Source organism: Microbacterium sp. WHRI 7836, from assembly GCF_040223885.2.
Classification (GTDB): domain Bacteria; phylum Actinomycetota; class Actinomycetes; order Actinomycetales; family Microbacteriaceae; genus Microbacterium; species Microbacterium oxydans.
The window spans coordinates 1,746,548-1,802,276 of the sequence record NZ_CP168171.1 but is presented as its reverse complement, the minus strand read 5'-3'; the positions used below and the strand labels follow the sequence as shown (position 1 = coordinate 1,802,276).

At 67.7% G+C, this 55,729-nt stretch carries 54 protein-coding genes and 4 tRNA genes (2 of these 58 cut by a window edge); 18 read left to right on the top strand and 40 right to left on the bottom strand.

Annotated features, from left to right (window positions below; all coding sequences use genetic code 11):
* From ABRP18_RS08615 to ABRP18_RS08525, 19 genes are all read right to left on the bottom strand, one after another.
* Window positions 1-1,216: the 5' portion of a dihydroorotase gene (locus ABRP18_RS08615; protein WP_058631202.1), read on the bottom strand. Its footprint begins 89 nt before the window's first position; 1,216 of the gene's 1,305 nt are visible here — the first part of the coding sequence; its start codon is at window positions 1,214-1,216; the stop codon falls past the left edge of the window.
* Window positions 1,213-2,178, bottom strand: coding sequence for an aspartate carbamoyltransferase catalytic subunit (locus ABRP18_RS08610; RefSeq protein WP_046747141.1), 966 nt, complete (start codon window positions 2,176-2,178; stop codon window positions 1,213-1,215). The genes ABRP18_RS08615 and ABRP18_RS08610 overlap by 4 nt, the downstream gene beginning before the upstream one ends.
* Window positions 2,175-2,705 carry a bifunctional pyr operon transcriptional regulator/uracil phosphoribosyltransferase PyrR gene (gene pyrR / locus ABRP18_RS08605; protein WP_046747142.1) on the bottom strand — a complete coding sequence of 177 codons (531 nt, stop codon included), beginning with the start codon at window positions 2,703-2,705 and terminating at the stop codon, window positions 2,175-2,177. Before pyrR ends, ABRP18_RS08610 begins: the two co-directional genes overlap by 4 nt.
* 84 nt (window positions 2,706-2,789) lie before the next feature.
* The gene (locus tag ABRP18_RS08600; RefSeq protein WP_349884495.1) at window positions 2,790-4,367 is read right to left on the bottom strand and encodes a Rieske 2Fe-2S domain-containing protein; all 1,578 of its coding nucleotides are present in this window, start codon (window positions 4,365-4,367) and stop codon (window positions 2,790-2,792) included.
* A gap of 81 nt (window positions 4,368-4,448) precedes the next feature.
* On the bottom strand, window positions 4,449-7,409 hold the full coding sequence (locus tag ABRP18_RS08595) for a DEAD/DEAH box helicase (RefSeq protein WP_349884494.1): 2,961 nt from the start codon (window positions 7,407-7,409) through the stop codon (window positions 4,449-4,451).
* 78 nt (window positions 7,410-7,487) lie between these two features.
* Window positions 7,488-7,898, bottom strand: coding sequence for a transcription antitermination factor NusB (nusB, locus tag ABRP18_RS08590; protein WP_045265339.1), 411 nt, complete (start codon window positions 7,896-7,898; stop codon window positions 7,488-7,490).
* Window positions 7,899-7,901: 3 nt separating this feature from the next.
* On the bottom strand, window positions 7,902-8,462 hold the full coding sequence (gene efp / locus ABRP18_RS08585; protein WP_046747145.1) for an elongation factor P: 561 nt from the start codon (window positions 8,460-8,462) through the stop codon (window positions 7,902-7,904).
* Window positions 8,463-8,517: 55 nt separating this feature from the next.
* Window positions 8,518-8,955, bottom strand: coding sequence for a type II 3-dehydroquinate dehydratase (locus tag ABRP18_RS08580; protein ID WP_046747146.1), 438 nt, complete (start codon window positions 8,953-8,955; stop codon window positions 8,518-8,520).
* The gene (gene aroB / locus ABRP18_RS08575; protein ID WP_058631205.1) at window positions 8,952-10,040 is read right to left on the bottom strand and encodes a 3-dehydroquinate synthase; all 1,089 of its coding nucleotides are present in this window, start codon (window positions 10,038-10,040) and stop codon (window positions 8,952-8,954) included. Before aroB ends, ABRP18_RS08580 begins: the two co-directional genes overlap by 4 nt.
* A complete protein-coding gene (locus ABRP18_RS08570; protein WP_058631206.1) occupies window positions 10,037-10,555 on the bottom strand; it encodes a shikimate kinase in 519 nt (172 codons plus the stop codon). The genes aroB and ABRP18_RS08570 overlap by 4 nt, the downstream gene beginning before the upstream one ends.
* On the bottom strand, window positions 10,539-11,768 hold the full coding sequence (gene aroC / locus ABRP18_RS08565) for a chorismate synthase (protein WP_058631207.1): 1,230 nt from the start codon (window positions 11,766-11,768) through the stop codon (window positions 10,539-10,541). Before aroC ends, ABRP18_RS08570 begins: the two co-directional genes overlap by 17 nt.
* A gap of 63 nt (window positions 11,769-11,831) precedes the next feature.
* Window positions 11,832-12,644 (bottom strand): shikimate dehydrogenase, encoded by an 813-nt coding sequence (locus ABRP18_RS08560; protein WP_061018707.1) that lies wholly within the window; start codon window positions 12,642-12,644, stop codon window positions 11,832-11,834.
* 4 nt (window positions 12,645-12,648) lie between these two features.
* Window positions 12,649-14,160: an endolytic transglycosylase MltG gene (gene mltG / locus ABRP18_RS08555; RefSeq protein WP_349884493.1), complete on the bottom strand. Its 1,512-nt coding sequence runs from the start codon at window positions 14,158-14,160 to the stop codon at window positions 12,649-12,651.
* Between the two features lie 2 nt (window positions 14,161-14,162).
* A complete protein-coding gene (ruvX, locus tag ABRP18_RS08550) occupies window positions 14,163-14,636 on the bottom strand; it encodes a Holliday junction resolvase RuvX (RefSeq protein WP_046747152.1) in 474 nt (157 codons plus the stop codon).
* Window positions 14,633-17,293 carry an alanine--tRNA ligase gene (gene alaS / locus ABRP18_RS08545; protein ID WP_349884492.1) on the bottom strand — a complete coding sequence of 887 codons (2,661 nt, stop codon included), beginning with the start codon at window positions 17,291-17,293 and terminating at the stop codon, window positions 14,633-14,635. The genes ruvX and alaS overlap by 4 nt, the downstream gene beginning before the upstream one ends.
* A 75-nt stretch (window positions 17,294-17,368) precedes the next feature.
* A complete protein-coding gene (locus ABRP18_RS08540) occupies window positions 17,369-17,557 on the bottom strand; it encodes a hypothetical protein (protein ID WP_046747154.1) in 189 nt (62 codons plus the stop codon).
* A 104-nt stretch (window positions 17,558-17,661) separates the two neighbouring features.
* Entirely contained in the window at window positions 17,662-18,291 is a 630-nt protein-coding gene (gene rpsD, locus ABRP18_RS08535) for a 30S ribosomal protein S4 (RefSeq protein WP_052748643.1), read from the bottom strand.
* A 181-nt stretch (window positions 18,292-18,472) separates the two neighbouring features.
* A complete protein-coding gene (locus tag ABRP18_RS08530) occupies window positions 18,473-19,795 on the bottom strand; it encodes a replication-associated recombination protein A (protein ID WP_058631218.1) in 1,323 nt (440 codons plus the stop codon).
* Between the two features lie 101 nt (window positions 19,796-19,896).
* Window positions 19,897-20,757, bottom strand: coding sequence for a CAP domain-containing protein (locus ABRP18_RS08525; protein ID WP_349884491.1), 861 nt, complete (start codon window positions 20,755-20,757; stop codon window positions 19,897-19,899).
* A gap of 184 nt (window positions 20,758-20,941) precedes the next feature.
* On the opposite strand from ABRP18_RS08525, the gene ABRP18_RS08520 reads away from it, so the two are divergent.
* The gene (locus ABRP18_RS08520; RefSeq protein ID WP_046747155.1) at window positions 20,942-21,250 is read left to right on the top strand and encodes a hypothetical protein; all 309 of its coding nucleotides are present in this window, start codon (window positions 20,942-20,944) and stop codon (window positions 21,248-21,250) included.
* Between the two features lie 28 nt (window positions 21,251-21,278).
* On the opposite strand, the gene ABRP18_RS08515 is transcribed toward ABRP18_RS08520, so the two are convergent.
* Window positions 21,279-22,043 carry a winged helix-turn-helix domain-containing protein gene (locus ABRP18_RS08515; RefSeq protein WP_058631211.1) on the bottom strand — a complete coding sequence of 255 codons (765 nt, stop codon included), beginning with the start codon at window positions 22,041-22,043 and terminating at the stop codon, window positions 21,279-21,281.
* On the bottom strand, window positions 22,040-23,926 hold the full coding sequence (locus tag ABRP18_RS08510; RefSeq protein WP_349884490.1) for an FAD-dependent oxidoreductase: 1,887 nt from the start codon (window positions 23,924-23,926) through the stop codon (window positions 22,040-22,042). The genes ABRP18_RS08515 and ABRP18_RS08510 overlap by 4 nt, the downstream gene beginning before the upstream one ends.
* A 214-nt stretch (window positions 23,927-24,140) precedes the next feature.
* Between ABRP18_RS08510 and ABRP18_RS08505 the strand changes: the two genes are divergently transcribed.
* A complete protein-coding gene (locus tag ABRP18_RS08505) occupies window positions 24,141-25,493 on the top strand; it encodes a DUF349 domain-containing protein (protein ID WP_197429286.1) in 1,353 nt (450 codons plus the stop codon).
* 64 nt (window positions 25,494-25,557) lie between these two features.
* A complete protein-coding gene (locus tag ABRP18_RS08500) occupies window positions 25,558-26,109 on the top strand; it encodes a hypothetical protein (protein WP_058633073.1) in 552 nt (183 codons plus the stop codon).
* Here the strand turns inward: ABRP18_RS08500 and ABRP18_RS08495 are convergent.
* From ABRP18_RS08495 to ABRP18_RS08460, 8 genes are all read right to left on the bottom strand, one after another.
* Entirely contained in the window at window positions 26,096-28,348 is a 2,253-nt protein-coding gene (locus ABRP18_RS08495; RefSeq protein ID WP_046747156.1) for a bifunctional (p)ppGpp synthetase/guanosine-3',5'-bis(diphosphate) 3'-pyrophosphohydrolase, read from the bottom strand. The genes ABRP18_RS08500 and ABRP18_RS08495 overlap by 14 nt on opposite strands.
* 65 nt (window positions 28,349-28,413) lie before the next feature.
* A complete protein-coding gene (gene secF / locus ABRP18_RS08490) occupies window positions 28,414-29,403 on the bottom strand; it encodes a protein translocase subunit SecF (RefSeq protein WP_046747157.1) in 990 nt (329 codons plus the stop codon).
* A complete protein-coding gene (gene secD, locus ABRP18_RS08485; protein WP_046747158.1) occupies window positions 29,403-31,151 on the bottom strand; it encodes a protein translocase subunit SecD in 1,749 nt (582 codons plus the stop codon). The genes secF and secD overlap by 1 nt, the downstream gene beginning before the upstream one ends.
* A 55-nt stretch (window positions 31,152-31,206) precedes the next feature.
* Window positions 31,207-31,626, bottom strand: coding sequence for a preprotein translocase subunit YajC (yajC, locus tag ABRP18_RS08480; RefSeq protein ID WP_374168973.1), 420 nt, complete (start codon window positions 31,624-31,626; stop codon window positions 31,207-31,209).
* A gap of 72 nt (window positions 31,627-31,698) precedes the next feature.
* Window positions 31,699-32,724 carry a Holliday junction branch migration DNA helicase RuvB gene (gene ruvB / locus ABRP18_RS08475; RefSeq protein ID WP_058633076.1) on the bottom strand — a complete coding sequence of 342 codons (1,026 nt, stop codon included), beginning with the start codon at window positions 32,722-32,724 and terminating at the stop codon, window positions 31,699-31,701.
* Window positions 32,717-33,337 carry a Holliday junction branch migration protein RuvA gene (gene ruvA, locus ABRP18_RS08470; RefSeq protein WP_046747161.1) on the bottom strand — a complete coding sequence of 207 codons (621 nt, stop codon included), beginning with the start codon at window positions 33,335-33,337 and terminating at the stop codon, window positions 32,717-32,719. Before ruvA ends, ruvB begins: the two co-directional genes overlap by 8 nt.
* Window positions 33,338-33,346: 9 nt before the next feature.
* Window positions 33,347-33,931 (bottom strand): crossover junction endodeoxyribonuclease RuvC, encoded by a 585-nt coding sequence (gene ruvC, locus ABRP18_RS08465; RefSeq protein ID WP_046747162.1) that lies wholly within the window; start codon window positions 33,929-33,931, stop codon window positions 33,347-33,349.
* Window positions 33,932-33,976: 45 nt separating this feature from the next.
* Window positions 33,977-34,738 (bottom strand): YebC/PmpR family DNA-binding transcriptional regulator, encoded by a 762-nt coding sequence (locus ABRP18_RS08460; RefSeq protein WP_046747163.1) that lies wholly within the window; start codon window positions 34,736-34,738, stop codon window positions 33,977-33,979.
* 86 nt (window positions 34,739-34,824) lie between these two features.
* On the opposite strand from ABRP18_RS08460, the gene ABRP18_RS08455 reads away from it, so the two are divergent.
* Both ABRP18_RS08455 and ABRP18_RS08450 read left to right on the top strand, forming a co-directional pair.
* A complete protein-coding gene (locus ABRP18_RS08455) occupies window positions 34,825-35,547 on the top strand; it encodes a dienelactone hydrolase family protein (protein WP_193761833.1) in 723 nt (240 codons plus the stop codon).
* A gap of 44 nt (window positions 35,548-35,591) precedes the next feature.
* Window positions 35,592-36,467 (top strand): aminoglycoside phosphotransferase family protein, encoded by an 876-nt coding sequence (locus tag ABRP18_RS08450; protein ID WP_349884489.1) that lies wholly within the window; start codon window positions 35,592-35,594, stop codon window positions 36,465-36,467.
* A 9-nt stretch (window positions 36,468-36,476) separates the two neighbouring features.
* Here the strand turns inward: ABRP18_RS08450 and pdxT are convergent, their stop codons facing one another.
* Window positions 36,477-37,088 carry a pyridoxal 5'-phosphate synthase glutaminase subunit PdxT gene (pdxT, locus tag ABRP18_RS08445; RefSeq protein ID WP_258546432.1) on the bottom strand — a complete coding sequence of 204 codons (612 nt, stop codon included), beginning with the start codon at window positions 37,086-37,088 and terminating at the stop codon, window positions 36,477-36,479.
* On the bottom strand, window positions 37,078-37,971 hold the full coding sequence (pdxS, locus tag ABRP18_RS08440) for a pyridoxal 5'-phosphate synthase lyase subunit PdxS (protein ID WP_046747166.1): 894 nt from the start codon (window positions 37,969-37,971) through the stop codon (window positions 37,078-37,080). The genes pdxT and pdxS overlap by 11 nt, the downstream gene beginning before the upstream one ends.
* 89 nt (window positions 37,972-38,060) lie before the next feature.
* On the opposite strand from pdxS, the gene ABRP18_RS08435 reads away from it, so the two are divergent.
* Entirely contained in the window at window positions 38,061-39,368 is a 1,308-nt protein-coding gene (locus ABRP18_RS08435; RefSeq protein WP_349884488.1) for an aminotransferase class I/II-fold pyridoxal phosphate-dependent enzyme, read from the top strand.
* A 46-nt stretch (window positions 39,369-39,414) separates the two neighbouring features.
* Window positions 39,415-40,266, top strand: coding sequence for a pyridoxal kinase PdxY (gene pdxY / locus ABRP18_RS08430; protein WP_058633080.1), 852 nt, complete (start codon window positions 39,415-39,417; stop codon window positions 40,264-40,266).
* A gap of 12 nt (window positions 40,267-40,278) precedes the next feature.
* Here pdxY and ABRP18_RS08425 read toward each other — a convergent pair whose 3' ends face one another.
* The 5 genes from ABRP18_RS08425 to ABRP18_RS08405 form a co-directional block, all read right to left on the bottom strand.
* The gene (locus tag ABRP18_RS08425; protein ID WP_349884487.1) at window positions 40,279-40,821 is read right to left on the bottom strand and encodes a hypothetical protein; all 543 of its coding nucleotides are present in this window, start codon (window positions 40,819-40,821) and stop codon (window positions 40,279-40,281) included.
* Window positions 40,822-40,841: 20 nt separating this feature from the next.
* On the bottom strand, window positions 40,842-41,396 hold the full coding sequence (locus ABRP18_RS08420) for an HIT domain-containing protein (protein ID WP_046747170.1): 555 nt from the start codon (window positions 41,394-41,396) through the stop codon (window positions 40,842-40,844).
* A complete protein-coding gene (gene thrS, locus ABRP18_RS08415; RefSeq protein ID WP_349884486.1) occupies window positions 41,393-43,399 on the bottom strand; it encodes a threonine--tRNA ligase in 2,007 nt (668 codons plus the stop codon). The genes ABRP18_RS08420 and thrS overlap by 4 nt, the downstream gene beginning before the upstream one ends.
* Before the next feature lie 86 nt (window positions 43,400-43,485).
* Window positions 43,486-44,151, bottom strand: a complete 666-nt coding sequence (locus tag ABRP18_RS08410) for a response regulator transcription factor (protein WP_046747172.1) — start codon at window positions 44,149-44,151, stop codon at window positions 43,486-43,488.
* The gene (locus ABRP18_RS08405; protein WP_193761837.1) at window positions 44,148-45,305 is read right to left on the bottom strand and encodes a histidine kinase; all 1,158 of its coding nucleotides are present in this window, start codon (window positions 45,303-45,305) and stop codon (window positions 44,148-44,150) included. Before ABRP18_RS08405 ends, ABRP18_RS08410 begins: the two co-directional genes overlap by 4 nt.
* 165 nt (window positions 45,306-45,470) lie before the next feature.
* Between ABRP18_RS08405 and ABRP18_RS08400 the strand changes: the two genes are divergently transcribed.
* From ABRP18_RS08400 to ABRP18_RS08370, 7 genes are all read left to right on the top strand, one after another.
* Window positions 45,471-46,421, top strand: coding sequence for an alpha/beta hydrolase (locus ABRP18_RS08400; protein ID WP_349884485.1), 951 nt, complete (start codon window positions 45,471-45,473; stop codon window positions 46,419-46,421).
* 58 nt (window positions 46,422-46,479) lie between these two features.
* Complete coding sequence (locus ABRP18_RS08395) at window positions 46,480-46,899, top strand: hypothetical protein (protein ID WP_193761839.1); 420 nt, start codon at window positions 46,480-46,482, stop codon at window positions 46,897-46,899.
* Between the two features lie 32 nt (window positions 46,900-46,931).
* Window positions 46,932-48,284 (top strand): deoxyribodipyrimidine photo-lyase, encoded by a 1,353-nt coding sequence (locus ABRP18_RS08390; protein ID WP_349884484.1) that lies wholly within the window; start codon window positions 46,932-46,934, stop codon window positions 48,282-48,284.
* 67 nt (window positions 48,285-48,351) lie between these two features.
* Window positions 48,352-48,957: a hypothetical protein gene (locus ABRP18_RS08385; RefSeq protein WP_052748648.1), complete on the top strand. Its 606-nt coding sequence runs from the start codon at window positions 48,352-48,354 to the stop codon at window positions 48,955-48,957.
* Between the two features lie 116 nt (window positions 48,958-49,073).
* Window positions 49,074-49,691 (top strand): copper resistance CopC family protein, encoded by a 618-nt coding sequence (locus ABRP18_RS08380; protein WP_349884483.1) that lies wholly within the window; start codon window positions 49,074-49,076, stop codon window positions 49,689-49,691.
* Between the two features lie 11 nt (window positions 49,692-49,702).
* Window positions 49,703-50,236, top strand: coding sequence for a copper chaperone PCu(A)C (locus ABRP18_RS08375; RefSeq protein ID WP_046747239.1), 534 nt, complete (start codon window positions 49,703-49,705; stop codon window positions 50,234-50,236).
* Window positions 50,236-51,462 (top strand): Dyp-type peroxidase, encoded by a 1,227-nt coding sequence (locus ABRP18_RS08370; RefSeq protein WP_349884482.1) that lies wholly within the window; start codon window positions 50,236-50,238, stop codon window positions 51,460-51,462. The genes ABRP18_RS08375 and ABRP18_RS08370 overlap by 1 nt, the downstream gene beginning before the upstream one ends.
* Before the next feature lie 151 nt (window positions 51,463-51,613).
* Here the strand turns inward: ABRP18_RS08370 and ABRP18_RS08365 are convergent.
* From ABRP18_RS08365 to ABRP18_RS08355, 3 genes are all read right to left on the bottom strand, one after another.
* Window positions 51,614-51,685: transfer RNA gene (locus ABRP18_RS08365), tRNA-Val, on the bottom strand.
* Between the two features lie 27 nt (window positions 51,686-51,712).
* Window positions 51,713-51,783, bottom strand: a tRNA-Cys gene (locus ABRP18_RS08360).
* 54 nt (window positions 51,784-51,837) lie between these two features.
* Window positions 51,838-51,910 (bottom strand) — tRNA-Gly (locus ABRP18_RS08355).
* A 151-nt stretch (window positions 51,911-52,061) separates the two neighbouring features.
* Here ABRP18_RS08355 and ABRP18_RS08350 point away from each other — a divergent pair.
* The 4 genes from ABRP18_RS08350 (at window position 52,062) to ABRP18_RS08335 (ending at window position 55,362) form a co-directional block, all read left to right on the top strand.
* Window positions 52,062-52,137: transfer RNA gene (locus ABRP18_RS08350), tRNA-Val, on the top strand.
* 463 nt (window positions 52,138-52,600) lie between these two features.
* The gene (locus tag ABRP18_RS08345; RefSeq protein WP_349885346.1) at window positions 52,601-54,247 is read left to right on the top strand and encodes a sodium:solute symporter family protein; all 1,647 of its coding nucleotides are present in this window, start codon (window positions 52,601-52,603) and stop codon (window positions 54,245-54,247) included.
* Window positions 54,247-54,378, top strand: coding sequence for a putative transporter small subunit (locus tag ABRP18_RS08340; protein WP_211368750.1), 132 nt, complete (start codon window positions 54,247-54,249; stop codon window positions 54,376-54,378). The genes ABRP18_RS08345 and ABRP18_RS08340 overlap by 1 nt, the downstream gene beginning before the upstream one ends.
* Window positions 54,379-54,480: 102 nt before the next feature.
* Window positions 54,481-55,362, top strand: coding sequence for an aldo/keto reductase (locus tag ABRP18_RS08335; protein WP_349884481.1), 882 nt, complete (start codon window positions 54,481-54,483; stop codon window positions 55,360-55,362).
* Between the two features lie 20 nt (window positions 55,363-55,382).
* Here ABRP18_RS08335 and ABRP18_RS08330 read toward each other — a convergent pair whose 3' ends face one another.
* On the bottom strand, window positions 55,383-55,729 hold the 3' portion of the coding sequence (locus ABRP18_RS08330; protein ID WP_349884480.1) for a PQQ-dependent sugar dehydrogenase. 751 nt of this gene lie beyond the right edge of the window; the window shows 347 of its 1,098 coding nt (coding positions 752-1,098); the start codon falls outside the window, past its right edge; it ends in the stop codon at window positions 55,383-55,385.

Here is a 55,729-nt window from a genome sequence, read left to right as displayed (position 1 = left end):
GGCCGAGATAGGGCGAGTTCACGCTGCGACCGTGCAGGTCTGCTTCGGTGAAGACGCCGTCCACCGACGCGTCGTAGAGCGTGAGCTGCGCCGGCTGCCCGACCTCGAGCGGTGTGCCGTGGCCGGAGAGGCGTCCGATCCGCGCCGGTGCCGCACTCATCACGCGCGCGATGTCCGCCCACTCGAGCAGCCCGGTCTGCACCATCGACTGGTGCACGACGCGCAGCGCGCTCTCGAGACCCACCATTCCGTTCGCCGCAGCCTGCCACTCGCACGCCTTGTGCTCGCTGGGGTGCGGCGCGTGGTCGGTCGCGACGATGTCGATCGTGCCGTCGGCGAGGCCCTCGCGCACGGCGAGGACATCCTCTTCCCGGCGCAGGGGCGGGTTGACCTTGTAGCGCGCGTCGTATCCCCGCACGAGCTCGTCCGTCAGCAGCAGGTGATGCGGCGTCACCTCAGCGGTGACGCTGATGCCGCGCTTCTTTGCCCACCTGATGATGTCGACGGACCCCGCCGTCGACAGGTGGCAGACGTGCAGCCGCGAGCCGACGTGCTCTGCCAGCAGCACGTCGCGCGCGATGATCGACTCCTCCGCGACCGCAGGCCAGCCGGCGAGGCCCAGCTCGGCGGACACCGTTCCCTCGTTCATCTGCGCCCCCTCAGTGAGGCGGGGATCCTGGGCGTGCTGCGCGATGACGCCGTCGAAGGACTTCACATACTCCAGAGCCCGACGCATGATGAGCGGGTCGAAGACGCAGAAGCCGTCGTCGCTGAAGACGCGCACCTGGGCGCGCGAGGTGGCCATGGCGCCGAGCTCGGCGAGACGCTCGCCCTTCTGTCCCACGGTGACGGCCCCGATGGGCTGCACCGTCGCGTAGCCGGCAGCCTCGCCGAGGGCGAGCTCCTGCTCGACCACCCCCGCCGTGTCGGCGACGGGCGAGGTGTTCGGCATCGCGAACACCGCGGTGAACCCGCCGGCGGCGGCCGCCCTGGTACCGGTGAGAATCGTCTCCGACGCCTCGTAGCCGGGTTCGCGCAGGTGGGTGTGCAGGTCGACGAGCCCCGGCAGCGCGACCAGGCCCGCAGCGTCGATCACGCGCGCACCGGTGCGGGTGAGACCCGTCCCGATCTCGGCGATCCGCCCGCCCTCGATGATGATGTCGGCGCTCTCGGCACCGAGCAGCTGCGCACCGGTGATGACGAGGGTCTCGTTCACAGGTCTCCCCCTCGTTCGTCGTCTCGTTCTCCTGCGAGCAGCAGGTACAGCACCGCCATGCGGACGGATACTCCGTTGGTGACCTGTTCCAGCACCGTCGAACGGGCGGAATCAGCAGCTTCGGAGGAGATCTCCAGTCCCCGGTTCATGGGTCCGGGGTGCATCACAATGCTACCGCCCGGAAGCGCGGCCACACGCCGTGCGTCAAGACCCCAGCGGCGGGAATACTCCCGCTCAGTCGGGAAATACGCGGCATTCATGCGTTCCAGCTGAATGCGGAGCATCATGACGGCATCCGGCTCGTCCGCCAGCGCCTCGTCGAGGTCGTAGACGACCCGGACCGGCCAGAGCGACACGTTCTGCGGAACCAGCGTCGGCGGCGCGACCAGGGTGACGTCCGCGCCGAGCGTGGTGAGCAGCCAGACGTTGGACCGTGCGACCCGCGAATGCAGGACATCGCCGACGATCACCACACGCAGTCCGCTGAGATCCCGTCCGCGGCTTTCGGCACCGAAACGGCGCTTGCGGATCGTGAAGGCGTCGAGCAGCGCCTGCGTGGGGTGCTCGTGGGTGCCGTCTCCGGCGTTCACCACACCGGCCGATATCCAGCCGCTGGTGGCGAGGGTCTGCGGGGCGCCGGAACCCGGGTGCCGGACCACGACCGCATCGGCGCCGATGGCCTCGAGCGTCTGGGCGGTGTCCTTGAGGCTCTCGCCCTTGGAGACGCTGGATCCCTTGGCGGCGAAGTTGATCACGTCGGCGGAAAGGCGCTTGGCAGCGGCCTCGAACGAGATGCGCGTACGGGTGGAGTCCTCGAAGAAGAGGTTCACCACGGTCTTGCCCCGCAGCGTCGGGAGTTTCTTGACCTCGCGCGACTGCGTGTCGGACATGTCCTCGGCGACGTCGAGGATGCGAAGCGCGGTGGTCCTGTCGAGGGTGCGGGTGTCGAGGAGGTGTCTCATTCGCCGATCGTCACCTCCTCCGCCCCGTCGTTCTCGAAGAGGCGCACGTTGACCCGCTCCGTGCGGGCCGAGGGGATGTTCTTGCCGACGAAGTCGGGGCGGATCGGGAGCTCCCGATGTCCGCGGTCGACGAGGATCGCCAGGCGCACGACGGAGGGGCGTCCGATCGACTGGATCGCGTCCAGCGCCGCGCGGATGCTGCGGCCCGAGAACAGCACGTCGTCCACGAGCACCACGGTCTTGCCGTCGATGCCCCCGACAGGGATCTCCGTCGGCTGCGGCGAGCGGGTCGGGTGCTTCGCGAGGTCGTCGCGGAACAGCGTCACATCGAGGGAGCCGACCGGGACGGACTGCTGCGCGATCTCGCTGATCAGCAGGCCGAGGCGATGGGCGAGAGTGACGCCGCGGGTAGGTATCCCCAGCAGGACGAGGTTCTCGGCGCCTCGATTGGATTCGAGGATCTCGTGCGCGATCCGGGTCAGCGCTCGTGAGATGTCGGCTTCGTGCAGCACAGTGCGCATGCTCATCGGCCGCTCCCTTCTCCGCCTCACAGGACGGTGTTAAAGGTTGCTTGTGATGTCAGTCTATCGGAGCGCTCAGGCCTCCGCTGATCAGCTCGCCTCCTGCAGCACGGGATCGGTGACCTCGTCGATCTTGGAGGAACGGATCGGGTGCCCGGCCGTGGACAGGCAGCGTCCCGTCTTCAGGTCCCACTTCCAGTCGTGCATGCTGCACGTGAGGATGCCGTCCTCGTCGACCTTGCCGGTCTTGGTGAGGTCGGCGCGCAGATGGGGGCAGCGGCGCTGCACGACCCAGTCGCCGATCTCGGCGTCCTCCGTCTGGTCGGTCTGCTCCTGGTACCAGTTCTCGACGTACTCGATCCGGTCGACCGAGAGGCACTTGAGGAACGTGGTGAGGAACTCGTTGAACTTGCCGCTGCGGCCCACCGAGAACTGCATCGAGAGGAAGATCGAGTTCGACCAGTCGATCTCGTGGTCGACGATGTTCGTCGAGACCAGATCGGCGGGGATCGTGTACCAGTAGATGCACTCCTCGCCCGCGTACTCGCGGACCTTGGCGCGGGGGAAGTCGACCACCATGTCCAGCTCGCCGATGCGGAAGCGGACGCATCCGCCGACGCCGAGTCGGATCGTGCGGGACTTCTTCAGCAGCGGCTCCCACCACTCCTTGATCGCAGCCAGCATCTCGGCCGGCGGGATGATCTCGGCGCGGGAGGCCTCCTCGTCGCGGATCTCCTGTTGACGGGATGCGCGCTGCTCTTCGAGATACTCCCACTTCTCGTCGAAGATGTGGGCGATCTCCGCTTCGGTGTACAGGGTCTGCTCGCTCGTCACCTCTCCACCCTCGACCGTGACGACGGTGCCGGGGATGAAGAGCTGTCCGTCGTACTGCGGAGCGAGCTCCTTCATATGCGCGAGGAACTGCTTCTGGTCCGTGAAGATCGACTCGCCGTTCTTTCCGAGTCCGTTGAAGTCGAACAGGTCGTCGCGAAGGAACATGGGCGGCCCTGCCATCGGGAAGACATGCGGGGCGTCGACCTTCTCGATGTAGTACATGGCGCGCTTGTTCTGCGCCTCGCGCTTGAGTCGGGCGAAGTTCTGCTTGGCGTCGAGCGGCAGGTCGTAGACCATGGGCCACCAGATCGCGCCGGACACCTGGGTGAAGTATGCGTCGGGCTTGCCGAAGTCGAGGAGCTTCTCGAGGTCGAGCGGGTGCGAGTCGTTCTGGTTCAGCACCGAGCCGGTGCCGTCGTCGACGCTCAGCGAGGAGTCGCCGATCGGCCCGTCGCTGGGCGCTCGGAGCGGCGTGACCATCATCTTCAGCTCGCCCCGCTGGATCACCTGTCCGGCCGGGGCGTAGGTGATGTTCGTGTAGCCAAGCGCGCGGATGTCCTTCTCGAGATCATCCGTCGGGTACTCGGGCAGCAGCACCTCGATGTCCTTGCGGATGTACCGCTCGAGGAGGCGCGGGTCGAAGTGGTCGCGGTGGCGGTGCGAGATCCAGAGGAAGTCGGCGTCGCGGCCGTAGCGCTCCCAGTCCAGGCCGCGGTTGTCGGGGAACGGGAACCATGATCCGTAGAACGACGGTCCGAGGACCGGGTCACAGATGATGTTCCCGCCGACCGTCTCGATGAACATCCCGGCGTGGCCGAGTCCCGTGATCCGCATTGCATTCCTCCCGAAAGTGAACCGTTCGATTGTACCGAGGGGTCCCTGTGCGACCGGTCGGCACCGCCGTGAGTATTCCGGTCAGCCGTCGAACAGCCCGCGGATATCGTCGGCGGAGAGCGACTGCGCGAACAGGGCCTCGTCGTCCAGTACCGCGGTGAACAGCCGTGCCTTGCGGCGCTGCAGGTCGAGCACCTTCTCCTCGATCGTGCCGGTGGCGATCATCCGATAGACGAACACCTGGCTGTCCTGGCCGATGCGGTGCGTGCGGTCGACCGCCTGCGCTTCGGCGGCCGGGTTCCACCACGGGTCGAGCAGGAACACGTAGTCGGCCTCGGTCAGGGTGAGACCGAATCCTCCGGCCTTCAGGCTGATCAGGAACACGGGCTGCTCGCCGGACGTGAACCCGTCGACCACCTGCTGGCGATGCCGCGTCGAACCGTCCAGGTGCGCGTACGGGATGCCTGCGGCGTCGAGGCGGGCCGCGGCCAGGTCGAGGAACGACGTGAACTGGCTGAACACGAGCGCACGGTGGCCTTCCGCCTGCAGCTCGATCACCCGCTCGATCAGCACGTCGAGCTTGCGGGAGCCGATCTTCGCGTCTTCGGGATCGATCAGCGCCGGTGCGAGGCTGAGCATGCGCATCAGGGTGAGCGAGCGGAACACGATGAATCGGTGGCGATCGAGGTCTTCCAGCAGCCCGAGGACCTTCTGGCGTTCGCGCTGCAGGACCACGTCGTAGAGGGCGCGGTGGGAGGCACTGAGTTCGACCTCGAGGATCTGCTCCTGCTTCGCCGGCAGGTCCGGCGCCACGATCTCCTTCGTACGCCGGAGCAGGAGTGGTCGGATGCGCCGACGCAGCTGCTCGAGACGACGCTGGCGATAGGCTCCGCCCTCCTCGTTCTCCGGCACCTTGCCCTGCTCGATCGGCTGGATGTACTGCTCGCGGAACTTCCGTGCAGAGGCGAAGAGTCCGGGAGCGGTGAGCTTCAGCAGAGCCCAGAGCTCGCTGAGGCTGTTCTCCATCGGTGTTCCGGTGACGGCGAACGTCACATCCGCTCGGAAGGAGGCGACGGCCCGGTGCAGCTTGGTCTCCGGGTTCTTCACGAACTGTGCTTCGTCGAGGATCAGACCCGCCCAGTCGATGCCCGCGTACTCGACCTCGTCGAGACGGGCGACAGCATAGGTCGTGATGACGACATCGGCCCCACGGATGCCCTCGTCGAGGGACGGGCCCTGTGTGGACCCCCGCAGTAGCACCCGCAAGGTCGGGGCGAACCGCGCCGCCTCGTTGCGCCAGGTGGCGAGCACCGAGGTGGGAACCACCACGAGGAAGGGCCGCCGCTCCCCCGCTTCCCGCGCGTGCACGATGAGTGCCAGCAGTTGGAGCGTCTTGCCGAGACCCATGTCGTCGGCGAGGATGCCACCGAGGCGATGGCTCCACAGGAAGACGAGCCAGTCCAGCCCTTCACGCTGGTAAGGACGGAGGTCGGCAGTGATACCCGACGGCACGGCGACGACAGGCACCGAGGCGGCGGTGCGCAGGCCCTCGGCGGTCGCGCGCCAGGTGACGGCGGGCAGAGCTTCATCCGCGAGGTCTTCGAACTCCTCCCAGAGGTCCGTCTGGTAGCGGCTGATCCGCGGGCCGGTCTCCCATTCCTCGAGCTCCCCTGCCTCGTCGATCAGCTCGCGCAGCCGATCGAGGGCACGATGATTCAGCGAGAAGTAGCTGCCGTCGACGAGGAGGAGCTTCTTCCGGCCCTTGCTGAGCGCCGTGAACAGCGGTTCGAACGGGATGGTGCGTCCGTCGATCTTGACCAGGACTCCGAGATCGAACCAGTCCCGGTCGCTGCTCTCCACGGTCGACACCGTGATCTCGGGCTCTCCCGTGAGCTCGTGATAAGTCTTCCGACGCCCCGAGACCACGACCACGACGCCCTCGGCCTCGAGAGCGGGCACGAGGCGTGTGACGAACTCGGCGGCCGCGACATCATGGAACGAGCCTGTCGAGGCGAGCTCTTCTCCGAGGTGATCGGCCCACACCGCACGCAGAATCTCACGGAGCACATCTTCGGCGGCGGTGTCGCGCACGGCATCCCCGTCCTGCGCGAACGGAACCCTTCCGAAGCCGCGATACTCCCACTCGAACATGTACTTGACGGTGTCGCCTCTAAGGAATGACAGCGCGAGCACCGGGCGCGGGGCGGGCAGTGCGGGGAGCTCGACACGACCGGTCGGGCGCACCTCGATCCGACGTGCCAGCAGCGGGTAGGCGTCACGGAAGAACGCGCCCTCGTCTCCCGGGGGAACCTCGACACCTGTCCTCGCACCGAGCAGGGCGTGCACCGGCTCGCTGAGTGGCACCTCGGCGAGCGTCACCCTGATCGCACTCCCCCGCTGGGAGATCTCGTAGACACCGCTGTGTCCGATCGTCTGCACCGAGGAGGGTTCCGCATCGTGCCCGTCGATCACGATGTGAGGGTGCACGGTGAGACCCCCGTCGTCGCCGCGTCCGACGGTCGCGCGGATCTCGGCACGATCGGCGAGCACGACGGTCGTGCTCTTCTGCATGGCGACGAGAGGGATCCCGACCTCCGAGGCGGCGCGAAGATGTCCCCAGAGGAGCCCTGACTCGATCAGATCGGCGACGAGCCAGTCGCCGGCCGTGCCGGACAGGAGCGTGTCACGCGCGATGCTGAGCAGGTCGGCGAACCACCGTGAGCGATCACGTCCGTACTGCGTCGGCGAGCGTCGTACCGCGTCCCAGGTCGCAGTCCCCTGCACCCAGGACCCGGTCGAGGAGCTCTGCTCGAGCGGCCGGATCCCGAGCAGGATCTCGCCTGTGCGTGTCGCGACGTCGCGGGCGGTCGCGGTCCGTTGGGGACGGGATGCCCACGGATTCGCCCCGCGGCCGTCGCGCACTCTGAGCTCGATGCCGAGCGCGAGCGGCGTGTCGGCGTCGACGCGCGCCGGACCGAGGATGCTCCTCCAGTTCGCCGACGACGCGTCTTCCGGACGAGTCGGGTCAGAAGCGAGGGACATGCAGCCATCCTCTCCGACACCGCCGACAGTGCCGTCACCGACAGTGCCGCCACCGACAGGGCTGCCGTGTGCGACGGATCAGGCGGCTCGGGCCACCCGCGCGAGGACGCCGTGTACGAACGCCCCGGAGTCGTCGGTCGAGAACTCCTTCGCGAGCTCCACCGCCTCGTCGATGGCGACGGCAGTGGGAACCTCGTCGTTGTGGAGGATCTCCCACACGGCGATGCGCAGCAGGGCGCGGTCGACAGCGGGCATCCGCTCGAGCTTCCAGTCCCTGCTGTGGGTCGTGATCTGCTCGTCGATCTCGTCGCGCGAGTCGATGATGCCGTCGACGATCTCACGGGCGTACAGCCACGAGGCCTCACGGGCGGGCTCGCTCGCCGCGCGTTTCGCCTCGGCAGCCAGCGTCACCGCGAGGTCGTCTCCTCGCACGTCAGAGGAGAACAGGATGTCGAGAGCGCGCTTGCGCGCCTTCGTCCGGGCGCTCACGCCTTACTTCTCGCGGCCGAGGTAGTCACCCGTGCGAGTGTCGACCTTGACCTTCGTGCCGCTCTCGACGAACAGCGGCACCTGGATCTCGTAGCCGGTCTCGAGCGTGGCGGGCTTGGTCCCGGCCGAGGAACGATCGCCCTGCAGGCCAGGCTCGGTGTAGGTGATCTCGAGGACCACCGACGCCGGCAGGTCGATGTACAGCGGGTTGCCGTTGTTCAGGGCGATCGTGACGTTCTGGTTCTCGAGGAGGAAGTTCTTCGCGTCGCCGACCGTGGCGGCGCCGACCGTGATCTGGTCGAAGTCGGTCTGATCCATGAAGACGTAGCCGTCGCCGTCCGTGTACAGGTACGTGTAGTCGCGGCGGTCGACGTTCTCGATCTCGATCTTCGCGCCGGCGTTGTAGGTGCGGTCGACGACCTTGCCGGAGACGACGTTCTTGAGCTTGGTGCGCACGAACGCACCGCCCTTGCCGGGCTTGACGTGCTGGAACTCGATGACGCTCCAGAGCTGCCCGTCGATGCTGAGGACGACGCCGTTCTTGATGTCTGCGGTAGATGCCATGCGCTGCGAGTTCCGTTCGTGAGTCTGCGGGGTCGGGCGGAGCCGACAGTCGATTCTAAGGGATGAGTGCTGCGAGCTGCCGCACGGCGTCCGCGTAGCCGTCCACTCCGCGCCCGACGACGCGCACGGCGGCGACGTCGTCGAGGTACGAGTGGTGCCGGAACGCCTCTCGAGCGTAGACGTCGGAGATGTGCACCTCGGCGAAGGGCAGGGACACTCCGGTGAGCGCGTCGCGAAGGACCACGGACGTGTGCGTGAGTCCGCCCGGATTGATCACGATGGCCACGCAGTCTTCGCGTGCCGCGTGGATCGCGTCGATCAGCACCCCCTCGTGATTGCTCTGCACTGCGCGCACCTCGAAGCCCACGTCCGCCGCGGCATCGGCGGTGAGGCGCTCGACGTCGGCGAGCGTCGCGGTGCCGTAGATCTCCGGTTCGCGCGAGCCGAGCAGATTCAGGTTCGGCCCGTTGACGAGGAGGATGCGTCGGGTCACGCGCCCACCTCCTGGTAGGCGGCGAACATCAGCGATTCGTCCGGGGCCTGCAGCACCGTCGGCTTCGCGATGTCGTCGAGCAGGATGAACCGCAGCATGCCTCCGCGGCTCTTCTTGTCGCGCTGCATCGTGGCGAGCAGCTGCGGCCAGGCACCGGCACGGTACGACGTCGGAAGTCCCAGCGATTCCAGGATGGTGCGGTGGCGCTCGGCTGCCGTGTCCGACAGCCGTCCCGCGAGACGCGAGAGCTCGGCCGCGTACAGCATGCCGACCGAGATCGCGGCGCCGTGACGCCACCGGTAGCGCTCCGCGTGCTCGATCGCGTGGCCGAGTGTGTGGCCGTAGTTGAGGATCTCCCGCAGTCCGGCCTCGCGGAAGTCGTCCGACACGACCTCGGCCTTCATCCGGATCGCGAGCTCGACGGCACGACGGAACTCCTCGGTCGTCGGGTCCACGGCGCGTGCGGGATCTGCTTCGACGATGTCGAGGATCTCGGGCGCCCAGATGAAGCCGGCCTTCACGACCTCCGCGAAGCCCGCCGTCGCCTCGTTCGGGCTCAGGCTGGCGAGTTCGTCGAGGTCTCCGACCACAGCCGTCGGTGCCCAGAACGCTCCGACGAGGTTCTTGCCCTCGGCCGTGTTGACACCTGTCTTGCCGCCGACAGCCGCGTCCACCAGTCCGAGAACGGTCGTCGGCACCTGGATGAGCTGCACGCCGCGGAGCCAGGTCGCGGCGACGAAGCCGGCGAGGTCGGTGACGGAGCCCCCGCCGTAGCCGATCACGGCATCGGAACGCGTGAAGTCGGCCTGACCCATGACCTGCCAGCAGAAGGCGGCGACCTCGATCCGCTTGCCCTGCTCGGCATCGGGGATCTCGGCGAGGAGCACCTCGCGCGGCCCATCGGCAGCATCGGCGAGGAGGCGGTCGCGCAGTTCGGCAGCGCGGGCCGCGAGGGTCGGCGGGTGCACGACGAGCACCTTGCGCACCCCCGGTGCGAGCGCGGCCGAGACCCGATCGAGGATCCCCCGTCCGACCGTGATGTCGTAGGCGTCGTCTCCGGTGACGCTGATGGTCGTCGTGCTCATCGCTGCTCTCTCCTCCATGCCACGATGTCGTCCGCGATCTTCTGCATCGGACGACGTGAGGTGTCGAAGGTGGCCGAGGAGACCTCGTCGTACCACCCTCGACGCTCCTCGAAGATCTTCTTCCAGCGCTCCAGCGGGTCCTCCCCCGCCAGCAGCGGACGGCTGCTGCCGCGCAGCCGATCGGCGACGGCCTCGGGACTCACGGTCAGGAACACCACCGGATGCTCGGCGAGCAGATCCCGCGTCGCGGCCTTCGTCACCGCGCCTCCGCCGAGCGATATCACTCCCCCTTCGGAGAGCGCCTCGGCCACGGCCGCCCGCTCGAGGTCGCGGAAGTGCTCCTCGCCGTGCTGCTCGAAGATCACCGAGATCGGACCGTGAGCGGCGACGATCCGCTTGTCGGTGTCGATGAAGTCGACTCCGAGCCGACGCGCCACCCGCCTACCGACACTGGTCTTGCCGGCGGCCATCGGACCGACCAGCACCAGCGTCAGCGGATCAGCCGCGCTCGTCATGCGCGATGAGCGCCGCCTCGGACGCGGGGGTCGTGCGCAGCTCTTCGGGGATGCCAGCCAGGTATCCGTCAAGGTTGCGACGGGTCTCGCGGATGCTGTCTCCGCCGAACTTCTCCAGCACGGCGTTCGCGAGCTCGACCGCGACCATGGCCTCGGCGACGACGCCCGCCGCAGGCACGGCGCACACGTCGGATCGCTGGTGGTGGGCGGTGGCATCGTCTCCGGTGGAGATGTCGATCGTCCGCAGCGCATGCGGCACGGTGGCGATCGGCTTCATCCCTGCGCGCACGCGGAGCACCGTCCCCGTCGACATGCCGCCCTCGGTGCCACCGGCTCGATCGGAACCGCGGGTGATGCCCTCGGCGGTGGCGAAGAGCTCGTCGTGCGCCGCAGACCCCCGTCGGCGCGTGGTCTCGAAGCCGTCGCCGACCTCGACCCCCTTGATGGCCTGGATGCTCATGAGCGCCTGCGCGAGGCGCGCGTCCAGGCGACGGTCCCAGTGCACGTGGGAGCCCAGTCCGGGCGGCAGCCCGTACGCGAGGACCTCGACGATGCCACCGAGGGTGTCGCCGTCCTTCTTGGCGTCGTCCACCTCAGCGACCATCAGCGCGGAGGTCGTCGGGTCGAAGCACCGGAGCGGATCCGCGTCCAGAGCATCCACGTCGTCCGGTGTGGGCAGCGAAGATCCCTCCGGCACGCGGACCGGACCGATCGACAACGTGTGGCTGACGAGCCGGATACCGAGCTCGCCGAGGAACGAACGGGCGATCGCACCGAGTGCGACGCGTGCGGCGGTCTCCCTGGCGCTCGCCCTCTCGAGGATCGGACGGGCCTCGTCGAAGTCGTACTTCTGCATGCCGACGAGGTCGGCGTGACCAGGACGTGGACGCGTGAGGGGTGCGCTGCGGCCACGGGACTTGTCCGTGAGCTCCACCGGCTCGGGGTTCATGACCTCGATCCACTTCGGCCACTCGGTGTTGCCGATCCGGAGCGCGATCGGACTGCCGAGGCTCTTCCCGTGTCGCACGCCGCCCGAGATCGTCAGCTCGTCCTGCTCGAACTTCATCCGTGAACCGCGACCGTAGCCCAGCTTGCGCCGAGCCAGATCGGCCTGGATGGCCTCGGAGGACACAGGGACGCCGGAGGGCAGTCCCTCCATGACGGCGATGAGTTCTGGGCCGTGCGATTCGCCGGCCGTGAGCACGCGGAGCATTGCTCCAGTCTCCCACGGGTTCGACCTGCCCCGCGCCGCGTTTCGTCGTCCGCGCCGACCGTCTCAGAGAGCGGCGCGCATGGCGGCGATCACAGAGTCCTCGTCCTGCAGCGCGATCGCCGGATCTCCGTTCCGGAAGATGCGGATCTGGCGCACGGCCTGGTGCAGCAGCATGCCGAGTCCGGAGATGGCACGGTCTCCGCCCCACAGCGCGGCGAGGGCAGATGGCCAGGGTGCGTACGCCACATCGAACAGGACTCCGCCTGACGCGGCCAGTGCTGCGGCGACATCCGCGGAGAGCTCAGCGCCTCCGGGCAGCGTCGCCACGGTGAGGTCCACGTCAGTCAGCGGCGCGTCGAAGGAGTCGACGTCGACGATCACTCCGAGCCGTTCACCGAGTTCCACGAGTGCGGCAGCGGCTTCGGGGCGCCGCGCTCGGACGTCGACACGCACGGCGCCGAGCTCGGAGGCGGCGACGAGTGCGGACGACGCCGTGGCTCCCGCGCCGAGGATGCGCACCTGCCCCGCCTCGGGCACGTCGGCCTCGGTGAGAGCGTCGACGATGCCACCCACATCGGTGTTGAAACCGGCGAGATGCTCCCCCAACAGGAGCGTGTTGACCGCTCCGGTCAGCTCTGCGTGACGATCGACCGTCACCGCCGCACGGAACGCCGCCTCCTTCAGGGGCATGGTCAGCGAGAGGCCGCGCCACGTGTCGTCCAGCCCCGCGAGTGCCGGCTCGAACTCCTCAGCGGCGACTTGACGCCGGCCATAGACCCAGTCGAGTCCGAGCACGCGATATGCAGCGGCATGGAGCGCAGGCGACTTGGAATGCCCGATGGGATCGCCCCAGACCGCCAGACGAGAGCGCGTCACCGGCTCAACAACCGGCGTCGGGGTTCGCCCGGCACCACTCGCGCCATTTCTCGATGCCCTGCTCGTGCTCGGCCATCGTCTCGGAGAACTGCGTCTCCCCCGTCGCCAGGTTGATCGTGACGAAGTACAGCCACGGGCCGTCGGCGGGCGCGATCGCGGCCTTGATGGCGGCATCGCTCGGGCTGGCGATGGGCGTGAGCGGCAGACCGGTGCGCACATAGGTGTTCCAGTCGTTGTCGTCCTCCAGAGCTTCCTTGGAGCTCGAGACGACCCCCTCATGCAGCGAGCCGTACCCGTACTGCGCCGTCGAGTCCATCTGCAGCTTCATGTCGATGTCGAGACGGTTCTGGATGACCCTCGACACCTTCGCGAAGTCGTCGAGCCGGCCTTCGCGCTGGATGATCGACGCGATCGTGAGGATCCGCTCCGCATCGGCGGCGGGCACGCCTGCCGCGTCGAGCGATTCCCGCGTGCGGTCCACCATGCGCTGGATCACCTGCGGCGCCGTGACTCCCGGGTCGAACTCGTACACCGCGGGGAACAGCCAGCCTTCCAGACTCGGTGCGTCCACTCCGTACGCCGAAGGATCCTGAACCGCCGCTTCGAAGTCGGCCAGCGGAAGACCGAGCGTCTCAGCCATACCGGGGAGCGACGAGACGATCGTCCCGCCCTCGGAGACGGAGACGGCGTTGGCCATCTTGTTGCCATCGTCCTTCAGCGCCGCAAGGGCGGCTTCTGCCGTCATCTTCTTCTGTAGGCGGTACACGCCCGGATAGAAGGTCACGGCGAGGTTCTCGTCGACGATGTAGTCGTAGAAGACGTCTTCGGTCTTCGTCACACCGGCTTCATAGAGGGCGGTGGACACAGGACCCCCGGTGTCCCCCTGCTTGATGGTGACGAGGGCTTCGCCGTTGGCCAGCCCGGGCTCCCAATCCTTCGACTCGCCCCACCCCATCGCATCACTGATCTTGTCGCCGTAGGTGTTCCACACCCACGCGCCGCCGGCGGCGATCCCGCCGAAGATCGCGAGAACGATCACGAGCGCGATCAAGCAGCCCTTCCGCCGCTTCTTCTTCTTGGGCTTCGCGTCGACGTTCTCATCGTGGGGGACGAAGAGGGCGTCGAGGCCACCGCCGATCGCGGGTCCCGCTGCATCGGCGACGGGAGCCGACGCCGGGACGGCCTCGGCTTGTGCCCGTGTCGTCGCGTCAGCCGCGTCAGCAGAGGCCCGCACCGGAATCGGAGACGGTGCCGACGCGTCCGCGCCGACGGCGTCATCGGCAGAGGCTCGCACCGGCGCGCTCGAAGGCTGCGCCGCCGGGCCGGCGGTGCCGCGGGCCGGTGTGGCCGTCCCCTCCCCCGAGGCCGCTTCCCTCGCGGCACGTCGCGATCCGGGAGCAGGCGCGCTGTCGTCCACGGTCGGAATCTGTCTCGTCGGTTCGGGCAGATTCTCGAACAGGTCCCCCAGCCGGGCATCGGTGTCGGGCTCGGGTGTGGCGCTGTCACGTTCAGACATCGTCAGGCGTGCTCCTCGTCAGGCGAGATGGTGGCACCGGCCGGGTTTCCGGTGCTCTTCTCCATGTCGATCGCCTGCTGCAGAAGCACCACGGCGGCGACCTGATCCACAATGCTACGAGACTTCTTCTGAGATCTCCCGGAACTGCGCAATGCCGCGTGGGCGGTCACGGTGCTCAGCCGTTCGTCCACGAGCCGCACCGGGAGCCCACTGCGCACCTGGAGCGCGGCCGCGAACTCGCGGGCATCCGTCGTCGAGGGGGTGTCCGTTCCCTGCATGTTCACTGGCAATCCGACGACGAACTCCAACAGGTCGTACTCCTGTGCGATCTGGACGATGCGGTCGATCGAGGCGTCATCCCGCGGCACGGTCTCCACCGGCACCGCGAGCATCCCGTCGGGATCGGAGCGCGCGACACCGACCCTCGCTCTTCCCACGTCGATGCCGAGACGCACTCCGCGACGGAACCCGCTCACGCGCTGTGCAGCTCCTGGGAGATGGCGTCGAGCGCCGCGGGGAGTGCGGCGACATCCGCTCCACCGCCCTGTGCGACGTCGTCTCGTCCGCCGCCGCCGCCGCCGAGCACGCCGGCTGCGCGCTTCGCCAGCGCACCGGCCTTCGCGCCGGCCGACCGCGCCGCCTCGTTGGTGGCGACGACCACGACCGGGCGTCCGTTGACCACGGCGCCCAGTGCCACGACAGCCGCCTCAGAACCGAGCCGATCACGGACACCGTTGACGAGATCGCGCACGTCATCCGCAGAAGCCACGTCACCGAGGTTCTGCGCAGCCAGACGGAACTCTCCGACGCGCGTCGCAGCCTCGACGATCGACGGGACCTGACCCGCCCGCTCCTTCGCCTCGAACTGCGCGATGCGCTTCTCCGCCGCCTTGAGGCTCGCGGTCAGATCGGCGATACGCTCGGGCAGCTGCTCGCGAGGAGTCTTCAACGAACTGGTGAGCTGCGACACGATGGCACGCTCAGCGGCGAGCTCGCGGAAGGCATCGGCGCCGACGAGCGCCTCGATACGGCGGTTCGATGCCCCGACCGACGACTCGCCGACCAGGCTCACCAGTCCGATCTCGGCACTCGTGCTCACGTGCGTACCCGCGCACAGCTCGCGGGACCACGGGCCGCCGATGTCGACCATGCGCACCACGTCGCCGTACTTCTCGCCGAACAGGGCCATGGCCCCGGCTTCCTTGGCCTCGTCGAGCGAGACGATGCGCGTGGTCACTTCGAGCGAGTCCTGCACCGCGCGGTTCGTGATCTCCTCGATCTCGCTTCGGGTGTCTGCCGAGAGCGCCTGCGACCACGCGAAGTCGAAGCGCATGTAGCCGGCGCGGTTCAACGATCCTGCCTGCGTCGCCGTCGGACCGAGCGTGTCGCGGAGCGCGGCGTGCACGAGGTGCGTCGCCGAGTGCGCCTGGCGGGCGGCACGGCGGTTCGCGGCATCGACGACCGTGGTCGCGATGTCGTCGACGGCGACGCTTCCGCGCGTGACCTCGACGGTGTGGCTGATCAGACCGGGAACCGGCTTCTGCACATCCAGCACTTCGAGGACGTAGCCCGGGCCAACGATCGTGCCCTTGTCAGCGACCTGGCCGCCGGACTCTGCATACAGCGTCGTCTCGGCCAGCACGACCTCGGCGATCTGACCCTCGGCGGCGCTGCGCACCGGAACGCCGTCGACGAGGAGTCCGAGCACACGCGACTCGACCTCGAGCGCCGTGTACCCGTCGAATCCGGTCTCGCCCAGGGCGCGCAGTTCACGGTAGACCGACACATCGGCGAGCTGCCGCTTGCGGTTGCGGGCGTCGTCCTTGGCGCGCTGACGCTGCTCCTGCATGAGATCGTCGAAGGCGGCACGGTCGACGTCCAGCCCCGCCTCCTCGGCGACCTCGAGCGTGAGGTCGATGGGGAAACCGTAGGTGTCGTGCAGAAGGAACGCCTCCGGCCCGCTCAGCGTCTTCCCGCCGCCCTTCCTGGTCTCGTCGAGCGCGAGGTCGAGGATCGTGGAGCCGGCGACGAGGGTGCGACGGAACGTCTCCTCCTCGGCGAACGCCGACGCCGAGAGCACCGGCCAGTCCTTCTCGAGCTCAGGGTAGGTGGTCTTCATCACGTCGCGCGACGCGGCGAAGAGCTCGGGGAAGACCGGCTCGTCGACGCCGAGCAGCCGCATCGAACGGACCGTGCGCCGCATCAGACGGCGGAGGATGTATCCGCGCCCCTCGTTGGAGGGGCGGACTCCGTCGGAGAGGAGCATGAGCGAGGACCGGACGTGGTCGGCGACGACGCGGAACCGCACGTCGTCCTCATGCTGCACGCCATAGGGCCGTCCGGAGAGTTCGACGGCACGATCGAGCACGGGCCGCACCTGGTCGGACTCGTACATGTTGTCGACGCCCTGCTTGAGGAAGGCGACGCGCTCGAGGCCCATCCCGGTGTCGATGTTCTTCATCGGGAGCTCACCGACGATGTCGAACTCGGTCTTGCCTCGGATGTTCTCGATGAAGTCCTGCATGAACACGAGGTTCCAGATCTCCAGGAACCGCGAGTCGTCGACGGCGGGGCCGCCGTCCTTGCCGTAAGCGGGGCCACGATCGAAGAAGATCTCCGAGTCGGGGCCACCCGGGCCCGGCTGACCGGTGTTCCAGTAGTTGTCCGCGCGGCCGAGACGCTGGATGCGCTTGGGCTTGAGCCCGATGATGTCGCGCCAGATCGCTTCGGCCTCGTCATCGGTCTCGTAGACCGTGACCCAGAGGTCCTTCTCGTCGAAGCCGAGACCGCCGTCGGACTCCGCGCTGGTCAGCAGCTCCCAGGCGTAACGGATCGCGCCTTCCTTGAAGTAGTCGCCGAAGGACCAGTTGCCGAGCATCTGGAAGAACGTGCCGTGACGGGCGGTGCGGCCCACCTCTTCGATGTCGTTGGTGCGGATGCACTTCTGCACGTCCGCGATGCGCGGGTGCGGAGCGGGCACGACCCCGGTGAGGTACGGGATCATCGGCACCATTCCGGCGACGGTGAACAGCAGGGAAGGATCGTCGCTGACCAGAGAGGCGGAGGGGACGATGAGGTGGTCGTTCTTCTCGAAGAAGTCGAGGTAACGCTGCGCGATTTCCGCAGTTTTCATAGGGGTGCCAGGTGTCCTAGGTCGCGTGGAGGGATGGTCGCGTTGAGCGATGCTGCGCGAGGCGCGCAGGAGGTGTCAGTTCTGTTCGGGCTCTGCAAGCCGAGCGTCTTCGGCGCGGTAGGCGTCGCCGATCAGGGAGGTGAAGCCGTTGATGCGGGCATCGACCTCGGCGAGGATGTCACGACCCCGCGGGTCCTTGTTCATGAAATGGGCCGCGACGAAGCCGCCGATCACTCCGATCAGGAACCACTGCAACTTCTTCATGACGCCATCCTTGCCTCTGAGCCGCGAAGGCGCGGTGATCCCATCGTATGCAAAAACGACGAGAGGCGTCGGGTTTCCCCGACGCCTCTCGTGTATGCGGTGTATCAGCGAGCCGCGTAGTACTCGACGACGAGCTGCACTTCGCAGGTCACGGGGACCTCAGCGCGCTTCGGGCGACGGACCAGACGCGCCTGGAGCTTGTCGAGCTCGACCTCGAGGTAGCCGGGAACGGGGGGCAGGACCTCGGCGTGACCGCCGGCTGCTGCCACCTGGAAGGGCTCGGTGCCCTCGCTCTTGGGCTTGACGTGGATGAGCTGACCCGGCTTCACGCGGAACGACGGGCGGTCGACGAGCTGGCCGTCGACCAGGATGTGACGGTGCACGACGAGCTGGCGAGCCTGTGCGGTGGTGCGGGCGAAGCCCGAACGCACGACGAGGGCGTCGAGACGCATCTCGAGAAGCTCGACCAGGTTCTCACCGGTCAGGCCGTCCTGACGACGAGCCTCGTTGAACGTGTTGCGCATCTGCTTCTCGCGGATGCCGTACTGCTCACGCAGGCGCTGCTTCTCACGCAGACGGACGGCGTAGTCGCTGTCTGCCTTGCGCTTGGTGCGGCCGTGCTCACCCGGAGCGTACGGGCGCTTCTCGAGGTAGCGGGCGGCCTTCGGGGTGAGTGCGACGCCGAGGGCGCGGCTGAGACGCACCTTGCGGCGGTCCTGGGACTTCGTGGTCACGAAGCGTTCCTTCCGATGACGCGGTCGCGGCTTTCGCGACTCGCGGACGTATCGTCCGCGTTCTGCCTTGGAGCGCACGCCGGGGCGCCAGCAAGGTGTGGTGTGAACGAGGAGATGCCCGAAAACTCGGTTTCGAGCCGCTCAAGTCTAACAGATCGTGTCTCTCGACCGGATCTGCGGGTCAGCGATCGCCGAGGATGCGACGGATGCGCTCGAGCCGGGAGCCGATGTCACGCTCCGCACCGAGGTTCTTCGGCTGGTAATAGCGTCGGCCGTCCAGCTCATCCGGCAGGTACTGCTGGGGCACGATCCCGAACTCGCTGTCATGGGAGTAGACGTACCCGCGGCCGTGCCCGAGTCGCTTCGCGCCCGGATAGTGAGCGTCGCGCAGATGAAGCGGCACCCTGCCGAAACCTCCCGCACGGATGTCGGCGATCGCGGCGTCGATGCCCACATAGGCGGCGTTCGACTTGGCTGTGGTCGCCAGGTACACGGTCGCCTCCGCGAGCGGGATGCGCCCCTCCGGCATACCGATGAACGCCACGGCATCGGCAGCGGCGACGGCGATGACCATTGCCTGCGGGTCGGCGAGGCCCACGTCCTCCGACGCGGAGATGACGAGGCGCCTGGCGATGAACCGCGGATCCTCCCCCGCCTCGATCATGCGGGCCAAGTAGTGCAGCGCCGCATCGGGGTCGGATCCCCTGATCGACTTGATGAACGCACTGATGACGTCGTAGTGCTCATCACCCTGACGGTCGTACCGCAGCAGCGCCTTGTCGACCGCCTGGGCGATGTCATCGGCAGAGACCTCGGGCGGCCCCGCACTCTCGTCCTCCTCGCCACCAGCGCCGTCACCGGGCTCTCCTGTCGTGGCGTGCGACAGGGCCACGGCCGCACCGGCCTCCAACCCCGTGAGGGCGCGCCGAGCATCCCCCGATGCGAGTCTCAGGAGGGCGGATCGAGCTTCGTCGCTGAGCGTGACGGCTCCGTTGAGTCCCCTGGCATCGGTCACCGCACGGTCGACGAGCACGCCGATGTCCTCGTCGGTCAGTGGCTGCAGGGTCAGCAGCAGAGAGCGCGAGAGCAATGGTGAGATCACGGAGAAGGACGGATTCTCCGTGGTCGCGGCGATGAGGATCACCCACCCGTTCTCGACCCCGGGGAGCAGAGCGTCCTGCTGCGCCTTCGTGAAGCGATGGATCTCGTCGAGGAAGAGGATGGTGGTCTGACCGTAGAGATCGCGTTGGTTCACCGCCTCCTGCATGACTTCGCGCACGTCCTTGACGCCGGCGGTGATGGCGGACAACTCGACGAAGCGTCGCCCCGACGAACGCGCGATGGCCTGTGCCAGCGTGGTCTTGCCGGTGCCCGGCGGCCCCCACAGGATGATCGATACGGCTCCCGGCGCTGCCGCCTTCGGATCAGCGAGGGCGACGATCGGCGAACCGGCCCGGAGCAGGTGACGCTGCCCGGCGACCTCGGCGAGGGAGGTCGGGCGCATGCGCACGGCGAGGGGCGTCTGCCCGGAGAGCAGCGGCGCGGAAGGGGTCACCCGCCAAGGCTACTCGGGGCGAGCGACATCGCCGTCTCAGGAAGTCGCCGTCACTGGAAGAGGTCGACGAACTCGAGCTGCCTCGCCTGCCCGGTCGTGCCGAGGGAGATCTGGGTGCCCGGCGCCGAGGAGACCACGCGCGGTTGCCACCCGATGCTCGACACGTGTCCTCGTCCGGACACCGTGTTGCCCGGACTCCACACCCGGAGAGCCTCCATTCGAAGCCCTCGACCGGTCGTCCCCGCCGCCACCTCGGTACCGGCACCCTGCGTGCAGACGGGTGTCATCCACCCGATGTTCTGCACATGGGCCTGAAGGCAGATGACCTTGCCGGTCTGCTGCCGCACCGCGACGGCTTCGAGACCCAGCCCCTGCCCCGTGGTGCCGCCTCCGGCGATCCATCCCCGCTGAGCGACGTGGCTGCGCACAGAGGCGTCCTGCCGCGAGACCGTCGGAGTGGGCGTCGATAGCGGATACTTGGCGAACACCTGCGTGGCGTAGCCGTTGACGAGACCGATGCCGATCGTCGTGTAGTCGCCGAGGATGTTCGCACGGTGCCCCGGCGAGTTCATCCATGCTGCGACGACGGTCGCCGACGAATAGCCGGATGCGACGTTCTCGGCTGCCCTGCTCCAACCCCCGGGGATCTGGCTCGAGTACTGCGGGTTGTGGTACATCCGGCCTTCGCGGGACTGGGTCGCCGACCAGTTCTGCGCGACCGTCGTCACATCCCCGTCCAGCACCAGCGGCGCCAGTCCGTTGGCGGCTCGCGCGGCGTTCGTGTCCGCGAGGATCCGTGCGACATCCGCGTTCGGTGGTGGGATCTCCGCCGCGCTCACCGGCGGCACGACGCCGAGTACGGCAGTCGCGCTGACGACGAGGGCCGCGACCAGGTTTCGGGTCCACCGCATGAGCGTTCTCCTTTTCGTACTGAGGCGATCAATAGCCTAAAAGTAGTCGGTCCATCACGGAATGACGAGCGTTCGCCGTTGAACCGTGCCGAACGGCCGAACGCAGCGCATCGGTGCGACGGGCCGACGACGCTAGGCTCTGAGACGAGGTCGCACAGCGACACAGTGAGGGGAAACAGGGCAGATGGCAGCACGCGGGTCCAAGAATGCACAGCAGCGCACGCAAGCGGAACGCGCCCGCATCCATGCGGCCCGCAACGCCGTGCATGAAGGACTGATCCGGCGCCGCACCCGAGACAACGCGATCGGAATCATCGTCGGCGTCGTGATCGTGTCGGCGGCGATCGCGAGCCAGGTCGTGCACGCGCAGGTCACTGCCCCCGAACCCACGCCCACACCCACGGTCGCTCCGACCGGGACACCTGCCCCCAGCGAGACACCGGCTCCCACCGAGGAGCCCGTTCCCAGCGAGGAACCGGCGCCCACCGAGTAGTCTGCACACGCTCTCCTGACGAGCGCCCTCATCGGGGCTCGGCCACCGCCAGGCGATAGCCCCGCTTGACGACCGTCTGGATGAGATCGCCACGCCCCAGGGAGTCGCGCAATCGCCCGACGGCGACTTCGACCGCTCGATCGCTGCGATGGCCGCCGGGAAGCACCTGGCCGAGCTCCGCGCGCGAGAGCACGCGGCCGCGGGCGAGGAACAGCGCTTCGATCAGTGCCACCGCTCCACTCGACAGGGGAACGAAGCCGTCGTCGAGAATGACGCCTCCGCTGCGAACCTCGAGGCGTCCAGCCACCGTGAGAGCGGATCCTGCCCCGCTCCGATAGTGCGCAAGGACGCTCTCCGCCAGCCCGGCCTGCGTCGACGGCTCGATGTGTCGAGCACGCAGCCCGATCGCCCGCAGTCGGGTGGCCTCCCGTTCCTCGACGGCGATGAGGAGCAGCCTTTCCGCCTCCGTCCGCCGCCGGTTGGCGTCGAGGGCGCCGGAACTCTCCGCCGCGTCGACCCATGCCGCCGTCGACGCCGTGAACAGCACGGCGTCAGCGCCGCCGGCACCTGCGCGGTGGACGGCGCGACACAGCGCGACCGGAGCCGGCGTCGTCACTCGAGGCGTGACGACACGCAGCAACTCCGCCCCCGCTCGTTCCAGGACGCGACGCCAGCCGTCGTCGTTCGACCCGCCCCTCCCGGCGGAGGGACCTCCGGCGGATCGCGCCTCGTCCGACACGATGATCCTGCATCCTGCGAGCACCGGGCGTGCCCCCGAACGCCCGGTCGTCATGCGGGGTTCTCCGCGCGCAGCGGCGAGGCGCGGTGCCGACCCATCGAGTGACCTCGATCGGCCCAGCCTGCGTCCATCGCTCTGACAGCGTTCCGTGCAGCATCGCTTGACGGCCTCGGATGCGGTGACACAGACTCGCCGCTGGGGAGCGACTGCTCCTGGGCATCGCCCGAGCCCGTGCGCAGCGGGGACTCTTCGCACAGGATCCCGACCGCGGCCAGCCGTTCCCACAACGCCGAACGCTGCCCCCGACGGACTCCCCGCAGCTCGATCCGCGAGTCGACGACCTGCAGCGACAGGCCGAGGTCCAGCGCGATGCAGCCGATGTCGACGAGCTGCTGCGGGCCGAACTCCCCTCCCCCCGCTGCGGAGAGGCTCACGCGACTGCCGGCAGACGCCGACCCGACCACACGACGTGCCCGCTCGCTGGAGGCGTCTTCCCCTTTCTGCGGCAACCGCTCGTCAGCCAGCTCCAAGAGCGCACGAGCCACAGCCAGACTGCAGCGCGCACAGTCGGGCTCCCTTCCAAGACGCACCCCGAACTCGGTGAATGTGGTCAATCCTTCTGTGCGGATCACTTCCCGGAGTTCGCGCGACGACATCCCGATGTGGACGCAGGCCGGGATCGTCCCACCCTCGTCCGGAGCCGTACGCCCCAGTTCCTCGGCGACCTCGCCCCGTAGCCGTTCGCCGACGGCCCGCCGAAAGGCGACATGTCCGCTCGTATCGCCCACGAGGATGCCCCCGAGGAGAGTCTGCGCATCGTCGCTCAGGACCAGCTTGCGGTAGACACCGCCGCGACGGGAGAGCGTGACGACGTCGACCGCACCCGGAGAAGCCGCCCACGGCTCGCCGAAGCTCACGATGTCGACCCCGGCGATGGTGCGGTGGAGATAGGCTTCATGCCCCGTGAACCGCGTCGCTCCCCCGCACGCCCGCTCCGCTGCGACCTCCGCCGTGGAGTGCGCGCCCGCGGCGGAATCGACGGCACGGTCGTCGAAGCGGGCCGCTTCGCCGATCGCGACGATGTGTGGATCCGAAGTGACGCACCGATCGTCGATGATGACCCCGCCCTGCGCGTGCACACCGAGCCCCGCGTTGCGGGCGAGTTCGTCACGCGGACGCACGCCGACCGTGAACAGCACGACATCCGCCCGTTGGAAGGTCCCGTCCTGGAACTCGAGAGCGGTGACCGCACCCGAGTCGTCCGCGTCGAGCCGCGTCGTCCTCGTACGCGTGCGCACCGCGATGCCTCGATCTGCGAGAGCGGACTGCAGCACGCCGGCACCCACCTCATCCAACCGGTCGGGCAGCAGGCGATCCGCATACTGCACGATCGTGGTTGCGACCCCCGCCGCCTCCAGAGCGACCGCCGCTTCGAGCCCGCGTCGCCCTCCCCCGATCACGACGCCGCGCAGCGGGCGCCCCAGGACGGCAGATCGCGCCTCGACGAAGGTCCGGATCGCTTCCGCGTCCTCGATCGAGTGCAGCACGAAGCACCCGGGAAGCCGAGCTCCCGATACGGCAACCTGCGAAGCGAACGAACCGGTGGCGAGCACCAGCGTGTCGTAGGAGTATGTGCGCCGGGAGCGCGTTCGCACGGTGCGGGCCGTGCGATCGATGCGCAGCACGCGGTCATCACGCACCAGCCGGACGCGGTCGTCACGGAAGACGGAGCGGTCCAGTTGGAGCTCTGCGGGATCGTCGCCGGAGAGGAGCCCCGCCACCTCGGACCTGTCGTACGGACCGTACCCCTCGTCTCCGATGACGGTGACCCGCGCGGCCGTTCCCGGGTCGCGGAGCAGCCGCTCGACGAATCGATGCGCCGCCATCCCCGCTCCGACGACGACGATCTCGCCCGGTGGGGATGTGGTGTCCTTCATACTGCTCCTGTCGACCGGATGACTGTCGTCCTGGCGACCCTAAGAGGGTCGTGTTTCCCGGAGATGACGAGCTGTGTGTCCTCCGTCGAAAGATCTCATCACAGAACGGTAACGATCCCGCGTGACGCCCGGGCCTCACCCGCGGCGCTTCGGCGTACTAGGCTGAGCCTCGTCCTTTCCGCCTCCCGCGGCCCGACCGCGCAAGGAGAATCACGTGTCTGCCAACGAGCCCACGAAGCCGACTCCCCCAATCCCCGGACCCCCCTCCGTGCCGATGCCCCGCAAGGCACCGACGCCGGCCGCCGTCGCGCCTGCCGCACCGGTGCCCGCCGCATCGTCGACGTCGGCGGAATGGGGGCGCGTCACCGAGGACGGAACCGTCGAGGTCAAGGAAGGCGACGCCTGGCGCGTCGTCGGACAGTACCCGGACGGTACGCCCGATGAGGCCCTCGCCTACTTCGTCCGCAAGTTCGACGACATCGCCTTCAAGGTGCATGCACTCGAACAGCGCCATCAGGCCGGCGGCGCATCCGCGAGCGACCTCGCCAAGCAGGCGAAGCACCTGATCGACGAAGCCACCGATGCCGCGGCGGTCGGTGACCTTGCCGGTCTTCGCGATCGACTCAACGCTCTGACCTCGTCTCTCTCGGAGGCGACGGAACAGGAGGCGAAGCAGGCGAAGGAACTCGTCGACAAGGCGATCGCCGAGCGAACCGAACTCGTCGAGCGCGCCGAGGCGATCGCCGCACGTGACCTCAGCAAGGTGCAGTGGAAGCAGGTCACGGCTGAGCTCGGAGAGCTGTTCGACGCCTGGCAGGCGCAGCAGCAGAACGGGCCGCGCCTGTCGAAGGGAATCTCCCAGCAGCTCTGGAAGCGTTTCCGGGACGCGCGGGCCGTCGTGGACAAGCAGCGCCGCGCCTTCTACTCCGAGCTCGACGACGCTCACAAGGTCGCCCGCGACGCGAAGACCCGTCTCGTGGAGCGTGCGGAAGCCCTCGCCCCCCGCGGTACCGACGGCATCCCCGCCTACCGCAACCTCCTCGACGAGTGGAAGGCGTCCGGCCGCGCCGGACGAAAGGCCGATGACGCGCTGTGGGCGCGCTTCAAGGCCGCGGGCGACGCCCTCTATGCCGCCCGTGCCGAGCAGGCTGCCGCTGAAGAAGCGGATTCCGCTCCGAAGATAGAGGCACGCGAAGCACTCCTCGAAGAGGCGAAGGGTGTCGCAGACGAGCCCAACATCAAGCGAGCTCGCGCGCTCCTGACCCGCATCCAGCGGCAGTGGGACGAGATCGGACGCATCTTCCCCCGGGACAAGGAGCGGGCGCTCGACGACAAGCTCCGCGCCATCGAACAGGGTCTCAAGGCCCGGGAAGATGTGGACTGGAAGAAGAACAACCCCGAGACCAAGGCGCGCGCGAACGACATGAGCTCCCAACTGCTGGAAGCCATCGAGAAGCTCGAGGCCGAGGTCGCCGCGGCGGAGAAGGCCGGCGACACGAAGGCTGCCAAGGCCGCAGCGGATGCTCTGGAAGCACGCCGAGCCTGGCTGAGCGCACTCGGAAGCTGACCCGTTCTCCACAGGTCCCGCACGACGACGGACGAGGCGGGGTGCACTGCGTCAGACTGACGTGATGCACCCCGCCCTTCTGTACCTGCCCGGCGTTCGGCTGAGTGAGGCGGAGCTCAGCGCGGCACGGATCGACGGGCATGTGGTCGAGGTCGGGGACGCCTATGTCCCGGCGGACCTGATCGAGGGATCGGATGTCAGGGCGAGCGCTGTCGCATCGCTGGTTCGCGCAGGAACCGCGGCGTCAGGGCCGACGGCTGCGTGGATCCATGGCGCCGGCGATGGTCCACCGGGCGTGCATCATGTGCGACGGTGCGTCGAACGACGGATCCGTGCGACGACGAACTCACGACTCGTCTTCCACGACACCGTCGTCGCCTCTTCCGAACTGGAGTCGATCGGCGGAATCCTCGTCACAACGCCGGTGCGGACCATGCTCGATCTCGCCACGACCGTGCACCGCGATCCGCGCGTGCTGACCTGGATGGACAGACTCGCGCTCGTGTCGCCCGACGTGCCGGAGGAGGCGTCCGCCATGCTGCGCCGCATGTCGCGCGTTCCTGGAAGCCGCGCGGGACGGGCCGTGCTGGACAGGCTCGCGGTCAGGAAGAGGTGACGCGATAGACGTCGTACACGGCGTCGATCCTGCGTACCGCGTTGAGCACGCGATCGAGGTGCACGGCATCACCCATCTCGAAGACGAATCGGCTCAGAGCGAGTCGCTCGTCCGTCGTCGTGACCGTCGCCGAGAGGATGTTGACATGGTGCTCGCTCAACACGCGGGTGACATCGGAGAGAAGCCCCGAACGGTCGAGCGCCTCGACCTGGATCTGCACCCTGAAGACGCTCTTGGTGGTGGGAGCCCAGGAGACCTCGACGAATCGGTCCTGTTCGGCACCCAGCGCCTTCACGTTCACGCAGTCCGCACGGTGGACCGAGACGCCGCTGCCACGGGTCACGAACCCGACGATCTGGTCGCCCGGAACCGGGGTGCAGCATTTCGCGAGCTTGACGAGGATGTCATTGGCGCCGCGCACCAGCACGCCGGAGTCACCCGACCGCGGCTCACGCGTCTGCACGCTGCCGGGAAGGTCGATGGCCCCCGTCGCGGGGTCGTTCGCCGCGACGAGTGCGGTGACCTTCTCCAGCACGGATTGGGTCGAGACGTGCCCCTCGCCGACCGCCGCATAGAGCGCGGAGACGTCCTCGTAGTGCATGCCCCGTGCCACTTCCGTGAAGGAGTCATGGCTCATGAGTCGCTGCAGCGGCAGGTTCTGTCGACGCATCGCCCTCGCGATGGCCTCCTTGCCCTGCTCGATCGCCTCCTCGCGGCGCTCCTTCGTGAACCACCCGCGGATCTTGTTGCGGGCGCGCGTGCTCGCAACGAACCCGAGCCAGTCCTGGCTGGGTCCCGCGTCGGGGTTCTTCGAGGTGAACACCTCGACGACGTCACCGCTCTTGAGCTCGGACTCCAGAGGCACCAGGCGACCGTTGACCTTGGCGCCCATCGTGCGGTGGCCGATCTCGGTGTGCACGGCGTAGGCGAAGTCCACCGGGGTCGCGCCGGAGGGCAGCCCGATCACCCGGCCCTTCGGCGTGAAGACGTAGACCTCCTTCGCGCCGATCTCGAACCGGAGGGATTCCAGGAACTCTCCAGGGTCGGCGGTCTCGGCCTGCCAGTCGGAGATGTGCGCGAGCCAGGCCATGTCGGTGTCGGACGCGCGGACCTCGGTCTTGCCGCCGCCGTTCATCCGCTCCTTGTACATCCAGTGCGCAGCGACGCCGTACTCGGCCTGCTGGTGCATCTCATGGGTGCGGATCTGGATCTCGACCGTGCGGCCGGCGGGGCCGATCACCGTGGTGTGCAGTGACTGGTACAGGTTGAACTTGGGTGTGGCGATGTAGTCCTTGAAACGACCCGGCAGCGGAGTCCAGCGTGCGTGGATGGCTCCGAGCACCGCATAGCAGTCGCGCACGGAGGACACCAGCACCCGGATGCCGATCAGGTCGTAGATGTCGTCGAACTCACGGCCGCGGATGACCATCTTCTGGTACACCGAGTAGAGCTGCTTGGGGCGCCCGACGACCTTGCCACGGATGCGGAGATCCCGCAGGTCTTCGTCGATCTCCTCGACGACCTGGTTCAGGTACTTCTCGCGCTGCGGGGTGCGCTGCGCGATGAGGCTGTGGATCTCGTTGTAGATCTTCGGGTGCAGCACCGCGAAGGAGAGATCCTCGAGCTCCGACTTGATCGCCTGGATTCCGAGCCGATTCGCCAACGGAGCGTAGATCTCCAGGGTCTCCTTGGCCTTCTTCGCCGCCTTCTCCGGCGGAACGAAACCCCAGGTGCGCGCGTTGTGGAGGCGGTCGGCGAGCTTGATCAGCAGCACTCGGATGTCCTTGGACATCGCGACGATCATCTTGCGGACGGTCTCGGCCTGCGCGCTCTCGCCGTACTTCACCTTGTCGAGCTTGGTGACGCCGTCGACGAGCATCGCGACCTCGTCGCCGAACTCGGCGGTGAGATCGGTCAGCGCGTACCCGGTGTCCTCGACGGTGTCGTGCAGCAGCGCTGCGGCGATCGCCCGCGGCCCGAGACCGAGTTCGGCGAGGATCTGGGCGACCGCGAGCGGGTGGGTGATGTACGGCTCACCGCTCTGGCGCTTCTGCCCCTCGTGCTTCTCCTTGGCGACCGCGTAGGCCCTCTCGATCACCGAGAAGTCGCCCTTGGGGTGGTTCGCCCGGACTGTGCGGATCAGATTGTCGAGGTCATTGATCCTCGACGCGCGGGAGAAGATGCGGGGAACCAGCCGTCGCAGACTCGAGCCCTGCGATGACGTCTGCGGTTCCGCCATCTACTCACCTCCTGATCGATCAATCCTACGCGTGCTGTGCGGAACCGGCCCCGCTGAGGAACCGATCAGACCTCGACGGCCGCCCTGCTGCGAGCTTCTCGGATGCGGGCATCCCGTGCCTTCAGCTGCGGCTCGTTCTCGCGGAACAGCGAGTAGAGCGGAGCAGCCACGAAGAGCGTCGAGTAGGTGGCCACGAGAATGCCGACGAAGATCGAGAGCGAGATGTCGGTGAGCGACTCCGCGCCCAGCCAGAACGCGCCGATGAAGAGCACCGCGCCGACCGGCAGAGCAGCGACGACGGACGTGTTGATGGAGCGCACGAGCGTCTGGTTCACCGCGAGGTTGACCGACTCGCCGAACAAGCGGGCGGACTTCTCCCCGTCTTCGGTCGTGTTCTCGCGGATCTTGTCGAACACGACCGTGGTGTCGTACAGCGAGTACGCGAGGATCGTGAGGAAGCCGATCACGGCCGCCGGCGAGATCTCGAAGCCGGCCAGCGCGTAGATGCCCACCGTGATCACGAGCACGTCGAGGAGACCGATGATGGCCGCAGCCGACATCTTCCAGGTGCGGAAGTAGATCGCCAGGATCAGGAAGGTCAGGGCGAGGAAGATCGCGAGACCCCACAGCGACTGCTTGGTGACGTTCTCACCCCACGCGGGTCCGATGAAGGAGGAAGTGACGTCGGACGGATCGACGCCGTATGCCTTCGCCAGTGCCTCGCCGACCTGCTGGGTCTCGGCAGCGCTCATCTGGTCGGTCTGGACGCGGACGTCCTTGCCGCTGACGACGACGACCTTGGTCGCAGCGCCGGGGACGACCGATTGCACGGCTGTGGTCGCCGTCTCCTGATCGAGGCTGTCCGGCGCCTGCACGGTGAACTGCGATCCACCCGTGAACTCGATCGAGAACTGGATAGGACGGATGAGCGGCACCAACGCCGAGCCGACGACCAGGATGATCGCGATGATGAACCACAGACGGCGCTTGCCGACGAACGGGAAGGAGGTCTTCCCGGAGTAGAGGTTGTTGCCGAACTCATTCATGGAAGGCATCAGGCGTCTCCCTCACTTCCGGCTTTGGTGGATCTCTCGCCCGTGAGGGCCTCGGCGCGCTTGCGTTCGGCGATCGTCTGTCTGCGGTCGGCCTCGCCGCGGGACCGCGCGTTCTTCGCGCCCCGCCCGACCGACGCCGTGGTGACCTCTCGGTACTGCGAGCGGCTGCGGTACACGGCCCCGAGAGCTTCGGGATCGAGTCCGGACAGCTTGTGGCCGCCGCCGAAGAAGCGGGTGCGCGCGAGAAGTTGCATCACCGGGTGCGTGAAGATCACGAAGATGAACACATCGATGAGCGTCGTGAGTCCGAGCGTGAAGGCGAAGCCCTTCACCGTGGCATCGGCCAGGATGTAGAGGACGACCGCCGCGAGGATGTTGATCGACTTGGAGATGTAGATCGTGCGCTTCGCACGACCCCAGCCGTCCTCGACCGCCGCGGTGATCGACTTCCCGTCACGGAGCTCGTCTCGTATTCGTTCGAAGTACACGATGAACGAGTCGGCGGTGAAGCCGATGGACACGATGAGACCGGCGACACCGGCGAGCGAGAGGCGGAACCCGATTCGCCACGCCAGGATGCAGATGATGATGTAGGTGAGCACCGCCATCACCGCGATCGACGCGATGATCACCGACCCGAGCGCTCGATAGACGATCAGCGAGTAGATCGCCACCAGCGCGAGCCCGATGAGGCCCGCGATGAGACCGATCTGCAGCTGCTGCGTACCCAGCGTCGCCGAGATCGTGTCGGAGCTCTGCACCGTGAAGCTCAGCGGAAGGGCGCCGAACTTGAGCTGATCGGCGAGAGTGGTCGCGGACTCCTGCGTGAAGCTTCCGGAGATGCTGGGGCGACCATCGAGGATCTGCCCGTTCATCCGCGGAGCGCTGATCACGTTGCCGTCCAGCACGAAGGCGAACTGATCCCGCGGCGTGAGCCCGTCGATGCGGTTCTGGTTCAGGCGGGTGCTGACCTTGCCGAACGCATCGGCCCCGTCGCCGTTCATCGTGAGCTGCACCAGCCAGGCACCCGACTTCGGGTCGCGACCGGCCGAGGCGTCGGTGATGGCGGTGCCGTCGAGCTCTGCCGGTCCGAGGATGTACTTGGCGCTCCCGTCCGCCGAGCAGGCGATGAGCGGCTGGTCCTTCGGCGCCTTGGAGGCGTCGTTCTCCGGGTTCGCGCAGTCGTATGCCTGGAACTCCGCGGCCAGCTTGTCGGTGACCCAGGAGAGGTCGCTCGCGTCGGTCGGCTCGGCCGTCGGCGTCGAGTTCAGACCCGGATCCGGGCTGGGATACGGCGTCGAGTTGCCGTCCTCGCCCACGAACTCGTTGGTCGCCGCCGTCGTGTAGAGCACGGGACGGAACTCCAGCTGAGCACTGGACTGGATCCGCTCCCGCGTCTGCGCGTCGGCCTCACCGGGGATCTGGACGACGATGTTCTGTCCGCCCTCGGTCGTGATGTCGGCCTCGGCGACGCCGGACGCATCGACACGCTGCCGGATGATCGCCGCGGCCTGGTCGAGCTGCTCGGACGACGGAGCCGCTCCGTCCTCGGTCTCCGCACTCAGCACGATCTGTGTGCCGCCCTGCAGATCGAGGGCGAGCTCAGGTGTCCACGAGCTCGCGGCCTCCCCGTTGCTGTCCTTGAAGACGTACACGCCCAGTGCGTTGATGCCGAAGAGCACGCCCGTCACGAGGAGCAGGCCGAGAAGGACCCGCCAGGCGTGACGGACGGGAGAGGATGAAGCCACGTGTGTTCAGCTTTCTGGAAGGACGGAGATCCGAGGGGCCGCGTCGGCCTCGGCGTTACTTGTCGTCGGCGTCGCGCTCGAGGCGAGCGCGGGTCTCCTCGGGGGTCTCGACAGCCGGAGCGACCGGCTCATCGGCGACCGGCTCCTCGACGACACGCTCCTCGACGATGTCGTCCGACGGTGCGTCGACGACGACATCCTTGGGCTCGACCACGCGCAGGATGGCCTGGCTGTGCACGTCGATGATGGTGCCGGGAGCGATCTCGACGAGCGCGGGGGTGTCGAGGTCGTCGGGGTCGTACGCGACGATCGTCCCGTAGATGCCGCCCTGCAGGAGCACCTTGGCGCCCGGGACGGTCTTGGTGGCCTTCTCCTCCTGCTCGGCCTTCATCTGCTTCGTGCGCTTGCGCGTGTTGAAGATCATGAAGACGAGGAGAACGGCGAGGAGGCCGAAGAGCAGGAATTCCATGGGCATGGGGGAAGCGCCTTTCTCAGGTGCACGCTCCAGCCTTTGGGCGCGCGAAGGTATCCGGGAAGTCTTCAGTGATTATAGGTCATCCAACTTAAGCATCCCGTCCGGATGCGCGACACCCAGGTGCGCGTACGCCTCCGGCATCGCCACACGGCCGCGGGGCGTGCGCCCGAGGAACCCGATGCGCACGAGGTACGGCTCGACCACGCTCTCCACGGTCTCGGCTTCCTCACCGACGGCGACAGCGAGCGTGCTGAGGCCGACCGGGCCACCGCGGAACCGTCGGACGAGCGCTTCGAGCACGGCACGGTCCAGGCGGTCGAGACCGATCGGATCGACGTCGTACAGATCCAGGGCCGCACGGACCTCGCGGATGGTCGCAACTCCCCCCGTGTGCACCAGCGCATAATCGCGCACCCGGCGAAGGAGGCGATTCGCGATGCGCGGGGTGCCGCGGGACCGTCGGGCGATCTCGGCGAGCGAGTCGGTCGGGAGGTCGACGCCGAGCACGGCCGCGGATCGTGCGATCACCTGCTCCAGCTCGCCCACCTCGTAGAACTCGAGGTGACCGGTGAACCCGAAGCGGTCGCGGAGCGGGTTGGGCAGCAGCCCGGAGCGAGTCGTCGCGCCGACCAGGGTGAACGGCGAGAGCTCGAGCGGGATGCTCGTCGCTCCCGCGCCCTTTCCCACCATGATGTCGATGCGGTAGTCCTCCATCGCGAGATAGAGCATCTCCTCGGCGGAGCGCGCCATGCGGTGGATCTCGTCGATGAAGAGCACTTCACCGGGGACCAGGCTCGAGAGCAGGGCCGCGAGATCACCGGCGTGCTGGATCGCCGGGCCGCTGGACAGCCGGAGCGGACGTTCGCTCTCGTGTGCGACGATCATCGCGAGCGTCGTCTTCCCCAGGCCGGGAGGTCCCGCCAAGAGGATGTGATCGGCGGGACGACTCTGGATGCGGGCGGCCTCGAGGAGCAGCTGCAGCTGACCGCGCACCTTCTGCTGGCCCACGAACTCTCCGAGGCTCGTCGGCCGCAGGGCGCCTTCGATGGCGAGTTCGGTCTCGTCGGAGGGCTCGCTGGCGTCGAGGGGATCAGACACGCGCCTGGCCTCCCTGCGCCGGGCCGAGCAGGGCGAGCGTACGACGAAGCAGAGAGGCGACGGACGCGCTCTCCGCCTCTGTGGCATCCGCTGCCGTCTGGGCGGCGGCGTCTGCGGCGACCTTCTCCGACCAGCCGAGCCCCACGAGTGCCGCGGCCACCTGCGTGACGACATCGGCGCCGCCGCCCGCGGCGGGCTTCGCCGGAGCCGCGAACGCCTGCACCTTGCCGGCGAGCTGCAGCACGATGAGCTTCGCCGTCTTGGGGCCGATGCCGGAAACGCGTCGGAAGGGGGCGTCATCCTCCGCGGTGACGGCCTCGGCGATCTGATCGCTCGTGAGGTGCGAGAGCACGCCGAGTGCCGACTTCGGACCGACGCCGGTCACGCTGATCAGCAGTCCGAAGATCTCGAGCTCACCGCGGTCGGCGAAGCCGAACAGCGACAGCGAGTCCTCACGGACGATGAGGCTGGTGTGCAGCAGCAGCTTCTCTCCCACCGTCGCGGTGTGCGCGACATCGGCGGGCACCGCGACCGCGAATCCGACCCCGCCCACATCGATGACGACCTGATCGGATGCCGCATGCAGGACGACGCCGTGCAGAGAGGAGATCATCCCCTCAGCCTACGGCGTCGCTCGTAGGTATGTTCGACCGACACGCTTCTCGGCCTCGGCCCAGGCACGCTGAGCGGGAGTCAGGGCCCCGGGGGCGGTCGCCGCTGCTCCCCCGCGGCGCCAGGCGTGGCAGAGGGCGATGGCCAGTGCGTCGGCGGCATCGGCCGGTTGCGGCAGTGCGTCGAGGCGCAGGATGCGGGCGATCATCGTCTGCACCTGCCGCTTGTCGGCAGCACCGTATCCGGTGACGGCGGCCTTGACCTCACTCGGTGTATGCGTGGCCGCGGGGAGCCCCGACTCGGAGGCGATCAGCAACGCGACGCCACTGGCCTGTGCGGTGCCCATCACCGAGTGCGTGTTCTGCTGCGCGAAGACCCGCTCGACGGCGACGGCATCAGGTCGATGCTCGGCGATCACGGCGCGGATACCGGCGGCCACGATCGAGAGACGCTCCCCGATCTCCGCTTCCGGCGAGGAACGGATCACCCCGACGTGCACGAGCGTTCCGCGGCGCGATCCGTCGACATCCACGACCCCCACACCGCAGCGGGTGAGACCGGGGTCGATGCCGAGCACACGCAGAGAGGAGGTCACTCCCCCAGGCTAGGCCGCCGATCCGACACCGGTCGCCCGGCGCGCCTAGGCGTCGTCGTTCTCCAGCTCCGCCTGGACCTCGGGACTCAGATCGAAGTTGGTGAACACGTTCTGCACGTCTTCGCTGTCTTCCAGGGCATCGATGAGGCGGAAGATCTTGCGCGCGGTGTCGGCATCGATCTCGACCTTGAGGTTCGGGACGAACTCGACGTCGGCGGACTCGTAGTCGATGCCGGCCTCCTGGAGCGCGCTGCGCACAGCCACCAGGTCGGTCGCCTCCGTGATCACCTCGAAGCCCTCGGCGTGCGGTTCGATCTCCTCCGCACCGGCCTCGAGCGCAGCCATCATCACGTCATCCTCGGTGGTGCCCTCGGAGCCGACGACGATGACGCCCTTGCGGCTGAAGTTGTAGGCCACGCTGCCGGGGTCTGCGAGCGTGCCGCCGTTGCGGCTGAGAGCCGTGCGAACCTCAGCGGCCGCCCGGTTCTTGTTGTCGGTCAGACACTCGATCATGAGCGCGACGCCGTTGGGGCCGTATCCCTCGTACATGATCGAGAGGTACTCGACGGCCTCGCCGCCGATACCGGCACCGCGCTTCACCGCGCGGTCGATGTTGTCCTTGGGGACCGAGGTCTTCTTGGCCTTCTGCACCGCGTCGAAGAGGGTGGGGTTGCCCGCCAGGTCCGGTCCGCCGAGCTTGGCGGCGACCTCGATGTTCTTGATGAGCTTGGCCCAGGACTTCGCGCGCCTGGAGTCGATGATGGCCTTCTTGTGCTTCGTGGTCGCCCACTTGGAATGCCCGGACATAAGTCTCCGCTCGTCGTATCCGCATGAGCTCGCGCTCAGCGCATCGTCCATTCTAACGAACGCCTCGGGTGGCGCAGGATGGGAGCATGCGCAGATCACGACACATCTCTCCCGCCCTCCGCTCGGCAGAGGTTCCTGACGGCGCACCGGCGCCCGCCGACACCCTGCGATACCTGCTCCACCTCCCTGATGGCTACGACGATGATCCGCACCGGCTCTGGCCGCTCGTGCTCTTCCTGCACGGTGCAGGCGAACGGGGTTCCGACCTCGATCTCGCCGCCGTCCACGGTCCGCCCAGACTGGCGGACGACGGGCAGGAGTTCCCCTTCATCCTCGTCACACCCCAGTGCGCCGCGGCGAGTCAATGGGTCGCCGAGCTCTCGACGCTGGCCGCACTGATCGATGAGGTGAGCTCCACACACAGGGTCGACGAGGAGCGCGTTTCGGTGACAGGACTCAGCATGGGCGGTTTCGGCACCTGGTCGCTCGCGGTGCGCTACCCCGATCGATTCGCGGCCATCGCACCGATCTGCGGTGGCCTGTGGATGCAGAGCGCCGCTCCGATCCGCGCGATCCCCTCCTGGGCGTTCCACGGCGACGCGGACGACGTCGTGCCGATCGCCGCGACAGAGCAGATCGTCGACGAGCTGCAGGCCCTCGACGCTGACGTGCGTTTCACCCGGTACGCGGGCGTCGGTCACGACTCATGGACCGAGACGTACGAGAACCCCGAACTCTATGAGTGGATGCTCTCCCATCGGCGCGGAGTCGAACGCGACGGACCCGGCGTCGAGAAGACAGCACGATGACGACGGGAGCAGATCGGCTCCGGCCCGACTGGCATACGCTCCCGATGCCACTTCGATCTCGGATCATCTCCGCGATCGGGGGTGATCTCGTGCAGGAGGCGCCAGCCCATGGCGGCTTCAGCGCCTCCTACGCGGGCGTCGTCACGACCACGACGGGGCGCGCATTCGTCAAGGCCTGCGGTGCGGATTGGCACGCGGACTCGCTGCACTTCCTCCGCGAGGAGATGCGCACGCTCTCGCATCTGCCGACCGCCATCGCCCCACGACTCCTCGGCGCCATCGACGACCCGACGGGTACGGCGCTCGTGATCGAGGCGATCGACGGCCGCCACCCCGGCCAGCCGTGGACGACGGCCGACCTGCACGCCGTAGCCAAGGCCCTGCGCGTGCTGTCGACCACCCCTGCGCCTTCGGATATGCCTCGAGCAGAGGCTGTCATGATCCCCGGTTTCACCAGGTGGACGGAGATCGCTGCGGATCGGGGGATGCGCGAGGCGCTCCCCCACGGCCTCCCCGCGCGGATGCCGTCGTTGCTGCGCCTCGAGGAGAGCTTCCGCTGCGCGGTACACGGCGACGTCATCGTGCACGACGATGTGCGCGCCGACAACATCCTGATCAGCGCAGGACGGGCACACCTGCTGGACTGGCCGCACGCGCGCAGGGGCGCCGCGTGGATCGACCTCCCCTGTCTGCTCCCCAGCATCGAGGCATCCGGAGGCCCCGCCTGCGAGGAGGCGTGGGCTGTGTTCGAAGAGCACGGCGCACCACCTCAAGCTGAGCTGCTCGCCGTGATCTCCGCCTTCGCATCGTTCCTCTGGTTCCAGCAGGCGCAACCCGATATCCCGCAGCTCCCCGGCCTGCGGAAGTTCCAGCGCGCGCAGGCTATGCCGGCCCTGCGGTGGCTCTCGGGCCTGATCTGAGCCGACGACCTACCGCGCCGCAGCGCGGCGACGTGCGTCTGCGCGAGCGAGAAAGCGCTCGTGGAACCTCGTCTCTCCCGTGATCTCCGGGTGGAAGCTCAGACCGAGCAGGTCGCCCTGCTCCACGGCGACCACGCGTCCATCGGGCAGGGATGCCAGCACGTCGGCCCTAGGACCGACCGACTCGACAACCGGTCCGCGGATGAACGCGGCGGACACCGGATCCGCGCCGAGTGCGGGAACGTCGAGTCGCGCTTCGAAGGATTCGACCTGACGGCCGAAGGCGTTCCGGCGCACGACGACATCCAGCCCTCCGAACGACTCCTGTCCCTCGATGGCGTCGACGATCTCGTCGGCGAGCATGATCAGTCCCGCGCACGTGCCGATGACCGGCATGCCTGCCGCGATGGCCTCGCGGATGGGCTGCTGCATCCCGAAGACGCGCGACAGCTTGTCGATCACGCTCGACTCGCCGCCCGGGATGACGAGCCCGTCGACCGATGCGAGGTCGTCGGGGCGTCGCACCAACGCCACGTCGGCACCGAGACTCGAGAGCAGGGCGGCGTGCTCGCGCACGTCGCCCTGCAGCGCGAGCACACCGACCCTGGTGTTACCAGCCACGCTCGGCGAGACGGTGCGGCGCGGGAAGGTCGCTGACGTTGATGCCCACCATGGCCTCACCCAATCCACGCGAGACCTCGGCGATGACCTTCGGGTCATCGAAGAAGGTCGTCGCCTTGACGATCGCCTTCGCCCGCTCCGCAGGGTTGCCCGACTTGAAGATCCCCGATCCGACGAACACGCCGTCGGCGCCGAGCTGCATCATCATGGCTGCGTCCGCAGGGGTCGCGACACCACCGGCCACGAACAGCACGACGGGAAGCTTGCCGGTCTCGGCGATCTCGGCGACCAGCTCGTACGGTGCCTGCAGTTCCTTGGCCGCCACGAACAGCTCGTCCTTGGGCAGGGACGTGAGAGCCGCGATCTCGCCGCGGATCTTGCGAATGTGCTTCATCGCCTCGGAGACGTCGCCGGTCCCGGCCTCACCCTTGGACCGGATCATGGCTGCGCCCTCGTTGATGCGGCGGAGCGCCTCACCGAGATTGGTCGCGCCGCAGACGAACGGGACCGTGAAGCCGTACTTGTCGATGTGGTTCACGTAATCGGCAGGCGAGAGAACCTCCGACTCGTCGATGTAGTCCACGCCGAGTTCCTGCAGCACCTGCGCCTCGACGAAGTGACCGATGCGCGCCTTGGCCATCACGGGGATGGACACCGCATCGATGATGCTGTCGATCATGTCGGGGTCGCTCATGCGGGAGACACCACCCTGCGCGCGGATGTCGGCCGGGACGCGCTCGAGCGCCATGACGGCGACGGCTCCGGCGTCTTCGGCGATCTTCGCCTGATCAGCCGTGACGACGTCCATGATGACGCCGCCCTTCAGCATCTCGGCGAGACCGCGCTTGACGCGCGGCGATCCGGTGGTTGTCTGGTCTGCCATGGGAACTCCTGTCGGATGCACCGAAGTCGGGTTTGATCTAGATCAAACATAGCACTGTCCGATTCGACCTAGAATCGCTGAGGAGGACCATGAGCGACCAGATCACAGGCACCACCGCAGCGGACATCGCCGACAGCGTGCGCTCCCTGCGCGACCGCGGAATCCTCCGCCCCGGCAGCGTCCTCCCCCCGGTGCGGGAGCTCGCCGCCACGCTCGGTGTCAACCGGAACACCGCCGTCGCCGCGTATCGACAGCTCGCTCAGGCGGGGCTCGTGCTGTCTCGCGGACGAGCAGGGACCATCGTCGCCGGCTTGGAGGCAGTGGCGCAGGAAGGCTATGCCCCCGACACCGTCCTCCGCGACATCGGCACAGGGAACCCCGACCCCCGCCTGATCCCCGATCCTGCACCGGCCCTGATGACCATCGCCTCCCGCCCTGTGCTCTACGGCGAGCCCGTGATCGATCGTGGACTCGAGGAGTGGTCGACGCGCTGGATCTCGCGCGACCTCGACGGCGTCGACTTCCGTATCACCGTGACCAGTGGAGCGGTCGACGCCGTCGAGCGGCTGCTCGCCCAGGCGCTGATGCGCGATGACGCCGTCGCCCTGGAGGATCCCTGTTTCCTCGCGAGCATCCACACGGTGCGGCTGGGCGGCTATCGCGCGGTTCCCGTCCCCGTCGACGCCGAGGGCATGACCGTCGACGGTCTGCGAACCGCGCTGGAGGCGGGCGTCCGTGCCATCATCTGCACGCCGCGGGCGCAGAATCCGACCGGCGCGAGCCTCACCGCTTCCCGGGCCGCCGAACTCCGTGCCGTGCTCGCCGACCACCCGTATGTGCTGATCGTCGAGGACGACCACTTCTCGATGCTCTCGCAGCGACCCTACGAGTCGCTCATCGGACCCGAGCATCGCCGGTTCGCCCTCGTACGCTCTGTCTCGAAGTTCCTTGGTCCGGACATGTGCCTCGCGATCGCAGCTACGGACGCGGAGACCGCCGAGCGCCTCGCGATGCGGCTGAGCCCCGGAACGACATGGGTGAGCCACCTGCTGCAGCGTCTCGCCCTTACACAGCTGACCGACGAGACGGCGATGTCGGAGGTGGCAGCGGCTGCGGAGCACTACGCGCAGCGCAACGCCGCCTTCGCCGAACGACTCCGAGCGAGCGGTATCGAGGCCACGGTGTCCGACGGCATGAGCCTGTGGGTCGAGTTCTCCCAGCCGGCTCGGACCATCGCCGACCGCCTCATGCGCCGCGGATGGCTCGCCCGCACCGGCGACGACTTCGCGCTCGATGAGAAGGCGGAGCCCTCTCATCATCTGCGTCTCACCGTGCATGACCTGTCCGACGATGAAGCAGAGTCGCTGGTCGCAGACCTCGTCGCCGCCGGGCGATGACCACACCTCGCGGGCACCGGCCCGCCCTGAACGAAAGAGTCGGAGAATGAAGATCCTCTCCATCCAGTCAGCCGTGGCCTACGGGCATGTGGGGAATTCGGCCGCCGTGTTCCCGCTGCAGCGCATCGGTGTCGAGGTGCTGCCCGTCTACACCGTGAACTTCTCCAACCACACCGGCTACGGCGCCTGGCGCGGTCCCCTGATCGCCCCGGGTGACGTCCGCGAGGTCATCACCGGCATCGAGGAACGCGGTGTCTTCGGTCAGATCGACGCCGTTCTCAGCGGCTACCAGGGCGGAGAGGGCATCGGAGACGTGATCATCGACGCCGTCGCACGAGTGAAGGCGTCGAACCCGAACGCGGTGTACGCCTGCGACCCGGTCATGGGCAACGCGAAGTCGGGATGTTTCGTCGCCCCCGCGATCCCGGTGCTGCTGCGTGAGCGCGTGGTTCCCGTCGCCGACATCATCACCCCGAACCAGTTCGAGCTCGGCTTCCTCACCGACACCGAGCCTGACACGCTGGAGTCCACTCTCGCGTCGGTCGATCTCGCGCACGCGATGGGTCCGCGCACCGTGCTCGTCACCAGTGTCGAGCGCCCCGATCGCGAAGAGGGGACGATCGAGATGCTCGCCGCCGATGAGAAGGGTGCCTGGCTCGTGCAGACCCCGCACCTGCCCATGAAGGCGAATGGTTCCGGGGACGTGACCGCCGCGCTCTTCACTGCGCACTACGTCGAGACCGGCAGCGCCAAGGTCGCGCTCGAGCGCACGGCGTCCAGCGTGTACGACCTGCTCAAGGCGACGCTCGAGTCCGGAGAGCGCGAGCTGCAGCTCGTCGAGGCCCAGGAGTTCTACGCGAACCCGCGGCTGCAGTTCACGGCGCGCCAGGTGCGCTGAGCCGGGCGTCCGTCATCCGGTGGGGATGGGCAGCTCGCGATACGCGGCGAGCCAACCGGGGTGGTCATCGGGGCAGAGATACTTCATGCCTGAGATCGCCAGGCCTCCGAGCATGAAAGGCAGACCGGGGTCGCTCTCTTCGAACGCATTCGACCAGGAGCCGATGATCTCGGAGGAATCGATGTAGTTACCGACCTTGCCCGCATCGACCCTGTGCTCGGACTCGATCGCGACGAGGCAGACGTCGATCGTGAGCTCGAGGCTCATCCAGGCGACGTCCTCATCGGGTATGCCTGCCCAGACTCCGCTCTCGATCACGTCGTCGACCAGCGCCTGCTGTGCCGGGGTCTTCGGAGAGAGGCGTCCCTCGTTCTCCGCGAACCCCTGGGCGAGGTAGAAGGCGCGCCCCTCGTCCTCTACGCTCGTCGGTGCCGCCGTCGGTGTCGCCGTCGGTGTCGCCGTCCGCTGGGGATCGGGCTGCGGTGCACAGGCGGCCATGGACGAGGCGACGCCGAGGACGATCGCTGCTGCGGCGAAGCGATGCCGGAGAGCCATCGGGTTCAGCACACCGCGAGTCACGCGTTCGGGCGAGGCCAGGCGTCAGCCACGGCTTCGCGCACCTCGCCCAGCAGCTGCGGGAGCGCCTTGGTCTTCGCGATGATCGGGAAGAAGTTCGCGTCCGACGTCCACCGCGGCACCACGTGCTGGTGCAGGTGGGCGTCGACGCCGGCCCCCGCCACGGCGCCCTGATTCATGCCCAGGTTGAAGCCGTCGCAGCGCGAGACCTCGCGCAGCACGCGCATCGCCGTCTGGGTGAGCGCGCCGATCTCGGCGACCTCCTCCGGCGTCGCCTGGTCGTAGGTGGCGATGTGACGGTAGGGGCAGACCAGGAGATGGCCGGAGTTGTACGGGAAGAGGTTCAGCAACACGTACGCCGTCTCGCCGCGTGCGACGACCAGCCGCTCGGCATCCGGGAACTTCGGCGCCTCGCAGAACGGGCACTCTTCGCGCAGGGGCTCCGGTCCCGCCTGGATGTACGCCATCCGGTGCGGGGTCCACAACCGCTGGAACTCGTCCGGCACCCCGGCGAGGCGTCCGGCATCCTCCAGCGGCTGCTCCCCGTCGGTCACGCCAGGTCCCCTGCTGTCTGCACGAGGGCGTGGGAGTCGATGGCCGCGCGGATGCGCGCTACGGCGTCCGCGATCGGTACACCGTTCTCCTGCGCCCCGTCGCGGTAGCGGAAAGAGACGGTGCCAGCGTCGCGGTCCTTCTCCCCCGCGATCAGCAGCAGCGGCACCTTGCCGGTCGTGTGCGTCCGGATCTTCTTCTGCATGCGATCGTCGGACGTGTCGAGCTCGGCGCGCACGCCCTGAGAGCGCAGTGTGTCGATCACGTCGCCCAAGTAGTCGGCGAAGTCGTCCGCCACCGGGATGCCCACGACCTGCACGGGAGACAGCCACACCGGGAAGTCACCCGCGTAGTGCTCGAGCAGGATCGCGAAGAACCGCTCGATCGAGCCGAACAGCGCGCGGTGGATCATGATCGGGCGCTTCTTCTGCCCGTCCTTGTCCATGAACTCGAGGTCGAAGCGCTCCGGCAGGTTCGGGTCGACCTGCACAGTCGAGAGCTGCCAGGTGCGACCGATCGCATCACGCGTCTTGAGGTCGATCTTCGGGCCGTAGAACGCGGCCTCACCGGGGACCTCTGTGAGCTTGAGCCCTGAGGCCACCGCGACACGGCGCAGCGCGTCGGTCGACGACTCCCAGAACTCGTCCGAGCCGATCCACTTGGACTTCTCGTCGTCCTTCATCGACAGCTCGAGTTCGAAGTCGGTCAGACCGAAATCGCGGAGCATCGAGAGGATGAAGTCGAGGACCTTGGCGACCTCGGCCTCGAGCTGGTCGGGCGTGACGAACAGGTGCGAGTCGTCCTGCGTGAAGCCTCGCACGCGCGTGAGACCGTGCAGTGCGCCGGAGAGCTCGTTGCGGTAGACCGTGCCGTTCTCCGCGAAGCGCAGCGGGAGGTCGCGGTAGCTCCGGGCGCGCTCCTTGTAGATGAGGATGTGCATCGGGCAGTTCATGGGCTTCAGGTAGTAGTCCTGGCCCTGCTTGGTGATGTTGCCCTCGTCGTCGCGCTCCTCGTCCATCACGATCGGCGGGAACATGCCCTCCTTGTACGTGACGAGGTGGTTCGAGGTGAGGAAGAGGTCTTCCTTCGAGATGTGCGGGGTGTACACGTAGGTGTATCCGCCCTCGATGTGGCGCTTGCGCGCGTGCTGCTCCATCTCACCGCGGATCACGCCGCCGCGCGGGTGCCACACGGACAGGCCCGACCCGATCTCCTCGGGGAACGAGAACAGATCGAGTTCCTTGCCGAGGCGGCGGTGATCGCGCTTGGCTGCTTCCTCGAGTCGGTGCTGATACGCGCGGAGCTCGTCCTTGGTCGGCCACGCGGTGCCGTAGATGCGCTGCAGCTGCGGGTTCTTCTGGCTGCCGCGCCAATACGCGGCAGCGATGCGGGTGAGGTCCCATCCGTTGCCGATCATGCGCGTATTGGGCAGGTGCGGTCCGCGGCAGAGGTCCTTCCAGACGACCTCGCCGTCACGGGTGGTGTTGTCGTAGATCGTCAGCTCGCCCTCGCCGACCTCGACAGAGGCGCCTTCGGCAACCTCCTTGCCCGGGCCCTTGAGCCCGATGAGCTCGAGCTTGAACGGCTCGTCCGCCAGCTCGGCGCGCGCCTCTTCATCGGTCACGACACGGCGCACGAAGCGCTGGCCCTCGCGGACGATGCGCTGCATCTCCTTGGTGATGGCCTTGATGTCCTCCGGCGTGAACGGGGTCTCCACGCCGAAGTCGTAGTAGAAGCCGTCGGTGATGGGCGGGCCGATCCCGAGGTTCGCCTGCGGGTTGATGCGCTGCACCGCCTGCGCCAGCACGTGGGCAGCCGAGTGACGGAGGATGTTCAATCCGTCCGTGCTGTCGATCGTGACCGCCTCGACCTCGTCGGTCTCGGTCACGGTCGTGGCGAGGTCCTTGAGCTCGCCGTTGACGCGCATCGCGACGACGTTTCGGTCAGTGAACAGGGCGAAGCCGTCATTCGGCCGGGCGTTTTCAGGCACAGAAACTCTCTCCATCTGGGTCGATACCCAGGTTACTCGCATGATCCCGTCGTCCTGACCGCCACGAGCATGTCCGGCCCCGTCGTCTCACGGGAGGCCGTTCACGCCCCGGGGATCACGACTCCCGACTCGTAGGCACGGATCACCAGTTGGGCCCGATCGCGCGCCTGCAGCTTGGACATGATGCGATTCACATGGGTCTTCGCGGTGTGGGGTGAGATCACGAGTGCTTCGGCGATGTCCTGGTTCGAATCGCCCCGCGCCACGAGGAGCAGCACCTCACGCTCGCGGTCGGTGAGCTGTCGCAACGGCTCATCGTGCCATGCTTCAGCACGCGGGAGCTGCGGCAGCACCGAACGCTCGATCAGCGAACGAGTCGCCGCCGAGGAGAGGAGCGCATCCCCCCGGTGCACGACCCGCACGGCGTCGACGATCTCCTCCGGCTCCGCTCCCTTGCCCACGAAGCCGCTGGCGCCGGCTCGAAGGGCTGCCACGACATAGTCGTCCTCCTCGAAAGTCGTCAGGATGAGCACGCGGGTCGCCGAGGACGGGGACGAACCCGTGATCTGGGCGGTGGCCGCGATCCCATCGAGCTCAGGCATCCTGATGTCCATCACGACGACATCGGGGCTCGACCGGCGCACCTGCGCGACGGCGTCTCGCCCGTTCGCCGCTTCGCCGATCACCTCGACGCCGCCGTCGATCAGGATGTCGCGAACGGCCTGGCGAACCAGCGGCTGGTCATCGACCACGAGCACACGGATCATCGCTGACCTCCTTCCAGCGGAATCCGCACATCCAGTCGGAACTCCTCGCCGACCCTGCCGGTCTGCACGTCGCCGCGAACGGCGACGACGCGCTCGCGAAGCCCTCGTAGCCCGTGACCCCCTGACGCGGCAGGAGCCCTCGCCTCATCTACCGCGGGATTGACGATGGTGAGTCGGAGCGAGTCCTGCTCAGTGCGGATCCGGACGAGCGCCGCGTCACCTGCCCCGTGCTTGTGGGCGTTCGTCAGACCTTCGAGGATCACGAGGAACGCGACGTGGTCGCTTGCCGGCGACAGCTGCGGTCGATCCGGGTCGTCCTGCAGCTCGACACGGAGCCCTGCCTCGCGGAACTGCGCGACCAGAGCGTCGAGGTCGGCGAGTCCCCGCTGCGGGCGCAGATCACGGACGTCCTCAGGATCGTCGGACCGAAGAAGTGCCATCAGTCCCCCGATGTCGGCGAGAACCGTGCGCGAGGAACGACGGATCGTGCTCAGCGCCTCCCGCGCCCGCTCCGGCCGGAGGTCCAACGCGGATGAGGCGACGCCGGCGTTCAGACTGATGACCGAGATCTGGTGCGCCACCACGTCATGCAGGTCGCGAGCGATGCGCACCCGCTCCTCGGCGACCCGACGTCGCGCTTCCTCCTCGCGTCCCTGCTCCGCACGTTCCGTGCGTTCGGTCATCGCGATGACGAATTCCCTGCGAGACCGGGTGGCGTCTCCCAGCGCGCCGGCGAGAGCGACGATGAACACGAACTGCAGCGCGCGGGCGTCCCAGAGATCGCCGCCGAGCGGAATCGCACTGACGAAGAACACGATCACCGTCGCCGCGCCGACGGCGGTGACCCCCATGAGACGCCCGCGCCGATCCACGGTGGCGAATGCACTGATCGCCACAGCGATGAGCGCACTCGGTGACACCACTCCGGCGAACGCCAGGAACACGGCGCATGCCAGGCTGACGCCGAGCGTGAAGAGCGGGAAACGGCGACGGAGCAGCATCGCGGCCGCCGGCAGGAGCGCGACCACCATCAGCCATCCGTCCGCGCGGAAGCCGTCGTCGGGGAACGGCGACACGGCGAACAACGTCACGACGAGCACGGCGAGCACGTCGCCGAACAGCGACGCGATTCGTGGAGGACGAGCTGCCGACATCACACCAGTATTCCGCGCACCGTCGCGCCGGGGATTCCTCGGCGGGATGAGACGGGATACCGCGATCGCGGTACACGAATGCCCACGGCACGACGATGCGGTAGCGCACGCGCATCGGAAAGCTGGAAGGGAGGCTGCACACGGAGTGCGCTCGGAGAGGTCTGCATGAACAAGCACGTCAAGAGAACGCTCATCGCGGTCGCCTCCGTCATCGGGGTGGTCGCGCTGGGCCTTGCGACGACCACCGTGGGAAACGTGGTCGCGACCGCGATCGAACAGGATCGCATCGAACCCTACGGGCAGAAGGTCGCTGTGGACGGTCGGGAGATGAACGTGCTGATCGTCGGCGAGGGCGCGGAGGACGTGGTGCTCCTTCCCGGCTTCGGCACCGCATCGCCCGTCCTCGACTTCGAGCCGCTCGTCGCCGAGCTCGCGCAGGACCATCGCGTGATCGTGGTGGAGCCCTTCGGCTATGGGCTGAGCGACGGTACGGATCAGCCGCGCACCACCGAGAACATCGTGAGCGAGACCCACTCCGCCCTGCAGCAGCTCGGGGTCGACGAGTACGTGCTGATGGGGCATTCCATCGCGGGCCTCTACGGCATCCAGTTCGCGAATCGCTATCCCGACGAGGTGCGGGCGTTCGTGGGGATCGACAGCAGCGTCCCCGGCCAGCCGGGCTCCGACACGGAGCTGCCGGTCGGGCTGTTCGGCGTTGCGAAGAACCTCGGACTCGCTCGTCTCATCGCCTCGATTCGCGGCACGGGGTACGACGAGGCCGTCTACTCCGAAGAAGCACGCGCGCAGATCGCCCTGCTCACCGATCGGAACACGCTGAGTCCGACCTACCTGAACGCGATGTCACTGCTCCCCGTGAACTTCCGAGACGCACTCGGAACGACGTTCCCCGAAGACCTTCCCCTGCTGCTGTTCGTCGTCTCCGACAATCCGACCGTGCCCACGTGGCTGGAGGTGCACGAGGAGCAGGCCGCAACCGTCGCGGATGGCACCGTCGTGCCGCTCGACGGCGAGCACTACCTCCATCACACCCACACTCCGCAGATCGTCGATGCGTTCCGCTCCTGGGAGAGCGAGAGGCCGTCCCTCGTGGAGTGAGGCGGAACTCACAGCGGACGTCATCCGCGCACCGGGGAGCATCACGTAACGTGAACGGATGGACAGAGCAGTCGCACGATGGATCCTGGCGGTCGCGCTCGGCGCGATCGGGGTCGGCCACTTCCTCAGCACCCGCGGATTCCGGGTGGTCGTGCCCGATTGGGCCACCCGCCTGACTCGACTCGACAAGGACACGATCGTGATCGCCTCGGGCGCCGCCGAGATCGCGCTCGCCGCAGGACTGCTCGTCCTCCCGAAGGAACGCCGCCGCATCGGCCGGGCGACCGCCGCGTTCTTCGTCGCAGTGATGCCGGGCAACGTCCACCAGTGGCGGACCAAGCGCTCGACGCCGGGACTCGACACGGATGCACGACGTCTCGGCAGGCTCTTCCTGCAGCCGCTCCTGGTCCTGTGGGCGCTGTGGTCCACAGGCGACTCGACCCCACGCGGCCGACGCAGCCACCGGCGTCGCGCGTGACCCGAGATCGCGCACTCCAGGAGAATGACATCATGACGTCCCCCTCGCTCGTATGGTTCCGAGATGATCTCCGGCTCGCAGACAACCCGGCGCTTCGGGCTGCCATCGATCGAGGGGAACCGGTGCTCGCGCTCTACGTGCTCGACGAGGAATCCCCCGGTGTCCGACCTCTCGGCGGTGCGGCCCGCTGGTGGCTCCACCATTCGCTCGCGTCGCTCGGGGAGCGCCTGCGCGAGCGTGGCGGTGATCTCGTGCTGCGCCGCGGCGCCGCCGAGCGTGTCGTGCGCGAGCTGGTTTCGGAGATCGACGCGGGAGCCGTGTTCTGGAACCGACGGTACGGCGGCGCCGAGCGCGAGATCGATTCGTCTCTGAAGACCGCCCTGCGGGCGGATGGGATCGAGACCGTCTCGTTCGCGGGCTCCCTGCTGCACGAGCCGTGGACTGTGACGACGGGCAGCGGAACGCACTACTCCGTCTACACGCCGTTCTGGCGCGCGTGCCTCTCTCTTCCCGCCCCCCGCGCTCCCTTTCCGGAGCCCCGCTCGATTCCGGGCGTGGGCGATGCACCCGCATCCGATGACCTCGACGACTGGGGTCTGCTGCCCACCCGGCCCGACTGGGCAGGCGGACTTCGCGAGGCCTGGGAACCCGGCGAGCCCGCGGCGCGACGACGTCTGCGTCGGTTCCTCGACGAGGACCTCCGGGACTACGACCGGGCGCGGGACGAACCTGCCGCCGGAGCCACGTCGCTGCTGTCTCCGCACCTCCGCTGGGGGGAGATCAGTCCCTTCACGGTATGGCAAGAGGCTGTCGGCGTCGAGGGGGCGGGCGGGTTCCTCTCCGAGCTGGGGTGGCGCGAGTTCGCCTGGCACACGCTGTACCACTCCCCCGATCTCGCCACCGAGAACCTCCGTCCGGAGTTCGACGCCTTCCCCTGGCCGCCGCTGGACCCCGCGCACCTGGACGCCTGGCAGCACGGCGAGACAGGTGTACCGCTCGTGGATGCCGGGATGCGCGAACTCTGGCACACCGGCTACATGCACAACCGGGTGCGGATGGTCGTCGCCTCTTTCCTGGTGAAGAACCTGCTCATCGACTGGCGCCGCGGAGAGGAGTGGTTCTGGGACACGCTGGTCGACGCCGACGAGGCGAACAACCCGTTCAACTGGCAGTGGGTCGCGGGCTCGGGCGCCGATGCGGCGCCGTACTTCCGCGTGTTCAACCCCGAGCTCCAGGCGAAGAAGTTCGACCCCCAGAACCTCTACATCTCCCGTTGGGCAGCCGACGCTCCCACAAAGCCGATCGTCGACCTCGGCGAGACGCGGAAGGCTGCGCTCTCCGCCTACGACGTCGTGAAGAGAGCGCCGAAGTCACCGCGCGAATGAGCTGAGAGCGGACGCGGCGCTGCGGCATGCGATGAGGTATCCGCGCCGTCCATGCCAGACTGGTGCCGTGACCGAGTCCAGGAAGCCAGCCGTCATCCGCGGCTTCGCTGCTTCCTCCCTGGCGATCTTCGTCGCCCTCGCCGGTCACGTCACCGGCGGAGGGCAGATGCCGGGGCCGCTCGGCATCCTCGTGCCGTGGGTGTTCTCATTCATGATCTGCGTGCTCCTCGCCGGGCGGTCGCTCTCGCTGATCCGCCTCGGGCTGTCCGTGGCGATGAGCCAGTTCCTCTTCCACACGCTCTTCATACTCGGCACGGTCACGCCGTCCGGCGTCTCGACACCACACGTGCACGGCGGCCCTCTGGTGATTCCCCCGACGACGGGCATTCCGGCGGAGGTGAGCGCTGACGCGTCCATGTGGGTCGGACACGCTCTCGCCGCCGTGCTGACGATCGCGGCGCTGTACCGCGGTGAGCGCCTGCTCATCGCCGTGCGGGATCTCGCCGCTCAGCTCATCCGGTGGGTGCGTCGGCGTGTCGATCACGTCCTCGTGCTCCCCGGTATCGACGTCGTCGATGCGTTTCCCGGGCGGTTCGACGTCGATGAGGCCACCAGCCTCATCCTTCTCGCGACTCTCAGAGGTCGTGCACCCCCTCTCGCCGCTGCGATCTGATCCGCGCCCTGGGCCCACCGGCCCCGTGGTGCGTCACCGCCGCGCGCTCGATGCGCGCGGGTTCTGAACGCATGCATGAACGTCGCGCACGCGACGTCTGATGAGAGGCCATTCCCATGTCCCCTGTCCGCAGGATTGCGGCCGGGCTGGCGTTGGCGACGGTCGCGACCCTCGCGATCGCCACACCCTCGTCTGCCCACGACCAGCTGGTATCCAGCACTCCGGCCGCCGATGAGCGGTTGGCATCCGCCCCCGGAAGCATCACGATGACGTTCTCCGGCGAGCTCCTGATCCTCGACGAGTCGCTGACCGGGGCCGTCGTCCTGGTCGTCGACGCCTCGGGAAAGGACTGGGTCGCCGGCGACGTCACGGTCGCCGGGCGCACCGTCACGGCCCCGCTCGCTCCCGAGATGCCTGTCGCGGGCTATCAGGTGCGCTGGCAGGTCGTGTCGGAGGACGGCCACCCGATCGCGGGCGTCATCCCCTTCACGGTCGGCGATGCCGAGCCGATGCGGGCCCCGACGGCGGGCGGCTCGACAGAGAACCCTCCGGCATCCGCAGGACAGTCGGATCAGACCGCAGCAGATTCCGGCGGCATCACCAGGGTGCTGCTCATCGGCGCAGGCGGGGCGACGATCGCCGTCCTCGTCTTCGTCGCCATTCGATTCCTTCGCCGTCCTCGGACGGCAGCCGCACCGCCGGAAGCCGGCGGTTCCGCGGCAGATGACCTGTGAAAGACACCATCATGAACACCACGAAGAACCTTCCCCGTCTGGCAGCTGTGATCGCTGTCTCCCTCCTCGCACTCACGGGGTGCACTCCGGAGAGCACTCCGACCGAATCGGCGCCGCGCCCGGCCGGCGAGACCGTGACTATCGAGGATGCCTGGGTCAAGTCGGCCGACGAGGGCATGTCGGCAGGATTCGGCACACTCGTCAACAGCGGAGACGACGATGTGACCGTCGTCTCCGTCGCGTCCGAGGCGTCGAACATGCTCGAGCTGCACGAGACTGTCGAGAACGAGGCCGGAGAGATGGTGATGCGCGAGAAGGACGGCGGCTTCATCATTCCCGCCGGCGGGAGCCTCCCTCTGGAGCCCGGCGCCAACCACATCATGATGATGGATCTGACGGGTCCCCTCACCGCAGGCAGTGACGTCACCTTCACCCTGACCTTCTCCGACGACTCGACATTCGAGTTCACCGCACCCGTCAAGGATTACTCCGGTGCGAACGAGAACTACGAGGGCGGCGACATGCAAGACGGCTCGGGGCAGTGATGTCGGCGCCCGCTGAGGGCGCCCGCTCCCGTCGCACCGGGTCGACCCGGCGACAGTTCCTCCTCGGAGGAGCTGTCGCCGGCGTCGGCGCGGTCGCGGCGGTCGGAGTGGATCTCGCCCTGAACGATCAGAAGGACGACGCGAAGCCGGTCGCCGCTCCGATGAACGGCGACCAGACGGTGCCCTTCTTCGGCACGCACCAGGCCGGTGTCGACACCGCAGCGCAAGCTCACGGTGTTTTCGTGGGCCTCGACCTCCATGATGACGTGGACCGCGAAGGGCTCGTCCGCCTGATGCGGATCCTGACGGACGACGCGGCCCGGCTCACACAGGGGGTCCCCGCCCTCGCCGATTCCGAGCCGGAGCTGGCCCTCGCCCCGGCACGGCTGACCATCACCTTCGGCTTCGGCCCCGGCCTGGTCGCCCGCGCAGGCAGAACGAGCCCGACGTGGCTCGCGCCTCTGCCGGCGTTCGGTGTGGATCAGCTGCGGCCGGAGTTCTCGGACGGCGACCTTCTGATCCAGATCGCCGGTGACGACCCGCTGACGGTCGCCCACGCGACGAGGATGCTGGTGAAGGATGCCCGTGGCTTCGCGAGCATCCGATGGACCCAGCAGGGCTTCCGTCGCGCCTACGGTACAGAGCGCCCAGGGACGACGATGCGCAACCTCTTCGGGCAGGTCGACGGCACCACCAACCCCGAACCGGGAACGGCGGACTTCGACGGGGTCGTGTGGAGCGCGGACGGGTGGCTGGCGGGCGGGACGGGCACGGTGCTCCGCCGCATCCGGATGGACCTCGACAAGTGGGACCGGCTGGACCGCGGCGGTCGGGATGCCTCCGTGGGGAGGACCCTCGCCAACGGGGCGCCACTGACCGGGACGGAGGAGTTCGACGAACCGGATTTCGAGGCCAAGACATCGATCGGATTCCCCGTGATCCCGCAGTTCGCGCACATCCGGCGCGCGCGCGGCGATGGCAGCGAGAGGATCTTCCGCCGCGCGTACAACTACGACGAACGTCCGGTCGGCTCCGAGGTCTCCGAGTCCGGGCTGATCTTCGTCTCGTTCCAGGCCGACATCGAGCGGCAGTTCATCCCCATGCAGCGTCGACTGGACGAGCTCGACCTGCTCAACGAATGGACGGTTCCGATCGGGTCCGCGGTGTTCGCCATCCCGCCCGGATGTATGGAGGGCGGGTACATCGGGGAGACGCTTCTCGCATGAACCGGCGGATGTCGGGTCCGGTGAACGGATGTCGGGGCGAAAGCCTGATTCGGGCCCGACATCCGTTCACCGGTCCGACATCCCTGCGCTCCGCCGTGCGGAGCGACGTGGAACACGAAAAAACCCCCGGAGAACCGGGGGTTTCTGTCTGTGCGCGATACTGGGATCGAACCAGTGACCTCTTCCGTGTCAGGGAAGCGCGCTACCGCTGCGCCAATCGCGCCCGTTGGGGCTATTCAGTTTTCCCGTGAGGTGGCGACGGGATTCGAACCCGTGTAAACGGCTTTGCAGGCCGGTGCCTAGCCGCTCGGCCACGCCACCGTGTGGATTGACCCCACGTGCTGCACGCCTTCCTGAGAAGACCTGCTGCACTCGAGCGGATGACGAGACTCGAACTCGCGACCCCAACCTTGGCAAGGTTGTGCGCTACCAACTGCGCTACATCCGCATTTCGTTCCCGGTTGTCCCGGGCACTCATGAAACATTAGCCGAAGATCCGCACTCCGCCAAACCGGCAGCGAATCTCGCGCGTGTCTCGCTGAGTGGTCTTCACCGCCCCGTAGCGTCCGGTAGTATCGGTTGACGTACCCCACAGGTATGGGCGATTGGCGCAGTTGGTAGCGCGCTTCCTTCACACGGAAGAGGTCATCGGTTCGAGTCCGGTATCGCCCACCATCCAGCCCCCGGTCTCCCCGGGGGCTTTCTTGTTCCCTCACCATGCGCCCCGCGAGTTTCCTGAGAACTTGCTATGGTCGAAAGACGCTCATCCCCCGGAGCGATGGTCACGCGTTCACGGTGATCTCAGGCGTCAGATGCCCGGAGGCTCACCGACGCGATCCACGAATCCCGTTCGAGGATGCACTGCTGTTCGGTGCGCCCGGAAACGGCCGTCCCGAAAGGAGCCGCACCCCGGGCCACTCGTCTGTGTGCTGCTATGCGCCTCAGTGGTCCAGGTTCGTTCTCGCCATGTCGACCGCTTACCGCAGCCCCCGCAATCCCCAACACCAGACGACGCAGTACTCCCCCACCTAGCGGGACTCGTTCTCCATCGACACGCGGCAACGCCGCATCACGACGAGAAAGCGAGTACCCGGTGGAAGAATTCACCACACTGTCAGGCCCGATCGTGGTCCTGCTCATGCTGCTGTTCTTCGGCGGCAGCCTCTACATGTCCATCCGCATCTCCCGGAGAAGGGAGAACGCCGACGGATACATGACCGGCGGCGGCAAGATCGGCTTCGGTATCTCGGCCGCGTCGATGACGGCCACCTGGATCTGGGCATCCTCGATGTACGCCTCTGCGACATCCGGATACACCTACGGCATCTCCGGGCCCATCCACTACGGCCTCTGGGGCGCGCTGATGATCCTGCTCATCTACCCCTTCGGTCGACGCATCCGCAAGGTCGCGCCCCACGCGCACACGATCGCCGAAGTGATGTTCGCCCGCCACGGGCGCTCGAGCCAGCTCATGCTCGCCGGCTCCAACGTGCTCGGGAGCCTCATCAGCCTCACGTCGAACCTGATCGCCGGCGGAGCACTCGTCGCGATGCTGTCACCGTTCACGTTCACGCAGGGCATCGTCGCCATCGCGATCGGCGTTCTGGCCTACACGCTGTGGTCGGGGTTCCGGGCCTCCGTGCTGACCGACTTCGCGCAGGTCATCGCCATGCTGGGAGCGGTCGCGATCATCGTCCCGGTGATCTTCTTCGCCGCGGGGGGACCTGAATTGTTCGTCACGGGCGCGTCGAACCTCACTCCGCAGCAGCGAGACTTCTTCTCCTCGGATGCCTTCTTCAACCAGGGAGCGCCGTACATCGCTGCCGTGCTCGCCTACGCCATCGGGAACCAGACCATCGCGCAGCGGCTCTTCGCGGTTCGCGAAGACTTGATCAAGAAGACCTTCGTCACGGCGACCTTCGGTTATGGCGCATCGATCATCGGCATCGGCATGCTGGGCGTGCTCGCCCTGTACGCGGGAGTCCAGCCCATGGACGGCGACGTGAACAACCTGATCCCGCAGATAGCGTCGACCTATCTGCCGCCGATCCTGATCTGCGTGTTCTTCGTCATGATCATCGGATCGCTGTCCTCCACCGCGGATGCCGATATGACAGCGCTCTCGTCGATCATGATGGCCGACGTCTACGGCCAGAACATCGCGGGGAAGAAGAACGCGAACCCGAAGACGATGCTGCTCGTCGGCCGACTCACGATGATCGGCGCGACGGCCGCAGCGCTCTGCTTCGCGTCGATGCAGTTCAACATCCTCGACCTGCTGGTCTTCGTCGGCGCGATGTGGGGAGCGCTCGTGTTCCCCGTCATCGCGAGCTTCTACTGGGATCGCGTCACGAACGCCGCGTTCAGCATCGCCGTGATCGCCGCCCTCGCCGCGTTCCTGCCGGTGCGATTCGAGTGGATCTCCCTGTCCGGCGGCTGGGGGCTCGTGAGTGACATCCTGTCGGTCATCGGGATCGGGGTGGTCCTCGCTCTGATGTCGTTCGGCTTCTTCGGCCTGCGGGTGGCACTGATCGTCGGTGGGCTCGCCACCGTCATATCGGCTCCGTTCGCGATCGGCTTCCTCCACGAGTATCCGGTGCTGTCGGGCTCGCTGGTGGCCTACGCGGTGAGCACGCTCGTCTGCGTCGGCCTCACGATGATGAACAGGACGAGGAGATTCGACTTCGATCTGATCAAGGAACGCACCGGCCGCTTCGACACCGTGGCGGTCGCGCCGACAGCCGATGTGAAGGGCGACAACACGCTCGCCGGAAAGGACGCCTGATGGAGACCCTGCTGTTGACCGCCTACGTGCTGGTGTGGCCGATCATCGTCGTCGGCGTGCTCGCCGTCGTGATCCGCGCATTCGTGAAGGATGCCAAGGAAGCGAAACGCGAAGGACGCGACATCATCTGACGATCGAAGACCCCGCGCAGGCATAGACGAACCGTCTGTGCGGGGTCTGCCGGGTACTGACCGTACCTCCCACGCTCTGACGACCGGGCATAGCGTCGAGTGATGACCACTCACCTCACCTTGAACAACGGGGTCGCGATGCCCGCACTGGGTTTCGGCGTCTTCCAGACTCCCCCCGCCGAGACGGCGGACGCCGTCGCTTCCGCTCTGGAGGTCGGATACCGACTCATCGACACCGCGGCGGCCTATGGGAACGAACGCGGCGTGGGCGACGCGCTCCGGGCGTCGGGTCTCCACCGCGACGAGGTCTTCCTCGAGACGAAGGTCTGGATCTCCGACTACGGGTATTCGGAGACGCTCCACGCGTGGGAGAAGAGCGTCCGCAAGCTGCAGGTCGACGTGATCGACCTCTTCATCCTCCACCAGGCCCTCCCCGGAGAGTTCGATCTCACCATCAGCGCCTACAGGGCTCTCGAGGCCCTGCTCGCGGAGGGCAAGGTACGAGCGATCGGCGTGAGCAACTTCATGGTGCCCCATCTCGAACGGCTGCTCGCGGAGACCACCATCGTGCCGGCGGTGAACCAGATCGAGGTGCACCCGTACTTCTCGCAGAAGCCGCTGCAGCGGCTCGGCACGGAGCACGGCATCCTCACCCAGGCATGGTCGCCGATCGGCGGCATCACGTCTTACCGAGGGGACGAGTCCCGAAGCACGTTCAACGACCCCGTGATCCGTGCGATCGCCGAGGCGCATGGCAAGACGACCGCTCAGGTGATGTTGCGCTGGCATCTCCAGAACGGCGTCCAGGCCATTCCGAAGTCCGTCACGCCCGCTCGCATCGCCGAGAACTTCGACGTCTTCGACTTCGTGCTCAGCGCCGACGAGATCGGTCGCATCGACGATCTCGACTCCGGTGTGCGCGGCGGACCTGAGCCTGAGGCCATCACGCTCGAGGCGTTCGGGCGCGAGATTCCCGAAGAGTGAGGTCGGCGCCAGCCGCCGCGCTACTCGATCTGGACACGGACGACGCGGTCGTCGCCTTCGCGCGGATCACCACGCCCGTCCGTGTTGTTCGTGAGGATCCAGAGCGCCCCGTCGGGAGCGACCGCGACGTCGCGCAGCCTCCCGAGCGCGCCGACCAAGTGCTCCTCGGCGATGCGGAGAGCGGAGAGCGGCGCTTCCCGGAGCCGCTCCCCTCGGAGGTTCGCAATGAAGATCGATCCCGACGCGATCGCGATGCCGCTCGGACTCGCGATGTCCGGCGGCCACTGCTGGATCGGATCGACGAACTCCTCCCGATCGGCGATGCCCTCGACCGTCGGCCACCCGTAGTTGCCACCGGGCTCGATCA

What these genes read in the sequence shown, in the direction of transcription:
- ABRP18_RS08610 (WP_046747141.1), bottom strand. Translation starts at nt 2,178, where the DNA reads ATGAGACACCTCCTCGACACCCGCACCCTCGACAGGACCACCGCGCTT.
- pyrR (WP_046747142.1), bottom strand. Translation starts at nt 2,705, where the DNA reads ATGAGCATGCGCACTGTGCTGCACGAAGCCGACATCTCACGAGCGCTG.
- ABRP18_RS08600 (WP_349884495.1), bottom strand. Translation starts at nt 4,367, where the DNA reads ATGCGGATCACGGGACTCGGCCACGCCGGGATGTTCATCGAGACGGTC.
- ABRP18_RS08595 (WP_349884494.1), bottom strand. Translation starts at nt 7,409, where the DNA reads ATGTCCCTCGCTTCTGACCCGACTCGTCCGGAAGACGCGTCGTCGGCG.
- efp (WP_046747145.1), bottom strand. Translation starts at nt 8,462, where the DNA reads ATGGCATCTACCGCAGACATCAAGAACGGCGTCGTCCTCAGCATCGAC.
- aroB (WP_058631205.1), bottom strand. Translation starts at nt 10,040, where the DNA reads ATGAGCACGACGACCATCAGCGTCACCGGAGACGACGCCTACGACATC.
- ABRP18_RS08570 (WP_058631206.1), bottom strand. Translation starts at nt 10,555, where the DNA reads ATGACGAGCGCGGCTGATCCGCTGACGCTGGTGCTGGTCGGTCCGATG.
- aroC (WP_058631207.1), bottom strand. Translation starts at nt 11,768, where the DNA reads ATGCTCCGCGTGCTCACGGCCGGCGAATCGCACGGCCCAGAACTCATC.
- mltG (WP_349884493.1), bottom strand. Translation starts at nt 14,160, where the DNA reads ATGTCTGAACGTGACAGCGCCACACCCGAGCCCGACACCGATGCCCGG.
- alaS (WP_349884492.1), bottom strand. Translation starts at nt 17,293, where the DNA reads ATGAAAACTGCGGAAATCGCGCAGCGTTACCTCGACTTCTTCGAGAAG.
- ABRP18_RS08540 (WP_046747154.1), bottom strand. Translation starts at nt 17,557, where the DNA reads ATGAAGAAGTTGCAGTGGTTCCTGATCGGAGTGATCGGCGGCTTCGTC.
- ABRP18_RS08530 (WP_058631218.1), bottom strand. Translation starts at nt 19,795, where the DNA reads ATGCGCCCGACCTCCCTCGCCGAGGTCGCCGGGCAGCGTCACCTGCTC.
- ABRP18_RS08525 (WP_349884491.1), bottom strand. Translation starts at nt 20,757, where the DNA reads ATGCGGTGGACCCGAAACCTGGTCGCGGCCCTCGTCGTCAGCGCGACT.
- ABRP18_RS08520 (WP_046747155.1), top strand. Translation starts at nt 20,942, where the DNA reads ATGGCAGCACGCGGGTCCAAGAATGCACAGCAGCGCACGCAAGCGGAA.
- ABRP18_RS08515 (WP_058631211.1), bottom strand. Translation starts at nt 22,043, where the DNA reads ATGACGACCGGGCGTTCGGGGGCACGCCCGGTGCTCGCAGGATGCAGG.
- ABRP18_RS08510 (WP_349884490.1), bottom strand. Translation starts at nt 23,926, where the DNA reads ATGAAGGACACCACATCCCCACCGGGCGAGATCGTCGTCGTCGGAGCG.
- ABRP18_RS08500 (WP_058633073.1), top strand. Translation starts at nt 25,558, where the DNA reads ATGCACCCCGCCCTTCTGTACCTGCCCGGCGTTCGGCTGAGTGAGGCG.
- ABRP18_RS08495 (WP_046747156.1), bottom strand. Translation starts at nt 28,348, where the DNA reads ATGGCGGAACCGCAGACGTCATCGCAGGGCTCGAGTCTGCGACGGCTG.
- secF (WP_046747157.1), bottom strand. Translation starts at nt 29,403, where the DNA reads ATGCCTTCCATGAATGAGTTCGGCAACAACCTCTACTCCGGGAAGACC.
- yajC (WP_374168973.1), bottom strand. Translation starts at nt 31,626, where the DNA reads ATGCCCATGGAATTCCTGCTCTTCGGCCTCCTCGCCGTTCTCCTCGTC.
- ruvA (WP_046747161.1), bottom strand. Translation starts at nt 33,337, where the DNA reads ATGATCTCCTCTCTGCACGGCGTCGTCCTGCATGCGGCATCCGATCAG.
- ABRP18_RS08460 (WP_046747163.1), bottom strand. Translation starts at nt 34,738, where the DNA reads ATGTCCGGGCATTCCAAGTGGGCGACCACGAAGCACAAGAAGGCCATC.
- ABRP18_RS08455 (WP_193761833.1), top strand. Translation starts at nt 34,825, where the DNA reads ATGCGCAGATCACGACACATCTCTCCCGCCCTCCGCTCGGCAGAGGTT.
- ABRP18_RS08450 (WP_349884489.1), top strand. Translation starts at nt 35,592, where the DNA reads ATGCCACTTCGATCTCGGATCATCTCCGCGATCGGGGGTGATCTCGTG.
- pdxS (WP_046747166.1), bottom strand. Translation starts at nt 37,971, where the DNA reads ATGGCAGACCAGACAACCACCGGATCGCCGCGCGTCAAGCGCGGTCTC.
- ABRP18_RS08435 (WP_349884488.1), top strand. Translation starts at nt 38,061, where the DNA reads ATGAGCGACCAGATCACAGGCACCACCGCAGCGGACATCGCCGACAGC.
- pdxY (WP_058633080.1), top strand. Translation starts at nt 39,415, where the DNA reads ATGAAGATCCTCTCCATCCAGTCAGCCGTGGCCTACGGGCATGTGGGG.
- ABRP18_RS08425 (WP_349884487.1), bottom strand. Translation starts at nt 40,821, where the DNA reads ATGGCTCTCCGGCATCGCTTCGCCGCAGCAGCGATCGTCCTCGGCGTC.
- thrS (WP_349884486.1), bottom strand. Translation starts at nt 43,399, where the DNA reads ATGGAGAGAGTTTCTGTGCCTGAAAACGCCCGGCCGAATGACGGCTTC.
- ABRP18_RS08410 (WP_046747172.1), bottom strand. Translation starts at nt 44,151, where the DNA reads ATGATCCGTGTGCTCGTGGTCGATGACCAGCCGCTGGTTCGCCAGGCC.
- ABRP18_RS08405 (WP_193761837.1), bottom strand. Translation starts at nt 45,305, where the DNA reads ATGTCGGCAGCTCGTCCTCCACGAATCGCGTCGCTGTTCGGCGACGTG.
- ABRP18_RS08400 (WP_349884485.1), top strand. Translation starts at nt 45,471, where the DNA reads ATGAACAAGCACGTCAAGAGAACGCTCATCGCGGTCGCCTCCGTCATC.
- ABRP18_RS08395 (WP_193761839.1), top strand. Translation starts at nt 46,480, where the DNA reads ATGGACAGAGCAGTCGCACGATGGATCCTGGCGGTCGCGCTCGGCGCG.
- ABRP18_RS08390 (WP_349884484.1), top strand. Translation starts at nt 46,932, where the DNA reads ATGACGTCCCCCTCGCTCGTATGGTTCCGAGATGATCTCCGGCTCGCA.
- ABRP18_RS08380 (WP_349884483.1), top strand. Translation starts at nt 49,074, where the DNA reads ATGTCCCCTGTCCGCAGGATTGCGGCCGGGCTGGCGTTGGCGACGGTC.
- ABRP18_RS08375 (WP_046747239.1), top strand. Translation starts at nt 49,703, where the DNA reads ATGAACACCACGAAGAACCTTCCCCGTCTGGCAGCTGTGATCGCTGTC.
- ABRP18_RS08370 (WP_349884482.1), top strand. Translation starts at nt 50,236, where the DNA reads ATGTCGGCGCCCGCTGAGGGCGCCCGCTCCCGTCGCACCGGGTCGACC.
- ABRP18_RS08345 (WP_349885346.1), top strand. Translation starts at nt 52,601, where the DNA reads ATGCTGCTGTTCTTCGGCGGCAGCCTCTACATGTCCATCCGCATCTCC.
- ABRP18_RS08340 (WP_211368750.1), top strand. Translation starts at nt 54,247, where the DNA reads ATGGAGACCCTGCTGTTGACCGCCTACGTGCTGGTGTGGCCGATCATC.
- ABRP18_RS08335 (WP_349884481.1), top strand. Translation starts at nt 54,481, where the DNA reads ATGACCACTCACCTCACCTTGAACAACGGGGTCGCGATGCCCGCACTG.